General features: G+C 65.5%; 56 protein-coding genes and 1 tRNA gene (2 of these 57 cut by a window edge). 17 read left to right on the forward strand and 40 right to left on the reverse strand.

Annotated elements, in window-relative coordinates; translation table 11 throughout:
• Window positions 1-1,199: the 5' portion of a DUF2339 domain-containing protein gene (locus IPL75_11160; GenBank protein MBK9240796.1), read on the reverse strand. The gene continues 1,417 nt to the left of window position 1, outside the view; the window shows 1,199 of its 2,616 coding nt (coding positions 1-1,199); it begins with the start codon at window positions 1,197-1,199; the stop codon falls past the left edge of the window.
• Between the two features lie 68 nt (window positions 1,200-1,267).
• On the reverse strand, window positions 1,268-1,996 hold the full coding sequence (locus IPL75_11165) for a PRC-barrel domain-containing protein (protein MBK9240797.1): 729 nt from the start codon (window positions 1,994-1,996) through the stop codon (window positions 1,268-1,270).
• Between the two features lie 155 nt (window positions 1,997-2,151).
• Between IPL75_11165 and IPL75_11170 the strand changes: the two genes are divergently transcribed.
• Window positions 2,152-2,571 carry a hypothetical protein gene (locus IPL75_11170; protein ID MBK9240798.1) on the forward strand — a complete coding sequence of 140 codons (420 nt, stop codon included), beginning with the start codon at window positions 2,152-2,154 and terminating at the stop codon, window positions 2,569-2,571.
• 8 nt (window positions 2,572-2,579) lie between these two features.
• Here IPL75_11170 and IPL75_11175 read toward each other — a convergent pair.
• The 3 genes from IPL75_11175 to IPL75_11185 form a co-directional block, all read right to left on the reverse strand.
• Window positions 2,580-2,656, reverse strand: a tRNA-Pro gene (locus IPL75_11175).
• 20 nt (window positions 2,657-2,676) lie between these two features.
• On the reverse strand, window positions 2,677-3,411 hold the full coding sequence (gene surE / locus IPL75_11180) for a 5'/3'-nucleotidase SurE (protein MBK9240799.1): 735 nt from the start codon (window positions 3,409-3,411) through the stop codon (window positions 2,677-2,679).
• A gap of 20 nt (window positions 3,412-3,431) precedes the next feature.
• Window positions 3,432-4,544, reverse strand: coding sequence for a DUF1624 domain-containing protein (locus IPL75_11185; protein ID MBK9240800.1), 1,113 nt, complete (start codon window positions 4,542-4,544; stop codon window positions 3,432-3,434).
• 61 nt (window positions 4,545-4,605) lie between these two features.
• On the opposite strand from IPL75_11185, the gene IPL75_11190 reads away from it, so the two are divergent.
• Entirely contained in the window at window positions 4,606-5,607 is a 1,002-nt protein-coding gene (locus IPL75_11190; protein MBK9240801.1) for a P1 family peptidase, read from the forward strand.
• A gap of 10 nt (window positions 5,608-5,617) precedes the next feature.
• On the opposite strand, the gene IPL75_11195 is transcribed toward IPL75_11190, so the two are convergent.
• Window positions 5,618-6,352: a hypothetical protein gene (locus IPL75_11195; protein ID MBK9240802.1), complete on the reverse strand. Its 735-nt coding sequence runs from the start codon at window positions 6,350-6,352 to the stop codon at window positions 5,618-5,620.
• A gap of 42 nt (window positions 6,353-6,394) precedes the next feature.
• Here IPL75_11195 and IPL75_11200 point away from each other — a divergent pair, with 42 nt between their 5' ends.
• Window positions 6,395-7,327 carry a J domain-containing protein gene (locus tag IPL75_11200; protein MBK9240803.1) on the forward strand — a complete coding sequence of 311 codons (933 nt, stop codon included), beginning with the start codon at window positions 6,395-6,397 and terminating at the stop codon, window positions 7,325-7,327.
• Window positions 7,324-9,855, forward strand: a complete 2,532-nt coding sequence (clpB, locus tag IPL75_11205; GenBank protein ID MBK9240804.1) for an ATP-dependent chaperone ClpB — start codon at window positions 7,324-7,326, stop codon at window positions 9,853-9,855. The genes IPL75_11200 and clpB overlap by 4 nt, the downstream gene beginning before the upstream one ends.
• Before the next feature lie 18 nt (window positions 9,856-9,873).
• On the opposite strand, the gene IPL75_11210 is transcribed toward clpB, so the two are convergent.
• The 18 genes from IPL75_11210 to IPL75_11295 all read right to left on the reverse strand — a co-directional run bounded on the left by IPL75_11210 (window position 9,874) and on the right by IPL75_11295 (window position 25,910).
• A complete protein-coding gene (locus tag IPL75_11210; protein ID MBK9240805.1) occupies window positions 9,874-10,422 on the reverse strand; it encodes a hypothetical protein in 549 nt (182 codons plus the stop codon).
• A 184-nt stretch (window positions 10,423-10,606) separates the two neighbouring features.
• Window positions 10,607-12,007, reverse strand: a complete 1,401-nt coding sequence (gene rho / locus IPL75_11215) for a transcription termination factor Rho (protein MBK9240806.1) — start codon at window positions 12,005-12,007, stop codon at window positions 10,607-10,609.
• Window positions 12,008-12,146: 139 nt separating this feature from the next.
• Window positions 12,147-12,515, reverse strand: a complete 369-nt coding sequence (locus tag IPL75_11220; GenBank protein ID MBK9240807.1) for a CoA-binding protein — start codon at window positions 12,513-12,515, stop codon at window positions 12,147-12,149.
• A gap of 35 nt (window positions 12,516-12,550) precedes the next feature.
• Window positions 12,551-15,088, reverse strand: a complete 2,538-nt coding sequence (locus tag IPL75_11225) for an ABC transporter permease (GenBank protein MBK9240808.1) — start codon at window positions 15,086-15,088, stop codon at window positions 12,551-12,553.
• Window positions 15,089-15,102: 14 nt separating this feature from the next.
• Complete coding sequence (locus IPL75_11230; protein MBK9240809.1) at window positions 15,103-15,447, reverse strand: helix-turn-helix transcriptional regulator; 345 nt, start codon at window positions 15,445-15,447, stop codon at window positions 15,103-15,105.
• 74 nt (window positions 15,448-15,521) lie between these two features.
• Complete coding sequence (locus tag IPL75_11235) at window positions 15,522-15,938, reverse strand: PIN domain-containing protein (protein MBK9240810.1); 417 nt, start codon at window positions 15,936-15,938, stop codon at window positions 15,522-15,524.
• Window positions 15,938-16,171, reverse strand: coding sequence for a hypothetical protein (locus IPL75_11240; protein MBK9240811.1), 234 nt, complete (start codon window positions 16,169-16,171; stop codon window positions 15,938-15,940). Before IPL75_11240 ends, IPL75_11235 begins: the two co-directional genes overlap by 1 nt.
• A gap of 55 nt (window positions 16,172-16,226) precedes the next feature.
• On the reverse strand, window positions 16,227-16,808 hold the full coding sequence (locus tag IPL75_11245) for a peptidylprolyl isomerase (GenBank protein MBK9240812.1): 582 nt from the start codon (window positions 16,806-16,808) through the stop codon (window positions 16,227-16,229).
• A 4-nt stretch (window positions 16,809-16,812) separates the two neighbouring features.
• Complete coding sequence (locus tag IPL75_11250) at window positions 16,813-18,213, reverse strand: FAD-binding protein (protein MBK9240813.1); 1,401 nt, start codon at window positions 18,211-18,213, stop codon at window positions 16,813-16,815.
• The gene (locus IPL75_11255) at window positions 18,192-19,397 is read right to left on the reverse strand and encodes a pyridoxal phosphate-dependent aminotransferase (protein ID MBK9240814.1); all 1,206 of its coding nucleotides are present in this window, start codon (window positions 19,395-19,397) and stop codon (window positions 18,192-18,194) included. The genes IPL75_11250 and IPL75_11255 overlap by 22 nt, the downstream gene beginning before the upstream one ends.
• Window positions 19,394-19,906: a pantetheine-phosphate adenylyltransferase gene (coaD, locus tag IPL75_11260; GenBank protein MBK9240815.1), complete on the reverse strand. Its 513-nt coding sequence runs from the start codon at window positions 19,904-19,906 to the stop codon at window positions 19,394-19,396. Before coaD ends, IPL75_11255 begins: the two co-directional genes overlap by 4 nt.
• 6 nt (window positions 19,907-19,912) lie before the next feature.
• Window positions 19,913-20,437: a 16S rRNA (guanine(966)-N(2))-methyltransferase RsmD gene (gene rsmD, locus IPL75_11265; protein ID MBK9240816.1), complete on the reverse strand. Its 525-nt coding sequence runs from the start codon at window positions 20,435-20,437 to the stop codon at window positions 19,913-19,915.
• Between the two features lie 2 nt (window positions 20,438-20,439).
• Window positions 20,440-22,542 carry an ATP-dependent DNA helicase RecG gene (gene recG, locus IPL75_11270; GenBank protein MBK9240817.1) on the reverse strand — a complete coding sequence of 701 codons (2,103 nt, stop codon included), beginning with the start codon at window positions 22,540-22,542 and terminating at the stop codon, window positions 20,440-20,442.
• Window positions 22,543-22,568: 26 nt separating this feature from the next.
• Window positions 22,569-23,180, reverse strand: coding sequence for a hypothetical protein (locus IPL75_11275; protein MBK9240818.1), 612 nt, complete (start codon window positions 23,178-23,180; stop codon window positions 22,569-22,571).
• Window positions 23,181-23,208: 28 nt separating this feature from the next.
• On the reverse strand, window positions 23,209-23,778 hold the full coding sequence (locus IPL75_11280; GenBank protein MBK9240819.1) for a hypothetical protein: 570 nt from the start codon (window positions 23,776-23,778) through the stop codon (window positions 23,209-23,211).
• A gap of 5 nt (window positions 23,779-23,783) precedes the next feature.
• A complete protein-coding gene (locus IPL75_11285) occupies window positions 23,784-24,359 on the reverse strand; it encodes a hypothetical protein (GenBank protein ID MBK9240820.1) in 576 nt (191 codons plus the stop codon).
• Entirely contained in the window at window positions 24,356-24,979 is a 624-nt protein-coding gene (locus IPL75_11290; GenBank protein MBK9240821.1) for a sigma-70 family RNA polymerase sigma factor, read from the reverse strand. The genes IPL75_11285 and IPL75_11290 overlap by 4 nt, the downstream gene beginning before the upstream one ends.
• On the reverse strand, window positions 24,972-25,910 hold the full coding sequence (locus IPL75_11295; GenBank protein ID MBK9240822.1) for a hypothetical protein: 939 nt from the start codon (window positions 25,908-25,910) through the stop codon (window positions 24,972-24,974). The genes IPL75_11290 and IPL75_11295 overlap by 8 nt, the downstream gene beginning before the upstream one ends.
• Here IPL75_11295 and lexA point away from each other — a divergent pair.
• Genes lexA through IPL75_11315 form a run of 4 tightly spaced genes read left to right on the forward strand, consistent with a single transcriptional unit; the run spans window position 25,863 to window position 28,019 of the window.
• Window positions 25,863-26,597: a transcriptional repressor LexA gene (gene lexA / locus IPL75_11300; GenBank protein MBK9240823.1), complete on the forward strand. Its 735-nt coding sequence runs from the start codon at window positions 25,863-25,865 to the stop codon at window positions 26,595-26,597. The genes IPL75_11295 and lexA overlap by 48 nt on opposite strands.
• Window position 26,598: 1 nt before the next feature.
• Window positions 26,599-26,922 carry a hypothetical protein gene (locus tag IPL75_11305; protein MBK9240824.1) on the forward strand — a complete coding sequence of 108 codons (324 nt, stop codon included), beginning with the start codon at window positions 26,599-26,601 and terminating at the stop codon, window positions 26,920-26,922.
• 60 nt (window positions 26,923-26,982) lie between these two features.
• Window positions 26,983-27,612 carry an endonuclease III gene (nth, locus tag IPL75_11310; GenBank protein ID MBK9240825.1) on the forward strand — a complete coding sequence of 210 codons (630 nt, stop codon included), beginning with the start codon at window positions 26,983-26,985 and terminating at the stop codon, window positions 27,610-27,612.
• A complete protein-coding gene (locus tag IPL75_11315) occupies window positions 27,609-28,019 on the forward strand; it encodes a metallopeptidase family protein (protein MBK9240826.1) in 411 nt (136 codons plus the stop codon). Before nth ends, IPL75_11315 begins: the two co-directional genes overlap by 4 nt.
• Before the next feature lie 71 nt (window positions 28,020-28,090).
• Here the strand turns inward: IPL75_11315 and IPL75_11320 are convergent, their stop codons facing one another.
• Window positions 28,091-29,413 carry a PQQ-binding-like beta-propeller repeat protein gene (locus tag IPL75_11320; GenBank protein MBK9240827.1) on the reverse strand — a complete coding sequence of 441 codons (1,323 nt, stop codon included), beginning with the start codon at window positions 29,411-29,413 and terminating at the stop codon, window positions 28,091-28,093.
• A 125-nt stretch (window positions 29,414-29,538) separates the two neighbouring features.
• Here IPL75_11320 and rsmA point away from each other — a divergent pair, with 125 nt between their 5' ends.
• From rsmA to IPL75_11345, 5 genes are all read left to right on the forward strand, one after another.
• Complete coding sequence (rsmA, locus tag IPL75_11325) at window positions 29,539-30,411, forward strand: 16S rRNA (adenine(1518)-N(6)/adenine(1519)-N(6))-dimethyltransferase RsmA (protein ID MBK9240828.1); 873 nt, start codon at window positions 29,539-29,541, stop codon at window positions 30,409-30,411.
• Window positions 30,412-30,611: 200 nt separating this feature from the next.
• Window positions 30,612-32,294, forward strand: a complete 1,683-nt coding sequence (locus tag IPL75_11330; protein ID MBK9240829.1) for a ribonuclease J — start codon at window positions 30,612-30,614, stop codon at window positions 32,292-32,294.
• Between the two features lie 57 nt (window positions 32,295-32,351).
• Window positions 32,352-34,664: a DNA translocase FtsK gene (locus IPL75_11335; protein MBK9240830.1), complete on the forward strand. Its 2,313-nt coding sequence runs from the start codon at window positions 32,352-32,354 to the stop codon at window positions 34,662-34,664.
• Window positions 34,661-36,397: an N-acetylmuramoyl-L-alanine amidase gene (locus IPL75_11340; protein MBK9240831.1), complete on the forward strand. Its 1,737-nt coding sequence runs from the start codon at window positions 34,661-34,663 to the stop codon at window positions 36,395-36,397. The genes IPL75_11335 and IPL75_11340 overlap by 4 nt, the downstream gene beginning before the upstream one ends.
• 17 nt (window positions 36,398-36,414) lie before the next feature.
• Window positions 36,415-36,681, forward strand: a complete 267-nt coding sequence (locus IPL75_11345; GenBank protein MBK9240832.1) for a hypothetical protein — start codon at window positions 36,415-36,417, stop codon at window positions 36,679-36,681.
• On the opposite strand, the gene IPL75_11350 is transcribed toward IPL75_11345, so the two are convergent.
• Complete coding sequence (locus IPL75_11350) at window positions 36,650-38,095, reverse strand: leucyl aminopeptidase (GenBank protein ID MBK9240833.1); 1,446 nt, start codon at window positions 38,093-38,095, stop codon at window positions 36,650-36,652. The two genes, IPL75_11345 and IPL75_11350, sit on opposite strands and share 32 nt — an antisense overlap.
• Before the next feature lie 141 nt (window positions 38,096-38,236).
• On the opposite strand from IPL75_11350, the gene IPL75_11355 reads away from it, so the two are divergent.
• Entirely contained in the window at window positions 38,237-38,668 is a 432-nt protein-coding gene (locus IPL75_11355) for a hypothetical protein (protein MBK9240834.1), read from the forward strand.
• 59 nt (window positions 38,669-38,727) lie between these two features.
• Here IPL75_11355 and IPL75_11360 read toward each other — a convergent pair whose 3' ends face one another.
• From IPL75_11360 to IPL75_11410, 11 genes are read right to left on the reverse strand one after another with little or no spacing between them, the layout of a single operon-like run.
• Entirely contained in the window at window positions 38,728-40,632 is a 1,905-nt protein-coding gene (locus tag IPL75_11360) for an acetoacetate--CoA ligase (protein ID MBK9240835.1), read from the reverse strand.
• A 2-nt stretch (window positions 40,633-40,634) separates the two neighbouring features.
• Window positions 40,635-41,423, reverse strand: coding sequence for a prephenate dehydrogenase/arogenate dehydrogenase family protein (locus IPL75_11365; GenBank protein ID MBK9240836.1), 789 nt, complete (start codon window positions 41,421-41,423; stop codon window positions 40,635-40,637).
• A gap of 6 nt (window positions 41,424-41,429) precedes the next feature.
• Window positions 41,430-42,476: a 3-deoxy-7-phosphoheptulonate synthase gene (aroF, locus tag IPL75_11370; protein MBK9240837.1), complete on the reverse strand. Its 1,047-nt coding sequence runs from the start codon at window positions 42,474-42,476 to the stop codon at window positions 41,430-41,432.
• A gap of 32 nt (window positions 42,477-42,508) precedes the next feature.
• Complete coding sequence (locus IPL75_11375; protein ID MBK9240838.1) at window positions 42,509-43,312, reverse strand: tryptophan synthase subunit alpha; 804 nt, start codon at window positions 43,310-43,312, stop codon at window positions 42,509-42,511.
• Window positions 43,309-44,553 carry a tryptophan synthase subunit beta gene (gene trpB, locus IPL75_11380; protein MBK9240839.1) on the reverse strand — a complete coding sequence of 415 codons (1,245 nt, stop codon included), beginning with the start codon at window positions 44,551-44,553 and terminating at the stop codon, window positions 43,309-43,311. The genes IPL75_11375 and trpB overlap by 4 nt, the downstream gene beginning before the upstream one ends.
• 10 nt (window positions 44,554-44,563) lie before the next feature.
• Entirely contained in the window at window positions 44,564-45,181 is a 618-nt protein-coding gene (locus tag IPL75_11385; GenBank protein ID MBK9240840.1) for a phosphoribosylanthranilate isomerase, read from the reverse strand.
• Window positions 45,181-45,987, reverse strand: a complete 807-nt coding sequence (trpC, locus tag IPL75_11390) for an indole-3-glycerol phosphate synthase TrpC (GenBank protein MBK9240841.1) — start codon at window positions 45,985-45,987, stop codon at window positions 45,181-45,183. Before trpC ends, IPL75_11385 begins: the two co-directional genes overlap by 1 nt.
• A complete protein-coding gene (trpD, locus tag IPL75_11395) occupies window positions 45,984-46,994 on the reverse strand; it encodes an anthranilate phosphoribosyltransferase (protein MBK9240842.1) in 1,011 nt (336 codons plus the stop codon). The genes trpC and trpD overlap by 4 nt, the downstream gene beginning before the upstream one ends.
• Complete coding sequence (locus IPL75_11400) at window positions 46,994-47,563, reverse strand: aminodeoxychorismate/anthranilate synthase component II (protein MBK9240843.1); 570 nt, start codon at window positions 47,561-47,563, stop codon at window positions 46,994-46,996. Before IPL75_11400 ends, trpD begins: the two co-directional genes overlap by 1 nt.
• A 9-nt stretch (window positions 47,564-47,572) precedes the next feature.
• Window positions 47,573-49,048, reverse strand: a complete 1,476-nt coding sequence (trpE, locus tag IPL75_11405; GenBank protein ID MBK9240844.1) for an anthranilate synthase component I — start codon at window positions 49,046-49,048, stop codon at window positions 47,573-47,575.
• A gap of 3 nt (window positions 49,049-49,051) precedes the next feature.
• Entirely contained in the window at window positions 49,052-50,488 is a 1,437-nt protein-coding gene (locus tag IPL75_11410; protein MBK9240845.1) for a type I 3-dehydroquinate dehydratase, read from the reverse strand.
• 265 nt (window positions 50,489-50,753) lie between these two features.
• Between IPL75_11410 and IPL75_11415 the strand changes: the two genes are divergently transcribed.
• Window positions 50,754-52,613 (forward strand): hypothetical protein, encoded by a 1,860-nt coding sequence (locus IPL75_11415; protein MBK9240846.1) that lies wholly within the window; start codon window positions 50,754-50,756, stop codon window positions 52,611-52,613.
• On the forward strand, window positions 52,610-54,751 hold the full coding sequence (locus IPL75_11420; GenBank protein ID MBK9240847.1) for a hypothetical protein: 2,142 nt from the start codon (window positions 52,610-52,612) through the stop codon (window positions 54,749-54,751). The genes IPL75_11415 and IPL75_11420 overlap by 4 nt, the downstream gene beginning before the upstream one ends.
• A gap of 2 nt (window positions 54,752-54,753) precedes the next feature.
• Here IPL75_11420 and IPL75_11425 read toward each other — a convergent pair whose 3' ends face one another.
• Window positions 54,754-55,506 (reverse strand): zf-HC2 domain-containing protein, encoded by a 753-nt coding sequence (locus IPL75_11425; GenBank protein MBK9240848.1) that lies wholly within the window; start codon window positions 55,504-55,506, stop codon window positions 54,754-54,756.
• Window positions 55,503-56,132: a sigma-70 family RNA polymerase sigma factor gene (locus IPL75_11430; protein ID MBK9240849.1), complete on the reverse strand. Its 630-nt coding sequence runs from the start codon at window positions 56,130-56,132 to the stop codon at window positions 55,503-55,505. Before IPL75_11430 ends, IPL75_11425 begins: the two co-directional genes overlap by 4 nt.
• Window positions 56,133-56,237: 105 nt before the next feature.
• Here IPL75_11430 and IPL75_11435 point away from each other — a divergent pair, with 105 nt between their 5' ends.
• The gene (locus IPL75_11435) at window positions 56,238-57,632 is read left to right on the forward strand and encodes a tetratricopeptide repeat protein (protein MBK9240850.1); all 1,395 of its coding nucleotides are present in this window, start codon (window positions 56,238-56,240) and stop codon (window positions 57,630-57,632) included.
• On the opposite strand, the gene IPL75_11440 is transcribed toward IPL75_11435, so the two are convergent.
• Window positions 57,625-57,671: the end of an ABC transporter permease gene (locus IPL75_11440; GenBank protein MBK9240851.1), read on the reverse strand. The gene runs 748 nt beyond the window's last position; 47 of the gene's 795 nt are visible here — the last part of the coding sequence; its start codon lies beyond the right edge, outside the window; the stop codon is at window positions 57,625-57,627. The two genes, IPL75_11435 and IPL75_11440, sit on opposite strands and share 8 nt — an antisense overlap.

Here is a 57,671-nt window from a genome sequence, read left to right on the forward strand (position 1 = left end):
CTGGCGAGATACGCGACACCGCTCACCGCCAGGAATGTTGAGAGCGGCATGGGACTATCCATGGGGAGTTGCAGCAGCCCTCCCCCTACCAGTCCAGCCGCGTTGAGCAGGAAGATCGGCGCAGGCGGCGGTCCATCCTTCGCACGCCTGCTGAGCGCAAGCAGATCGGCGGCTTCAAACACCAGCCAGTACACCGCGAGCGCCGCGTACGGCGTGAACGTCATGACGTCCAGTTCGCCAAAGCCGAAGGCCCGGCTGCGCAGTACATACAGCCCGTATGTGCACACGATTCCCAGAACTTGCACTCCGGGCCACACGAACCGCTGCGCCACCACGATCACCGACAGCGCGAGGGGCACCGACGCCACCAGAGCAAAGCCTCGGAGCGGCGTCAGCGCCAATGTCGTGAACGCCACAACGTACGCAAGCGCGGTGACCTGCTGCGATTGGTATCGCAGCGAATGCCACACCATGCCCGCGGCCACCACCAGCAACAAGGTGAGCGCGACAGCGTCACTGTCAAGCACACGAGCGGCTTCGACCGCGCGCATGGCGTAGGTCGTGAAATACACACCGGCCCATCCACCGGCAATGAGCCCATAGGCGTAGTTGCGATAGTCGGCCCGCCGCTCCATCACGACTCCGCCCGTCAATAGGGTCAGGCTCACGATGAAGCCGATCGCGATACGTCCGGCCGGCCCCACATGCGTCATCGAGTACCCGACCAGGAGCGCCAGGCCGATCACAAAGACGAGCACGCCCACTTTGTTCAGCCAGTTCCCACCGACCGTCATCTCCCACGCGTCGTCTGTTGGCGGCGCTGCCGGAAGCGGCGAAGACGGGGCCTCGTAGGGCGGCCTGGTTCCCAGGGCCGCCGGCAACAGCGGGACTGCCGGCTCCACCGCCGGGGCAGGCTGCGCACTCACCGGCGGCTGAGTGGGTGCACTGACAACTGGCGCGGCGAGGGGCACCGCGGTGTCGACTGCGGGCGCTGCGGTCGCCGGCGCATCCGGCCTCAAGCGCGCTTCCAGCTGCGCAACCCGCGCGGTCAGAGCGCGGACGGCCGAGCCCTCGGCAAAGTCAGCGCGACTGTTTTTTTCAACTTGCTTGATCTGGAGTTCGAGGACGTTGAGACGGGCGGCCAGTCTGGTCATCCAGACAGTCAGCCCCACCAACCCGAGCACGACGAGTACGACCACGAGGCACCCTCCAGACAGGCGCCAGTATGCACCTTCCGGGTAGCCGCGTCATCCGCAAACGGATCGGATCAGAAAGACGCCGCGCGATCCCCGTGCAGGGTGGAGTCGTAGGGTGGAGCGGCCATGACGGCCTGTCGGGTCAACCCCACTGACACCGTCGCATCAGACCAATTCACTCGTTCGACCCAGGTGGGCGGAATGAGCACCTGCCGGCTTCCCCACCAATTACCGGTGGCCACAATCAGGTAGTGGATCGCCCACGTGCGCTCGTCGATGAGGAAGTCCTCGACGTGGCCGAGATCGCCATCGGTCGCGTGGATGCGATGTCCGGTGACGGAGCCGCAACTGCGCAGATGAATGTCGTCGGACGTTCGCCGACCCGCGTACTGCCGGCCGTCCCTCATGACCGCATCGAACCGCTGCTCGGTTGTCAAAAGACCCGGATACGCACCCATACCCCACAGCCCATCGCCGCCCCGGTAACGGGGATGTGCGCCCGTGCCGAAGTAGACGGCCTCCTGCTGGCGTGACACGGGCTTCCTTGTATCGATATCCGGACTGTTCTGGACTTCTGCTTTCGAGAGCGAGAGCGGCAGCATATCGCCGGCCCAAGTGGGAGGCCCGACGGCGGCCGGCGAGATGAGTACTTTCCGGTCCGAGAGCCATGTGCCGGTATCGATCACGAGGTATCGAATTGTCCAGTGCTCGTCGTCGAAGTAGAAATCGGAGGCCTTGCCCACCATGCCATCAACGGCTTGGATCGCGTAACCGCGGAGCTCGCTGATCTTGCGCAACATGTGCCTTCTGCCCCCTGTCGCCCGATTCACTCGTCCACTCATGCTAGAGCGGCATGGGGGGCAGTGGCTGTCCCATTGTGCACGTGGACGTCGCGGAACCCGATCCTCCTGGAGCCTTGCCAGTGCGAGAGCCAGGAGCTAGCATTTCGGGCAGCATGACGCTTGAGGCACCTGCGACGGACGTACACGAGTCGGTGGCGGAACTGCAGGATGCCCTGGCTCGCATTCGAAGTGGGAAGCCCCTGGCGTCCGACCTGCAGACCCTTTTTCACTGCGCGTATGTCGCAGGCTGCGTAGACACGCAGCGCGAGTCGATGCGCCAGCTGGCCAGTACCCCCGGATTCCCGCCCTCCATCGAGTGTGGCGCGGAAGACGGCATCGTCACGGACGTTGACCGAATCCTCGAGCGTGGCCGACGACTCAATGGGAACCTGCGACAGTCGGTACTGTTGAATCCCGCCCAGTGGGTTCCGTCGCTACGTCACGCGTTGCAGATGAACCGGCGGGCAGCGCTCCAGGGACTGGGCATTGCCGTGTTCCTCGCGGCCTGGTATTTGTGGTGGTTGGGAAAGTGAGCGAAAGTTGGTCGGGGCGAGAGGATTCGAACCTCCGACCCCTCGGTCCCGAACCGAGTGCTCTACCAGGCTGAGCCACGCCCCGACAACCCGACTATCTTACTCCTAAATGAGCGCCTTCACCAGTTCAATGGCCGTATGGTCGGTCAAATCAGGCTGCAGCGGGGTCACGGAAATGTAGCCATGGTTGACCGCGTGGTGGTCGGAGGCCTCGTCCAAATCCCAGTCGTCGGACGCCTCTTCGATCCAGAAATACGGGCGCTGCCGGGGGTCCAGGCGCCGTGCCACCTTCGTGATGTGATTGCGCCGGGCCTGCACCGTGGACCGGATGCCCTTGATCTCCCCCATCGGCACGTTGACGTTCAGGAACGTACGGCCCGGCATCGGCTGCCTGAGCAGCGCCTCGGCCAGTTGGGCGGCAAACGACGCCGCGGCCGTGAAATCCCATTCCTCACGCGTGAACTGCTGCGACACTGCAATCGCCTGGAACCCGAGCAACGCCCCTTCCAGCGCCCCGGCCACCGTGCCCGAATACGTCACGTCGTCGCCAATGTTGAACCCCTTGTTGATCCCCGACACGATGAGGTCCGGCTTGTGCGTGAGGATTTGGTCGATGGCGATATTTACACAGTCGGTGGGCGTCCCATCCACCGCGTACACCCCTTCACCAAACTGCTCCACCCGAAGCGGACGACGCAACGTCAGTGCGTGCCCCACGGCGCTGGCTTCGGTTTGGGGTGCGACGATGACCACATCGCCGAGGGGGCGAAGGGCATCGGCAAGTGCGTGAATTCCGGGAGAAAGGTGGCCGTCGTCGTTGGTTACAAGGATGCGTGTCATACGAAGACACCATCATAGCGTCAGACCCGCAGGAACCAGCGGCGGCGATACAAGACTTCCAGCAGGACGTAGAGGACCGCGAGGTTGGCGAGCGCAAAGAGCAGCGAGGCGTTCTTCGGCGATGCGAAGGGCTCAAAGCCCGTGATGTAGAGCCAGCGGTTCACTGAAATCAGGACGCCGTCAGGCCCCATGACCTTGAAGAACAACAGCGTCTTCACGAGCAGGCCCGACACCACGAACAGGACGAGCGCGTTGGTGCCAAGCACCACGAGCGGCCGCAGGAACGCTTGTCTGCCCCTCGCATCAAACAGCCAGAAGCACATCGCCAGCGCGATCGACGCCAGGCCGCTCGTGAACAACACGTAGGAACTGGTCCAGAGGCTCTTGTTGATGGGGAACGACCGATCCCAGACCAGCCCCATCACGATCGCCGCGCCGCCGCCTGCGACGAGGAACGCCGCCTTCTGCGGCGCCGTGCGGCGGCCGGTGAGAATCACGCCCGCGGCCACACCGGACAGGGCCGACGCCACCGCCGGAATCGTCCCGAGCAATCCTTCCGGATCCCATGTCTTCGACTGGCGCCACAAATGCGCCTCGCCGATCACGGTGCGATCAATCCACGCGCCGAGGTTGCCGGCGGGAGTCAGGTCGCCGGCCACCCCGCCGGGCGCCGGGATAAATTGCATGACCGCCCAGTACGCCAGCAGCAGCACGGCGGTGACACCCACAGCCGCTTGCCACTTGTCTTCTTCGTCGGCCTCCCCCATCGCCTTGTAGAACAACGCGGCCGCGAGATAACACAACGCCAGCCGCTGGAGCACGCCCATCAGCCTGACGGTGCTGAGATCGAAACGCGGGTACAACGCAAGCAGTAGGCCGAACCCGAAGATCAGAGCCGATCGCCTCAGGATCACGGTGACCGGCTGCTGTGTCCGCTTCGACAACGTCACGGACACGCCGACGATGAAGACAAAAAACGGAAAGATGAGATCGGTCGGCGTCCAGCCGTGCCACTCGGCATGCAACAGCGGTGCGTAGACCTGGCTCCAATCACCGGGGTTGTTGACCACAACCATCGCGGCCATCGTCGCGCCACGGAATACATCGAGAGACACCAGACGGGAGGAGGTCACAGTTGGGCGCCAGTATAATCGGGCTATCGTGTCCCGGCACATTCCCGCAGCAGTGATTTCCCTGGCCCTCAGCACGCTTGCCCTTGCGCAGAGCCCGGCCGGTCGCATCACCGATGTGCCGGGCATTCGCATCGGTCACCACACGCTCACTGAACGGCCCACCGGATGCACGGTGATCCTCACTCCGCCCAACACGGTGGGCGCCGTTGATCAGCGCGGCGGCGCGCCGGGGACGCGCGAAACGAATCTGCTTTCTCCCGAAAACAGCGTGTCCGTGGTGCATGCCATTGTCCTGTCTGGCGGAAGCGCTTTCGGACTCTCCACGGCCGACGGCGTGATGACGTACCTGGCCGAGCAGAAGATCGGGTATCCGGTGAGCGGCACCGTAGTGCCGATTGTTCCCGCAGCGATCCTGCTCGATCTCGCCGTCGGCGGCCGCCCTGACATTCGTCCTGGTCCCGACTGCGGCTACCAGGCGGCCTCGACTGCACGCGAGGGAGCCGTGGCGGAAGGCTTCGGTGGGGCGGGCGCGGGCGCCACGGTTGGGAAGTTCATGAACAACCGGCCCATGAAGGGCGGCATCGGTACCGCTTCCCTGCGCGGCCCGAATGGGCTGATCGTAGGCGCTATCGTGGCCGTGAATGCGTCCGGCTCCGTGATCGATCGCCGCACGGGACTCCCGGTGGCGGGCGTGAGGGCCGCGGATGGATTCACGCTCGAAGATCCGTTTGCCCTGATTCGCGGCGCGGGCAGTGTGGTTGGGCGCGAGATGGAAAACACCACGATTGGCGTCGTGGCCACCAACGCGCGGTTGACAAAGGCCCAGGCGCTGCGGGTATCGATGATGGCGCAGGACGGCCTGGCCCGCGCCATTTTTCCCGCGCACACACCGGGCGATGGCGACACGTTGTTTGTGCTGGCCACAGGCGGGCTGGCCGAGGAATCCAACGTGAGCCGTATCGGCAGCCTTGCAGCGGAAGCCGTCAGCGACGCCATTCTGAGGGCCGTGCGCGAGGCCACCGGCCTGCCCGGTTACCCGTCTGTGAAGGACATCAAGCGGTAAGCCGCTCGCCTTATTCCGCGTCGTCGATGACGCGCGTAGCTTCCTCGTCGATGGCCTTCGGGCCCTGACGGCGCGCGATCAGGTACGACACGGCGAAGATCACCACGATCAGTCCGAGCGACAGCTGCTTGGGAATGTGGAAGTCCACCCAGCCGACCTGGCCCGCGTATTCAATGAAGAGCTTGAGGGCCACCCACGCAATGATCACGAACGCGCCGTCCACCAGCGCCGGATAGCGCTGCACCAGTGTCAGCAACTGGCCGATCACCAGCCGCATCGCGATGATGCCGAGTACGCCACCGGTGATGATCACCCAGAGCTTGGGCGACATGGCGACCGCGACGAGAATTGAATCCACGGCAAACACGATGTCGGTCAGTTCGACCTTGATCACCGTGGTCCAGAACACCGACAGGCCCATCCAGGCGTTCGCCGGCTTGATCGCACCCCGCTCACTTCCCGCTTCGTGCCTGAAGAAGTGGGAGTACGACAGCCACATCAGGTACCCGCCGCCGACGAGCTTCACCCACGCGAAGCCCATCATCTGCGCGGCGAAAATGATGGCGACTATGCGAAAGAAGAAGGCGCCGAGGATGCCGTAACGCAACGCCTTGCGCTGCTGGTCGCGCGGCAACCCCAGCACGAGGATGGCGAGCACCAGCGCGTTATCGGCGGAGAGCAAGCCCTCAAGAAGGACCAGCAGACCGATGGTGACGAGGTCGGCAAGTTGAACGTCGAACGGCACGAGCCCTGCCAGTGTAACATCGGGAGTGAAGGGGTGATGCCAGTGGAGTTCAAGGACTACTACGCCACCCTCGGCGTTACCAAGGCCGCGTCCGAGGCAGAGATCAAAAAAGCCTACCGCAAGCTCGCGCGGCAGCATCACCCTGATCTCAACCCGGGCAACAAGGCCGCTGAAGCCCGGTTCAAGGACATCAACGAAGCGAATGAGGTGCTGGGCAACGCCGAGTCGCGCCGCAAGTACGACGAACTCGGCGCCAACTGGCGCAATGTCGATCAGGCCGGTGAACAACACGGCGCTCCGCATGCCCGCCGGCGATCACGCACGGTCACCCACGATGAGATGTCGGACATGTTCGGAGAAGGTGTGCCCTTCTCCGACTTCTTCACCACGTTCTTCGGCGGCGCCGAGGCCGGTCCGCGCGGCCGCCGGCCGGCGCGCCCGCAACGGGGGCGCGACATCGAGCAGTTGCTGGACCTGACTTTGGAAGAGACATTCGGCGGCACCAGCCGCCATCTTCAGGTGGAGCGCAAAGGCCGGCCTCATACGGTGGAAGTGAGAATTCCGGCGGGCGTCAAGGACGGGTCGCGGGTCAAAGTCCGCAATGAGGGTGAACCCGGTGGCACCGAGATGCCGCCAGGGGATCTGTATCTGGTGGTACGGCAGTTGCCTCATTCCACGTTTGAACGGCGTGGGCAGGATCTGTATACCCGGCTTGCGGTGCCGGTGACCACGGCGGTGCTGGGCGGCGATGTGACAGTGCCGACGCTGGCGGGTTCGTCGATCAAGCTCCGGGTGCCCGAGCTGACGCCGGCGGGCCGGACGTTCCGGCTGCGCGGGCACGGCATGCCCGACGTCAAAGACCCGGCTGTTCGCGGGGACCTGTTTGTGGCTGTGGATATTCAGATGCCCACAAGTCTCTCGGCCGAGGCCAAAGAACACTATCAAGCACTCGAGAAGCTGGCAGGCACATCATGAACCTCAATCGATACACCGAAAAGGCACAGGAATCAGTACTCGCCGCTCAGCAGCTTGCAGAGCGTGCGGGTAATCCCGAGGTGCTGCCCGAACATCTGCTGGCCGCACTTGTCACCCAGCGTGACGGTATTGTTCCGGCGATCCTCGGAAAGATGCAGCTCGATGCGACTGCGATCGGCGCCGGGGCGCACGACCTCCTCAAGGCACTCCCCCGCGCCCAGGGTGGCGCCCAGCCGGGCTTGTCGTCACGCCTGCGCTCGATCACGTCAGCCGCCGAACAGGAAGCCGAGCGTCTCAAAGACGAATACACGAGCACCGAGCACCTCTTTGTGGCGTTGGCCAGCGAAGGCGGCCGGTCGGCGTCAGCGAAGTTCCTCCAGCAGCAGGCAATTTCGAAAGACGCCGTCCTGCAGGCCCTCACCCAGATCCGAGGCTCGCAGCGTGTGACCGACCAGAATCCCGAAGGCAAGTATCAGGCGCTTGAGCGGTACGGACGCGACCTGACTGAAGCGGCCCGCAAGGGCAAGCTCGACCCTGTCATCGGCCGCGATGAAGAGATTCGTCGGGTCATCCAGGTGTTGTCGCGCCGGACGAAGAACAATCCCGTGCTGATCGGCGAACCTGGAGTCGGCAAAACCGCGGTCGTCGAAGGCCTTGCGCAACGTATCGTCCGCGGCGACGTCCCCGAGGGCCTGCGCGATCGCATCATCTTCGCACTCGACATGGGCTCCCTTGTCGCCGGGGCCAAGTTCCGCGGGGAGTTCGAAGAACGCCTCAAGGCGGTGCTCAAGGAGATCACCGACTCGGAGGGACAGATCATCCTGTTCATCGACGAGCTTCACACCGTGGTGGGAGCCGGCGCGGCTGAAGGGTCGATCGACGCGTCGAACATGCTCAAGCCCATGCTGGCGCGAGGCGAACTCCACACGATTGGCGCCACCACCCTCGACGAATATCGCAAGTACATCGAGAAAGACGCGGCGCTCGAACGGCGTTTCCAGCCGGTGATGGTGGACCAGCCGTCGGTGGAAGATACGATCAGCATCCTGCGCGGTCTGCGCGAGCGGTACGAAATTCACCACGGCGTGCAGTTCAAGGACTCGGCCCTCGTCGCCGCGGCAGTGCTCTCGCATCGCTACATCGCGGACCGCTTCCTGCCCGACAAGGCGATTGACCTCATCGACGAAGCCGCGTCCCGCCTTCGAATGGAAATTGATTCCATGCCTGCAGAGCTCGATGAGATCGAGCGCCGGGTGATGCAACTGGAGATCGAACGCGAGGCGCTGCGCAAGGAATCAGACGCCCCCTCTCGCGAGCGCCTGGAGAAACTCGAAAAGGAACTGGGCGGCCTCAAAGAAGAGCGCACTCGCCTCTCCGCGCAGTGGCAGAAGGAAAAGGACGCCATTCAGGGCGTCCGCGGCAAGAAAGAGGAACTCGAACGCCTGCGCCTTGAGGTGGAACAGGCGCAGCGGTCGGGTGACTACGGGCGCGCCTCAGAGCTGCAGTACGGCCGCATCCCGGAGCTCGAGCGCGAGATCCTCGCACATGACCAGGGCGCGACGACACCGGCCACCGGACAAATGCTCAAGGAGCAGGTGGATGAACAGGACATCGCCGAGGTGGTGGCGCGATGGACGCACATTCCCGTGACACGCCTGATGGAAGGCGAAGTGCAGAAACTCGTCCAGATGGAGGAACGCCTCCATCAGCGTGTGGTCGGCCAGCACAACGCCATCGTCGCCGTCGCCAACGCGATGCGCCGCGCCCGCGCGGGCCTGCAGGATCCGAATCGGCCTCTGGGCAGCTTCCTTTTCCTGGGTCCGACAGGCGTCGGCAAAACCGAGGTCGGCCGCGCGCTGGCGGAATTCCTGTTCGACGATGAGCAGGCGATGATCCGGATTGACATGTCGGAGTACCAGGAGAAGCACACCGTCTCGCGACTGATTGGCGCGCCTCCGGGATACGTCGGATACGAGGAAGCCGGCCAGCTCACCGAGGCCGTGCGGCGGCGGCCCTATGCCGTGGTGCTCTTCGACGAAGTTGAAAAGGGACACCCTGAAGTGTTCAACGTGCTGCTGCAGTTGCTGGATGACGGCCGGCTGACGGATGGCAAGGGCCGCACGGTGGACTTCAAGAACACCGTCGTGATCATGACGTCGAACGTGCGCGACCAGGAAGCACTGCGCGCACACTTCCGTCCGGAGTTCCTCAATCGCATCGACGAGATCGTGTTCTTCGACGCGCTCAGCAAAGCCGACATCCGCAAGGTGATCGACATCCAGCTGCGGTCGTTGCTCAAGCGGCTTGAAGAACGCAAGATTGTGCTCGAGATGACCGACGCCGCCCGGGACCTGCTGGTGGAAGAAGGCTACGACCCCGTCTACGGTGCGCGCCCCCTGAAGCGCACATTGCAGCGCCGCGTGCTGGACCCGCTCGCGATGGGCGTGCTTCAGGGCGACTTCAAGGAAGGCGACACGGTGGTGGCCGACGCCGCCGACGGCCACGTGGCGCTGCGACGCCGGGTCTAAAGACCCGGCTACCCGTGGCTACCAGAGCGAAATTCCGCGCACGGTCAGCCAGGCCGTAGCGATGTTGAACACGATGTTCCCTGCGCCAAACGGCAGGATGACGCGCCAATACGGTACACCGGCCGCCCCCAGGGGGACCATGACGATGTCGTTTGGCAGCGGCATCACCGCTCCATAGACAAACAGGAACGCGTAAAACTTGGCGCTGTGGATGTCAGACACCCGACGTCGCACAAACGCAATGGCCCCTGACGCCCGCGCGGGAAGGACCGCTCGCCCCGCGTGTCCCACCATGTACGACGTGGTGTCGCCGACAATGACGCCCAGGCCTGCACAGAGACCGACAAGAAACGGATTGGCACCACCCGCAGCCGCCGTCGCGACCACCAGGTAGTACGGAAACGGAAAAATAATCGAGGTGCCGCCCAGCACTCCCGCGATGAACACCGCCGGGAGCGTGTTGCCGCCCATTTGCGCGACGATTACTTCGGGAGACACGAAGTACAGCGCCACTGACCATGACAGCACCAGCAGCAGCACGATGGCGTACGTGACTTTGCGATTCATCTGGCTGTCACGGCCGTCTCCTGATGACCTTGAGGGTCCAGATGCTTTGAGGCGGCGGCGCCGCAGCGGTCCAGAGCACAACTGCGGTCCAGGCCACCCTGCTCCGCCGAAGCCATGTCTCGATCATGCCTGCCACCGGGCGCAGTCTAGTCCAGAGCAGCGGTGCAGGCAAACGGCGCGCGCACTACCCCATCTTCTGCATCGCGGCCAGGAACTCGGCGTTCGACTTGGTCTTGAAGAGTTTGTCGATGAGCAGTTCCATGGCCTCGACCGGCGACAGCGGGTTGAGCACCTTGCGCAGCACCCAGATCCGGTTGAGGTCGTCCTTGGTGTGCAGCAGCTCTTCCTTGCGGGTGCCGCTCTTGATGATGTCGATCGCCGGGAACACGCGCTTGTCCACCAGCTTGCGGTCCAGGTGGATTTCCATGTTGCCCGTGCCCTTGAACTCTTCAAAAATCACGTCGTCCATGCGCGAGCCCGTATCCACCAGTGCGGTCGCCATGATCGTGATGGAACCACCCTCTTCGATGTTGCGGGCCGCACCGAAGAACCGCTTCGGCTTCTGCAGCGCGTTGGAATCAAGACCGCCTGAGAGCACTTTGCCAGACGACGGCGCCACGGTGTTGTAGGCGCGCGCGAGACGTGTGATCGAGTCGAGGAGAATGACGACGTCTTTCTTGTGCTCGACGAGACGCTTCGCTTTTTCGATGACCATCTCGGCCACCTGCACGTGACGCTGCGCGGGCTCGTCGAACGTGGACGAAATGACTTCGCCACGCACCGACCGCTGCATGTCGGTCACTTCTTCCGGCCGCTCATCGATGAGCAGCACGATCAGATACACCTCAGGGTGATTGGTCGTAATGGACTGCGCGATGTTCTGCAGCAGCATCGTCTTACCCGTGCGGGGCGGCGCGACGATGAGGCCGCGCTGGCCTTTGCCGATGGGCGTCATGAGGTCCATGACGCGGGCGGAGACGTTGTCGGAGGTGGTCTCGAGCTTGAGGCGCTCCTGCGGATAGAGCGGCGTCAGGTTCTCGAAGAAGAGCTTGTTACGCGCCTGGTCGGGCGCCTCGAAGTTGACCGCTTCCACTTTGATGAGCGCGAAGTAGCGCTCGCCATCCTTGGGCGGCCGCACCTGGCCCGACACCGTATCGCCGGTCTGCAGATCAAACTTGCGGATTTGCGACGGTGACACGTAGATGTCGTCTGGGCCCGGCAGGTAGTTGTAGTCGGGCGCGCGCAGGAAGCCGAAGCCGTCCGGCAGCACTTCGAGCACACCTTCCGAGAACAGGAACCCGCTCTGCTCGGTCTGCGCCTTGAGAATCTGGAAGATCAGATCCTGTTTGCGCATCCCTGTGGCGCCAATGACGTTGAGGTCTTTGGCCACCTGGGTGAGCTTCTGGATGCTCATGTCCTTCAGGTCATTGATGTTGAGCATCGGCGCCTTCTGGATGGGCGCGGCATCAGGGTTGTTGGCGGCTTCGGCCTCGGCTCGCGCCTGTTCGGCGGCGTATTCGAGGGCGGGGTCTGCAACAGGAAGGTCGGGGGAGCGACGTCCGGAACGTCTGGGATGGTGTGCCATGTGGTGCGAACTCAGAAAAACTTCAGAAAATCTGGAACCGTTTAGGTTGGTTTGGGGGAGCGAACGAGGACTAACAGCGGCAGTATAACACGGAGTCCAGAGGTCCCGAAGTCCTGGGGTCCTGGGGTCCCGGGGACTCTCAATAGTTAATGGGTGAATCGCCGATGGCCAGGATCGAGCAGGCCACGCGGGGCTTGAGGCCCAGGGCGTGGGCGCGGGCAATGACGTGGGGCTCATCGGCGCCCGGGTTGAGCCACAGCACGGCGATCCCCTTCTGGGCGATCTCGTCGAGCACCGGCAGGCTGGCTTCGGCATGCAGGTAGACGGTCGCTTCATCGATGGCGCCGGGATAGTCGAGCACGCTTGGGTAGGCCTTCTCCCCTTCCACTTCCGCCTCCGTCGGGTGAATCGGGACAACGGTGAAGCCTTGTTCGCGAAATGCACGGAGCGCTTTGTTGCCGAATTTCCGGCGGTCACGGGAGGCGCCGATCACGGCAACGGTGGACATCCTGCCATTCTACTTGGGGCAGGACCGGAAGATCGCTACTGAGATCGCAGCACGACCGCGGGATCGACGCGACTCGCGCGGCGAGCTGGAATCCATGCCGCGATCACGGCGGTCGCAAGCAACACGCTCACCACGAGGGCCAGCGTCCAGGGGTCACGCGCGTCTGTCTCATAAAGGAAGGTCTGCAAGGCCTTCCCCGCCCAGTAAGTGGCGACCACGCCAACGGCTGTGCCAATCGCCACCGGCACCAACGCCTCACGGATCACCAGGCGCACCAAATCGCCTGGCGCGGCGCCGAGCGTCAGACGCACGCCCATTTCCTGTCGCCTCAGAGCGACGTTGAAGAGTGTCAACGCCAGAATGCCCGTGCCGGCGATGAGAAGTCCACACACGGCGAACGCGGTGAACAACATCGCGCGAAACCTCGGCTCGCGCAGACTTCTGTCCAACCCTTCGACGAGCGGCGTGAGCCGCACGCGACTTGCGGTACGGCTCGACAGCGCCTGGCGGTACGTCGCTGCGGTTTCCGGTGAGTCGTCTGCCATGCGGACCAGCCACGATGAGTAGAAGGCGGGTTGGGTTCCAAGGGGCACAAACATGGCCGGCCGAACCGCCTCACCGTAGAGATCGCGCAGCGCCGGCACGATACCCACGACGGTTCGCGGCACGTCGTCGGCAAGAGTGATGGTTCGACCTATCGCCTGGTCCGCTGAGAGGTCTGGCCAGACCTCCGAGAGCGCCGCCGGATTGAGCAGGGCGACGGGTGCGCGGGTCGAGACCTCATCCAGGGTGAACTCGCGGCCCGCGAGCAGCGGACTGCGGAGCGCGGCGAAATACCCGCCGGACACTTCGAAACGGCCGCCGCGAATGTTTCTGTCGGTCGAGAAGCCTCGCATCGCGGTGGCGCCCGATCCGACGATGCTGTCCCCGCCCGCGACGGCGATCACGCCCGGCAGCCCGACACTCTCCAGGAGGGATTGTTCGTAGCGAGCGAGACTGTCCTGAGGAGAAGGCCGCGCCGCCGGCGTCGCGCTCGGCGCTGCCTGAACGTTCACTGTATACAGGCCACGCGGATCGAGCCCCACACCTTCGTCCAGTAGATTCGCGAAACTTCGCAGGGTGCCAGCGGCGCCAAAGACCAGCACGACCCCGAGCGCGGCTTCAACAGCGAGCAGGGTGCTCCCGCCGGCCAGTTTGCGCCGCCCGCCGCTGCCACTTGCGGTGAGCAACGCATCGGTCGGTCGTACGCGGGCCGCGCGTAGTCCCGCCCATCCGCCGGCGATGAGTGAACACAGCACCGAAGCCACGAGTGTCACTGCCACCGTCCGCGAGTCTGTAGCAGCGGCCGCATAGCGAGCCATCAATGGGGGCAGGACCGTCCGCAACACGTCAGCGGTCCACAGCGATGCCAGGACTGCCGCGCTCGCCCCAAGCGCGCACACCAACCCGGTTTCCATCACCGTCGTGCTGATGATCCTCGCACGCGACGCCCCAAGGGCAGTCCGCAAGGCCATGTCGCGTTCGCGCACTCGTCCACGCGCCAGGATCAGTCCTGCCAGATTGGCGCACGCCAGCAGCAGCACAAGGCCGGCCGCCACGGCAATGAGCGACGCCTGCCTGGCACTTCGCTCGAACAAGGTCGCCTCAAGCGGTTCCACCCGAACGAACGGCAGCGGCGTGTCGGGACGGTCGCGCGGCCCTCGAACGCGGGGCCCGAGCGCTGCGATCAGCGCACCGATCTCCGCCGTGGCCTGATCCGTTGTAGCGCCAGGCGCCAGTCGCGCCACAGGAGCGACGGTTTGCGGCGAGGAGAACATCGCCAGGCCGTCCCACGCCGCACTGGCCATGGCCCACGATGGCGCCACGAACCCGCACGGCAACACCCCGATGATGGGTACCACGCCCGTGCTCGTCCGCAATTCTTTCGTCAGCACGTCCTGTGCCCCACCAAACTTCGACTGCCATGTCTCGTAGGACAGCAGCGCCACGCGACGGTCCTGACGGGTCTCTTCTTCCGTCACGTCACGGCCCACGACCGGCGCAACGCCGAGGATCGACAAGAGTCCCATCGATGTCTGGTGCAGCCACAACGGAGGCACTTCGTCACTCGCACCGTTCACGCGGTACGGCTCAGCGAAACCCACCACCGCCATTGGCCCCACCGTCTTGAGAGCCCCGCCCTCTTTCAGAACGGCACTCGGAAACCCACCACCGCAGGCTCCGGTCTTGAGATTGCACGCCCGAAGAAGGACCAGGCGTTCCGACTCTGCAAACGGCAATGAGCGGAACAGGATCCGGTCCACCACCGAGAACGTGGCGAGGTTGATGCCGATGCCCACGAAGAACACCGCCGCAGCTCCAATGGCGAACCCCTTCGCTCGCCACAATGAACGGAGGACGTACCGGAGGTCAGTCATGAACGTGTCTCCATTGATTACCGGTTGGAGGCGAAGGCCGACGCCGATCGTCTGGGCGGCCACCCACATGCGGCCCTTGCCACGTGCGCGAGCCTCGTCCTCAAGGTCGCGGAGGACCACATCGCGCCACGGACGAGGGATCAGGAGCCGCAGCATGGTGACCTATGCGTTCAGGTGCGGCGGACCTTCGCCAGAACCGTTCCATCGGCAAGGCGATCGACCGCGCCTTTGGCGTTCTTGAGTGCCGCGAGGCCGGGAGGCTTCAGCTGGAAGATTCGACGGGCTTTGCCGCCGCGCACGGCGACGGGCTCCGAAAAGTATGACGTGACGTAGCTCTTGCGCTCGAGTCGCTCAAGCGCGACGTAGATCGTGCCGCGCGACAACTCGACGCCGGCCTCGCGAAGCACCAGGTCTCGAATGGGCACCGCATAGGCGTCGTCTCGCAACCGCAACACGGCCAGCAGGACCAGCATCTCCACTTCTCCGAGGAGCGCCGTGTCGGGCGATTTCTTCAAGAAGGCCATATTGCTTCCTGATGCGGCATTATGGGGATAGGACGCCGCGCCGTCAACTCTGGCCTTGGCCGTCCCTACTTCGGCGAAATCAGGGGAATCACTTGCCGCCCAAGGCGGCGGTAGCGCCGGAAGTCGCTGTCCAATGTGAGCACCTTCGCCTGACGCCGCTCTTCGGTAATGCGGACCAGGCAGGCGTCGGCCAGCGACATCGGCACATCCGCATACCGCTTCATCAGGCGACGCAGATGCTCCGCCTCCTGATCGATCTGGAACCGGCAGACGATATGCCCACGCTCGAGCAAATCGAGCAACGCATCCGGTCCTCGTGCGTCACCGCGCAGCAGGAACGCGGCTTCCGTCAGCACGGCCTCACACGTCTCAAGCGGCGGCTCGATCTCAGAAAGCCGGGCGACGGCCCAGTCGTGCCAGGTGTCCCGTTTGTTCAGATAGGCGACCAGTGGACCGGTGTCGACGATGACGTCGCGATCCATCAGCGGCCAAACCCCGCCATGTGGCGCGGGTTGGTCGAGAGATCCGCCGGGCCTTCCACGCATCCCGCCAGGTCGGTCGTCAGCGCCGCAAACGACTTCGGGGCGTGAGCAGAATCGCCCTTGCCGGGAACCAGGTACTCAGCCAACGCCTCGCGCATCACGAAGCTGTCGGAGACACCCTTCTCCCGGGCACGGGTCTTGAGGGCCTGCTCCAGTTCCTTTGGCAGTTTCATCGATCGGACTTTCATGGGTATCACCCCGCTGGCATCACTACGCTACCACGGCAGCCTACCGGCGTCCAGCTTTGACGATGACCACGACAGGGTCGAGCGTCTGGGACCCCGAACGCACCGGCGAGGCCTGGATTTTTTTCACCACATCCATCCCCGAGATGACGCGGCCAAACACCGCGAATCCCTGGCCGTCGGCGTTGCGCGCGCCGCCGAAATCCAGCAGGGGTTGGGCGCCGATGCAGATGAAAAAGTCACTCGTCGCAGTGTTGGCGCCGGCGCGTGCCATGGAGACCGCCCCGTCCACATGGGTCAGGCCCGTGACACTGGTGGGCTCAAGCGCGATCGGCGGATGCCCCGGAGTGGCGGACCGCGGCGCACGGCCCCCCTGCACCACTTCAATGGGATGCTCCTTGTTCGTCTCTGTGTCGGGCCGCACCGTGCGATGAAATCTGCCGCCGTCATAGAGCCCCTCGTCGACGTACTTCAGGAAGTTCGCCGCCGTCACTGGCGCCTTCGCCACGTTGACCTCAATCGTGATGGCACCGAGCGATGTCTCGACCACCACGACCACCGGCGCCGGCGGCGCCTGCACCATCGCCCCAAGCACCACCACCGCTGATAGAAGCACGCTGTTCATAAATTCACCCGGGAAACATTTTGCCGGGATTGAGGATGCCGTGCGGGTCGAAGGCCACTTTCACCCGCCGCATCAGATCAACCGTCTCGGGCGTCAGTTCCCACTCAAGGTATTTCATCTTGGAAAATCCGATGCCGTGTTCGCCACTGATCGATCCCTCGAGCGCGATCACGCCCCTGAACAATTCTCCCTCGGCCGCGCGCGCCCTGCGCAGTTCAGCTTTGTCGCCGGGCTTCAGCATGATGTTGACGTGGATGTTGCCGTCGCCCACATGCCCGAAGCAGGGAATCCGCAGACGGTACCGGGCACGCAGCCCTTCGATCAGATCAAACAACTCCGGCACGCGCGCTTTAGGAACCACCACGTCGTGATTGACCTTGAGCGGCGTGATCACTTTCAACGACAGCGAGATTTCCCGCCTCACGCGCCACAGTTCCTGTCGCTCGGCGTCACCAGCCGCACGGAGGAACTCCGTCGATCCGGCCTCACGACAGGCGGCCTCCACGCGATCGGCTTCCGCGGCCACCTGTTCGGCCAGGCCATCCACCTCAAGCAGCAGGATGGCCGCAGTGCCCTCTGGCGCAAGCGATCGCACATGAAGGTTCTTCGCCACGGCATCCAGGCACTCACCATCAATCAGCTCGAGCACAGCCGGAATGACGCGCGCGCGGATCAGGCCGGTCACCGCATTCACCGCGTGGCGCACACTCGGAAACGAGGCTCGCATCGTGACCTGCACCGGCGGCTTGGGTATCAGCCGCAGGATGACCTTGGTGATGATCGCGAGCGTGCCCTCGGACCCCACCAGCAGGTGCGTCAAGTCGTAACCGACCACGTTCTTCACGACCTTGCCGCCGGTGCGGATGATCTCGCCCGTCGGCAGCACGGCCTCGAGACCCAGCACGTACTGCTTGGTCACACCGTACTTGAACGCGCGCGGTCCTCCCGCACACTCCGCGACGTTGCCGCCGATGACCGATTGCCGCAGGCTTGCCGGGTCTGGCGGATAAAACAGGCCCACCGCCTCAACGGCGTCCTGCAGATCCCCCGTCACCACGTGCGGTTCCACCACCGCCAGAAGGTTGCCTTCGTCGATGTCCAGAATGCGGTTGAGTCGCGCGAGGCTGATCACCACACCGCCCTGCGTGGGCACCGCCCCTCCGGTGTACCCCGTCCCCGCTCCACGAGGCACAAGCGGCGTGCGAGTCTCATGGCACAACCGTGCCACCGCCGACACCTCTGCGGTATCTGCGGGCCAGACCACGGCGTCCGCGGGATGCCCGCGCTTGAGCGCATCCACACCGTAGGCTTCACGCGTCTCCTGGTCGGCCCTCACGTGGCCGGCGCCGACGATGGCGCGGAGGCGATCGAGGAGAGCGTCGGTCACGAGTGTTTGCGGGCGAATCGAATCAGGCGAGTCACGCCTTCGCGAAGTCGTTCGAGCGACGTCGCGTACGAGAGCCGCACGAACCCGGGCGCATCAAAAGCCTCGCCCGGCGTGGTCACGACATGCTCCTCGTCCAGCAGCGCATCACTGAATTCGAGCGACGTGCGAAGGCCGCCGGGCGACAGGAAATCTCCGACGTCCGGGAAAACATAAAACGCGCCCTGCGGCACGGCGCAGCGGAATCGCGGCTCTTCGGCCAGCCACTCCAGCACCTGATCGCGGCGTTGCTGATACACGGTCAGCATGTCGGTCACGCACTGTTGCGGCCCGTTGAGCGCGGCCACGGCGGCGTACTGGGAAATGGAACTCGCGTTGGAGGTGGTGTGGCTCTGTAACGCGTTCGCGCCGGACGCAAACGCCTTTGGCCCCACCGCCCATCCCAACCGCCAGCCTGTCATGGCGTAGGCTTTTGACGACGACCCTGCGAGCACGAGCCGGTCGCGCAGCACCTCACCGAAGAGGGCCGGCAGGTTGTGCGGCACCCCGCCGTAGATGAGGCGTTCGTAACACAGGTCGAGGACCACCCAGATGCCCCGCCTTGCCGCCTCGGCCGCGATCACACGCGCGTGGCTTTCCGAGAGAAGCGCACCCGTGGGATTGCCTGGGCTGTTGATGACAATGCCGCGCGTGTTCGGCGTCAGCGCGCCCAGCAGCAACTCAGCCGTCGGCACGAACCCTTGCTCCGCTCGCGTCTGCACGATGACGGGTTTTGCACCAGCCAGTTTGATTTGTTCGGCGATGGTCGGCCATCCAGGTGCGTGTGTGATCACGTCATCACCGGGCCCGAACAGTCCGATGGCGGCATGAAACAACGCCTGTTTGCCGCCGGCGGTAATCACGATCTCATCGGGCGCGTACTCCACCCCATAGTCCGTGCGGTAACGCCCGGCGACGGCCTGCCGCAGTTCCAGCGTGCCCATGTTCGCCGTGTACTTGGTGCGCTGGGCGTCGATCGCCGCATGCCCGGCTTCGCAGATGTGCGCCGGCGTCGGAAAGTCGGGCTCGCCCGCGCCCAGGTCCACCACATCCACACCCTCGCGGCGCAGCTTCTCGGCCGCGATCGTCCCCTTCATGGTGGGTGACATGGCCACGTGCTGCATTCGGGCGGCCAGCTGGGCCGCGCTCGGGGCGGGGGTCATCATGATTCGCTCTTCCCGGCCCTGAGTCGGGCCACCAACCGCTGGGCGATGGCATCGGGCAACAGGCCCTCCACCGATCCGCCAAGTCCTGCCACTTCCTTCACCAGACGGGAACTGATGTGCGCCAGGCGATCGGCCCCGATCACGCACACCGTCTCGATCTCCGGCGCGAGGTGCGCATTCATCAGCGCCATGGGGCGCTCGTAGTCGAAGTCCACGCCGCTGCGCAGCCCCCGCACCACGGCACAGGCGCCCTGGCGCGCCGCGTAGTGCACCAGCAAGCCCTCGAACGCATCCCCCGTCACCTGGCCTGGCTCGCCGAGCCCGGCGCACGCCTCGTTGATCATCGCGACGCGTTCATCCACCGTGAAGACCGCGCGTTTTTCCTGATTGACCAGCACCGCCACAATCACACGGTCGAACAACCGCGTCGTCCGCCGGATCACGTCCAGATGCCCGTTGGTCAACGGATCGAACGACCCAGGAAAAATGGCAATGCGGGATGACGGCATACTTCCCTATCTGTAGAACGACAACGCGCTGTCGCCAGAAACGAGCACGCGCGTCCGAGTCAACCCGGCTTCGCTCGCCGGCGTGTCACGAGACCGCCGATGCTCAATCACCACCGCGCCGTCCGGGGCCAGGTGCGTCGCGGCAACACGCAGCGTCGCCTCCAAGCCGTCATCATCATACGGGGGGTCCAGAAAGACAAGGTCACAGTTGGCCCCGCCACTCGATCGCAGGAAGTCGCCGCGGATGACCTGACACTGCACCTGGACGCCGCAGTGCGCGATGTTTGCCTCGACGATGGGCCAGGCGCGGCGATCTTTTTCGTAGAACGTCACGTGCGTTGCACCGCGGCTGATGGCCTCGAGGCCAACGGCGCCGGTGCCGGCAAACGCATCCAGCACGCGCGCACCCTGGACGCTGGGGCCAAGCACATTGAACAACGTCTCCCTCAGCCGGTCCGACGTCGGCCGCACATCGTCTGTGGCGGGCCCCTGCAGGCGGCGTCCCTTGAGTGAGCCGGCGACGATCCGCATGGCTATCCGACCGCCACAAGGCCGAAGCGCTGTGCCCAGTTGGCCGTGAGGTAGTCCACCAGAGGCTTCGCCTCAGTGGTGTCGTCCAGCCAGGCCACGGCCTCACGCCGCGCTTCTTCCATGAGCACGTGATCACGAACGAGGTCACCCACGCGCAGGGTCGGCAGGCCGGACTGGCGCGTACCGAAGAAATCGCCGGGGCCGCGAATTTCAAGATCGCGCTCAGCAATGACAAAGCCGTCGGTGGTTTCCACCAGCGCATCGATGCGCGCGTGGCCCTGATCGGTCAGCGGCGCCTGATAGACCAACACACACGTGGACGCATGCGCGCCGCGACCGACGCGCCCACGCAACTGATGCAGTTGCGAGAGGCCAAACCGCTCGGCATGTTCCACGACCATGATCGTGGCGTTGGCCACGTCCACGCCCACTTCAACCACGGTCGTGGCCGCCAGCACGTGGACGTCGCCGCGGGCGAACGCGCCCATCACCTGGTCCTTCTCGTCAGACTTCATCTTGCCGTGGAGCAAGGCCACACGGTATTCCGGGAACACGTCGTTCTGCAGCGTCTGCGCCATTTCGGTGGCCGCGCGCAGGTCCACCTTCTCAGACTCCTCCACCAGTGGATAAATCACATAGGCCTGCCGGCCCTGTTCGAGTTCATTGCGCACCATCCGGTAGATATCGTCGCGCCGCGATTCGGGCTTGGCGACCGTGCGAATCGGCTGGCGGCCTGGCGGCAACTCACGAATCACGGACGTATCCAGATCGCCGAACGCCGTGAGCGCGAGCGTCCGCGGAATGGGCGTGGCCGTCATCACGAGCACGTCGGGGTGCTGGCCCTTGCCGCGCAACGTGGCGCGCTGCACCACGCCGAACCGGTGCTGCTCGTCGATCACCACCAGCCCGAGGTCGCGAAATTCCACGGCCCCTTCCACGAGCGCGTGGGTGCCCACCACCATGTGTGTGGTGCCGCTCGTGATCTCTGCCAATGCCGCGCGTTTTTTCGCGGCGGTCAGGCTGCCGGTGAGCGACGCCACACGAAACCGCGAGGGCTCAAGCAACCGGCGAATGGTCATGTAGTGCTGGTCCGCCAGGATCTCTGTGGGCGCCATGAACGCCACCTGGAATCCGTTTTCCATCGCCACAAGCGCCGCCAGCAGGGCCACGATGGTCTTGCCGGCTCCGACGTCACCTTGCAACAGCCGATGCATCGGTGCGGCCCGTTGCATGTCGGTGACAATCTCGCGCAACGCCACTTTCTGGCCGTCGGTGAGTTTGAACGGCAGCACTTTGCGTGCCGCCGCGCGAATCCGATCGTCCACCACCACGGGCCGCGCCTTGAGGTACTGCGCCTGCTGCCGTTTGCGCAGCACCATGCCGGCCTGGAACAGAAAGAACTCCTCAAAGATGAGCCGGCGCTGCGCTTCGGTGCGAAAGGCGTTGAGCGCGTCTACCGGCACGCCGGCTGGAGGAAAGTGCGTCTGTAGAATCGCGTCGCGACGCGTGGGCAGTGATAACGCCTGGCGCACGCTCGCAGGCACCGGGTCACCCAGGTCCTGGGGCAACGCGGCCATCAACTGGTGCATGAGCGACCGCTGCATGCGGGTGGTCATCGAGCCGACCTTCTCGTAGATCGGCACGATGCGCCCGGTGTGCACCTGGGCATCCTCGGGATCGTCGGCGTCGCCCCGGACGATCTCGTACTCGGGATTGCTGAACTGCAGCCCGCTGCCCCGGTACTCGAGCGGACCAAACAGCACCACCTGCTGTTGCGGATGGAACACGTCTTTCAGGAACGACTGATTCGGAAACACCGCCCGCACGGCGCCACTCGCATCGCGGACCACCACTTCGAAGAGGCGAAACCCCGGACGACGGGTGGGACGGATGCCCGATGACAAAACTTCGCCGACGACCGTTGCGGTCATGCCCGGACGCAAGCCGGCGATGGGCATCAGCCGCGCGCGATCTTCATAACGGAGCGGGAATCTCAGGAGCAGATCTTCGACCGTGATGAGGCCGGCGCGCTGGAGGTCGGCGGCACGTCGCGGGCCCACGCCTTTGACGAACTGCAGGGGTTGCGACAAGACGTCGGCAGACATGCGCGGCACGAACGGCGCGCGGCGCGCTACTGGATCACCGTGGCCATTCCACGGCGGAGTTCCACCTCGCGGATGCCCGCCGGCAATTCGAATGGCGTGTCCAGGAGGATGCCCTTTGGCGTCTCAGGCGTTTTTGTGTAAAACGCCAGAAGCTCCTGAAGCACCGACTTCGGTACGGGTGTTCCACCGACTCTGGCGGACTCGTAGGTGTACACGCCCTGGCCGTTGGCCCCACGGAACACGCCGATCAAATGCACTTCAAGAATGCCGGTCACGTAGGCGAGCGGATCGAGCCAGCCGCGCTTCTCGGACGTGCGCACGATGTCCAGATTCACCAACGCACGGCTTTGTACGCGGCCATTGTCGAGAAACTGGATGGTGGGTTGCGTGAGGCCGGTGGGCAGGTCCGGCTGCACGCGCATGAAGGCGTTCAGCTCCTCTTCGGTGAATGTGGTCTTGAGGGCTGGCTTCGCGGCTGTGGCCTCGGCGCGCGTCATGATGGCCTGCATCTTCTTGCTGGCGCGTTCCGCCGCGGCCCGCGACGCATCTTGAGTCACCGCCGAGGCAAGGCCCTCGGCAAGAAACGACGGCACCGCCAACGCGCACAGTGCGACGAGCATCACCAATCGTGAAGGCATGCCCTGATTGTAGCGCGTCCTCGCCCGCTTAGCCCGGCCCTTGCCGGCCGGCCCGTGCTCGCGTGAGGAAGTCGATTTTCTGGCGCTCCATATCTTCTTCGAAGAAGCGGAAGCCCGCACGTTGCCGGACGGTCAGCGCCTCATCGATCGCCTGGCGCGCTGTTCTGAGGGCCCCCTCGAACTTGAGATCGAGGTCGTCAATCGCGCGAAGTCTCCCAGCCAGGTCCGCCTCGCCCGCCTGATCGCGCCAGAGGCGGCGCAGGTCGTTGAGCATGCGCATGCGCTGCTGGTTGTGCCGCCGGCGCAGGTCCTGCAGGGTGTTCATGCGCATGAAAAAGCGCTGGTACTGCTCGTCGTTCAACTGGAGCACCCGCTGCGCCTGTACCAGGGCGTACGCATCAAACATCGACTGCATGTCCTGCAGGGTCATATTGGGTCCGGGCGCGGGCAGCCCCTGCCCGCGTCCACGCTGGCCCTGCGCGTTCGGCCGGTTCACCTGCTGCCCGGGCGGCGGCGGTTCCTGGGCCGCGGCCGGCCACGCGGCCAGTGCGACGAGGCCCACAACACTCGCGAGAACGACTCTGCGGACAATTGCCACGACGACTACTCCATTCCCTCGGCCATCCCGGCCGCCAACAGTTTCGCAAATGCGGCCCGCTCGTCGGAGGTCAGCACCTCGAACGCCGCGTCCACCGCCAGGGGTGACGGCGCCAACACCTCGCGCACATCGTCCTGTTCGAACGTATCCATCATGCCCGAGACAAACGCCCATTCAGCCGTCTCGAGCGCCATCGCGTCATCGGCCACCGCAACCTGCGCGTCCTCAACCGGTGCCACCCGGTCAGCTGGATACAGCGTCAGAGCCACAGCCGCCACAACGACGGTGGCCACGGCGGCCATCGCCCCACGCACGGACACGATCATCGCCCACCATGGGGCGGGCGCCGGGTGCACCATCTCGGCCTGCACCGCCGTCTGCACTCTTGCCTGGAAGTGGTCCCAGAACAGGGGCGACGGCTCAGGTACATCCTCCACGTCACTCACCGTGGCCATCATGGCGCGCAGTTCGGCCACGCCGGTCTGGCAGGAGCGGCACGCGTCCAGATGGGATTGCCGGCTCTGCGGCAACACGTCGTCGAGCGCATTGACTGATTCCTGAGGGGACAAATGACTAGTCATGATTGCAGCAGCCGTTTCAAATTACTGAGTGCGTGAAAGAAGTTTGCCTTGGTGGCGCCGACTGTGCCGCCGAGGATTCCCGCAATCTCTTCATGCGACAGTTCCTGGTACACCCTCAAGAGCAGCGTGGCGCGTTGCCGGGGCGGTAGTTGCGCGATGGCGCGCCTGACCTCGGTGGCCTTCTCGCTCCGAGCCACGGCGCGGAACGGATCGTCTGAACGCGGGTCCACGTGCCGCGCCTCAAGAAGCGGCTCGGTGTCGGGGCGCCTGGCCGCGATCTTGTTCAGGCAGCAGTTCACACCGACCCGATAGAGCCATGTGCTCAGCGCGGAGTCGCCCTTGAAATTTTTCAGGCCCTTGAACGCGCGCACGAACACGTCCTGGGCCAGGTCTGACGCATCCTCGTGATTACGGACGAAGCGGTAGCAGACCTGATACACCGCTCGCTGGTGGCGGGTCACGATGACCTGGAACGCGTCCTGACTGCCCGCGAGAAACGCGGCCACCAGGACCCGGTCTTCGGCGGCCGCCAGATCCAGCGTGGTCGCAGGCGCGGTCACGTCCTGCGCCATGGCCTCGGTCTCCCTGCCTGTGCTCCAGGCCGGCATCTGTTCAGCCACCGCTGTATGAGCTCCCATGCCCGTTAGACCGGCGCACACCCGTTTGGGTTACCAGGGCCAACACTTCGGCTCTGGTGGGCAGGCCGGCCTGGGCTCCCACGGCGCGGCAATTAAGGGCCGCCGTGGCATTGGCGAAGGTGAGCAGGTCCCCGAGCGTCGCCCCGGCAGAGGCCCCGATCCAGGCGGCGATGAAGCCGCCACGGAACGCATCCCCGGCCCCGGTCGAGTCGGCCACGGGCACGACGAAGCCGGCCGATTCGACCAGTTCCCCGCCGGCCCACGCCATCGCCCCATCAGCGCCCAGGGTCACCACGATCGCCTTCGTGTGGAATCGCTCTTTCATCGACTGCATGGCCGCGGTGACGCTCACCTCGCCGGAGTACTTCAAGGCGAAGCCGGCGGGAATCACCAGCACATCCACGAGGCTCAGCAGCCGCTCAAGGCCTGGCGTTGCCGCGTCGACGTCTGCCAGCACCGGGACGCCCGCCGACCGCGCGTGCCCGGCCATCAGCACCGCGCCCTCGATGTCGGTGGCATCCACCATGAGCACGCGCGTTTGGGCGACGAGTTCCGGAGCCGGGCGCGATGACGGCCAATCGAGCGCCTTGGCCCTGCGCCACAAGACCGTGCGCGTGCCGGCGGCACGATCGACCATCACGAGGGCCGAGCGATTGGCCACCGCCGCGCGCACACAGCCGCTCGTGTCGATTCCCTCGTCCCCGAGAGCCCGTTCAATTCGTCGCGCGTTTTCATCGTCGCCGAATACACCCAGGTAACCGGTCACGCACCCCAGACGGGCGCACGCGACCATGGCCGAGGCCACCTGGCCGCCGGGCAACGCTGAGGTGTCGATGAGTTCAACTTTGTCGTCGGGCGCCGGCCAATGCGGGAGGGTCGCCAGGACATCGACGGAGTTTTCCCCGAAACCCACGACGTCGATCGGCCCCGGTCCGAGGGGCGGCAGTGTGAGAATCCGTTGACTTTCGCCTTTCTTTTGCATACAGTCGGCCCCGTGCAGCCTCTCACCAAACGCCAACGCGAGATTCTCGACTACCTTCAGGAATTCATCCAGCAGCACGGTTATGCACCGAGTCTGGAGGAAGTCGGCCGCAGGTTCGGCCTCTCTTCGCTCGCGACGGTGCACAAGCATCTCACCAACCTCGAGGAAAAGGGATGCATTCGGCGCCTCTGGAACCGCAGCCGGTCGGTGGAGTTGCTCACCGCCCGCACGGGTCAGCGCGCCGTAGAGCTGCCCATGCTCGGTTACGTTGCGGCCGGTCTTCCTATCGAAGCCGTCACCGGCAACGAGACGATTGCCGTGCCCGAAGACCTGGTCGGACGTCGCGACACGTATGTGCTGAAGGTCAAGGGCGACTCGATGATCGATGAGCAGATTCGCGACGGCGACTACGTCATCGTCGAAGACCGCAAGACTGCCGAAAACGGCGAGATGGTCATCGCGCTGCTCGGCGGAGCCGACGTCACCCTGAAGAAGTTTTACCGCGAGAACGGCCGCGTGCGTCTGCAGCCAGCCAACCCGGCGATGCAGCCGATGATTGTGGATGCGGCACTGGTTCAATTGCAGGGCGTGGTCGTCGGAGTCATGAGAAAGTACTGACATGACACTGCCCACCAAACAGCTCAGCTTCACCATCGTGCCGGACGACCAGGGCGAACAGCCCCGGACCTACGCGAACTTCTGTGCCGTGGGCCACACGCCGTTCGACATGACGCTGACGTTCTGCGACGTCCGCCCACTCTCTGAGAGCGATATCCGTTCGGCCGAACAGACCCAAACCGTCAAGGCCCCCGTCGTGTCACGCATCGCACTGCCCTTCGGCGTCATCCCCGGCCTGATCAACGCGCTGCAGGAACAGATGAAAGCCATGCAGGATGCGCAGGCGCAACAGGCGCAGGGCTGGCCGGCGGGGCCATTACACTGACGGAACTGACGGAACTGACGGAACTGACGGAACTGGCGGAACTGACGGAACTGAGCTGAGATGAAGGACGCGGTTGCGGTTTTTGACAAGCTCGACGTCCAGCATCCGAATGCGTGGACGGAACTCCATTTCACAAATCCCTACGAGTTGCTGGCCGCCACGATTCTGTCTGCGCAGTGCACTGACGCGCGGGTGAATCAGGTCACGCCTGCCCTCTTCAAGAAATATCCGACACCGGCGAGACTGGCGAAAGCGGATGTGGCCGAGCTCGAGACCATGATCCAGCCCACCGGGTTCTTTCGCATGAAGACGAGGAGCCTCATCGGCATGGCCAGTGCCGTGGTGGACGCACATGGCGGCGAGATTCCGTCGGACATGGACGCGCTGGTCGCCCTGCCTGGCGTGGGACGAAAGACCGCCAACGTCGTGCGGGGTCACGCCTTTAACCTCCCGGGGCTGCCCGTTGACCGGCACGTGCTCCGGGTGGCCACCCGCATTGGACTCATCTCCGCCAAGGCCGGTGAAGACGCGGTCAAGGCGGAGAAGCGCCTGATGACCCTGCTGCCGCCAGACCGATGGACACGCGCGTCGGACACGCTCATCCTGCACGGCCGGCGCATCTGCAAGCCGAAGCCGCTGTGCGAGCGTTGCGCGATTCGGGCGTCTTGCGCGTACTATCGAAGGCAATGACCTCCGAAGACTTCCCTCCCGCCCAGTTCCAGCGCCTTGTTGACGAAGCGATTGCCTCGCTCCCCCAACGCTTCCGCGATGCGATGGTGAACATGGCCATCGTGGTGGAGGACGAGCCCACCCTCGATCAACTCCGCGAAGTGGAAGTGGAACCGCCCGACACCATCTACGGGCTGTACGAAGGCACGCCGCTCCCCGAGCGCCAGTGGGCCCACGGCAACGTCCTGCCCGACAAGATCTCGCTCTTCCGCCTGCCCATCCTCGAAGACAGTCTCGATGAAGACGACGTGGTGGTTGGTATCGGCGAGACGCTGATTCACGAAGTGGGCCACTACTTCGGTCTCAACGAAGAAGAGATCATGGAGATCGAAGAAAAGTACTGGCGCGGCGAAGACGAAGGCGCCTGATCGCGCAGCCGGGTCTGAAGACCCGGCCTCCTTCCGGATGGAGGCCGGGTCTTCAGACCCGGCTTCATTCTTCAACGAATCGCGAAGAGGTGCTTGAGGCCACGGATGTAGACCGTGCCGTTGGCCAACGCGGGGGACGCAAACACCGGCTCACCAACGCTGTTGGTGCGGACCACCGCATGCGTGGGGCCGGCCGTGATCACAAACGTATCGCCCTCTTCGTTGGTCATGAAGAGGTGCCCGGCGTACGCCACTGGTGACGACATGAACGTCGAGGCCACCGGCGGGCGGCCGCCTTCGTAGATCAGCGCGCCAGTCTTTGCGTCCAGCGCCGTCGTGATTCCGCCGTCGGACGTAATGTAGACCTGGTCGCCGTACGCAGTCGGCGACACCACGTAGGCCGACCCCTTCCGATATTCCCACACCCGTCTGGCTTGCCCCTCGGGCACAGCACCGAGACGGAGCCCGATCGTGATCTTCTTCGGATTGCCGGTCGCAATGATCACCATGGTCCCGGCGGCCACCGGCGACGGCACGGCGTAACTCTCCAGGCCGGGCTCACTCCATAATTCACGGCCGGTCCTGGGATCGTACGCCACGATGCGCGTGTCGGTGGTGGTGACCAGTTCGGGTCGCCCCCCCGCCGACGTCAGCAACGGTGTGGCCCAACTGATCGGCATCTTCGGCCGCGCCACGCGCCACACGTCGCGACCCGTGGTGCCATCGATGGCCGCGATGAACGACGTGTCACCGTTATCCTCATCGGCCTGAATGATCACGAGATTTCCGAACAGCACCGGTGACGTGCTCACGCCGACGCTCAGGCCCGCCACATTGCCGAGCTTCCGGTTCCACACGGGCGTGCCGTCAAACCTGTAGGCGTACAGGCCTTCGCTCCCGAAGTAGGCGTACACCCGAGCGCCGTCGGTGACGGGTGTGGGCGCGGCATACGACCCCCTGGAGTGCCGGTCGTCATACACGGGCCCCTCGTACGAAGTTCGCGTCCACAGGATCTTCCCCGTCTTGGCGTCCAGGGCAAGCACCTGGAACGTATGGCGTTTGTTTCCGCCCGTCGCGTCGGGGCTTCTCCACTCGGATCCTTCAATCACGTGTTTAAGCGGGGTGTGATCGGGAATCACGTCGCCTTCGATGGCCGTGGTCAGAAATATGCGGTCACCCCAGACGATCGGCGACGAGTGGGCGCGCCCGGGAATCGGCGTCTTCCACGCAATGCCCGACGTGGGTGTCCAGGCCACCGGCAGTGCGCTCTCATCAGAGACGCCGCTCGAGTCCGCGCCGCGCCAGCCGGGCCAGTTGGGACCGGCCCACAGCGCCCCAACACTGGCCATCGTCGCGATGGCCACGCACACTGACCGCCGGGTGATCTGGGACATGGGGCACAGGATAGCCCCACTGTCCCGGCCCTGCCGCGCGGCGTGATGAATCCGTTCAGGCCGGGGGCCAGCCGCATCGGCACGCCATGAACGCGGACACTCGGCGGGCTGTACACTCTGTCTCAGTGAACACCCGCGCGCCCATCCGTCCCCACACCGGCCATCGTCCCCGCAAACGTTTTGGCCAGCACTTCCTGGCGGATGCGTGGGCGGCGAAGGTGGTCAAGACGATCGACGTCCAGCCACAGGATGTGCTCCTTGAGATCGGCCCAGGGGCGGGCGCGATCACCATGCCGCTTGCAGCCACCGGCGCACCGATCCTGGCCGTGGAAATTGACCGTGACCTGGCGGGCGATCTCGCAGGTCGCGTGCCGCCGAACGTCAGTCTGATCACCGCCGACTTCCTGCGGACCGACGTCGTGTCGTACCTCACCGCCCTTCAGCCCAGCCGCCCTCCCTCCACGGGCACGGAGCCTGTCGCGCCTCGCCGCTTTCGTGTCGTCGGCAATCTGCCCTACAACATTTCGTCACCGATCCTGTTCCGGCTCATCGAACTGTCGCGGGCGCACGCCATCTTCACGGACGCCACGCTCATGGTGCAGCGTGAAGTGGCCGATCGGCTGGTGGCCAAGCCCAGCACCAAGGCCTACGGCGTCCTGAGTGTCTTCGCGCAAATCTACGCAGACATTGAACGCAAACTCGACCTGCCCCCAACGGCGTTCTCGCCGCCGCCGAAGGTTCGCTCCAGCGTCGTGCGGCTCACCTTCCGGCGTAGTCCCGTGCGCATCGTCGACGAACTCGTGTTCCAGCAGGTGGTCAAGACGGCGTTCATGCAACGGCGAAAGATGCTGTCGAATGCCCTCAAGCACTTCGACGCGACCGCACCGGCCGTGCTGGCGCTCGCCGGCATTGACGGTAAGCGCCGGCCCGAAACGCTGACACTGGCGGAGTTCGCCAAGCTGACTGAGTTGTTTGTTTCAGTGCGCTCGTCGCGCTGAACCGGCCTTGTACGCGCAGAGCCCCTGTGTTATAGTTCCGCCTGTATTCCTGCCTGTTTTCCGGGTCTTCCCAGCGACCCACAGGTCGGGCACATTGACTGATTGAACGACGCACCCGCGTCGTGGTCCTGCCTTTTTCTGCGCGAGCTTCCGCTCGTCAAAGGGCTGGTGTCCGAGCGAGAGATTGAAGGTCGCTGTCGATGATGACGGCTCAGAGTACTGCTGTCGGCGCGCCTGCCGTCGAGGTCATCCCAATCGGGGGCCTCGGTGAGTTCGGCATGAACATGATGCTCGTCTCCTGCGGGGATACGGCCCTGCTGGTGGACGCCGGTGTCATGTTTCCAGAGCCTGAACTCTTCGGGGTCGATTTGGTGATCCCGGATGTTGCAACGCTCGACATGTACAAAGGCCGCATCGCGGCCCTCATTCTCACGCACGGTCACGAGGACCACATCGGCGCCGTGCCGTATGTGATGCCCCACTTCGACGGCCCGGTCTACGGGTCGCCGTTCACACTCGCCATGGTCACGCCCAAGCTCGACGAACATGGCGTGGACTACGAGGGCCGTCTGATTCCGGTCGCGCCACGACAGCGCATCGAGATCGGGCCATTCACGATCGAGTTCCTGCGCGTCACCCACAGCATTCCCGACGCGATGGCGCTCGCCATCCACACGCCACAGGGCGTGATCATCCACACGGGCGACTTCAAGATCGATCAGACGCCCCTGGATGGACAGCGCTTCGATCTTCACCGGCTCGCCGAGCTTGGCGCGCAGGGCGTGCTCGCCTTGTTTGGCGACAGCACCAACGCCGACACCCCGGGCGTCACCGGCTCCGATCGCGATGTCATCCCCGGGTTCGAGGAAATTTTCAGCAGCGCGCCGGGCAAGATCATCGTGGCGTCGTTCTCCACGTCCATCTTCCGGATGCAGGTCCTGGTGGACATGGCCGATCAGTTTGAACGCAAGGTGGCGTTTGTCGGCCGCGGGATGGTGCGCAACTCTGAGACGGCCCTGCGTCTGGGCGCCCTCCGCATGCCGGGCGGGCTTCAAATCGCCGACAGCGACGTCCGCGACTACCATCCGCAGGACATCCTCTGCCTCTGCACGGGGTCACAGGGCGAACCCATGGCCGCGCTGCCCCGCATCGCCATCGACGACCATCGTCACGTCAAAATTGAAGACGATGACGTGGTGGTGTTTTCGGCCAGGGCCATTCCGGGCAACGAAAAAGCCATCGGCCGGGTGATGAACCACCTGGCGAAGCGCGGCGCCGAAATCATCACCGACGGCATGAAACACGTGCACGTTTCCGGCCACGGGTCCGCCGAAGAGCTGAAACTGGTGCTTTCCCTGGTGCAGCCCCGGGTTTTCGTGCCGATACATGGAGAGTACCGGCAACTCGCCCAGCACGCCCGCCTGGCCAGGGCGGTGTGCCCGGCGACCTCGGTGCAGATGCTGGAGGACGGCGATGTCCTGCGCTTTGATGGGACCGAAGCGAAAGTCGTGGGGCGGATTCAGACCGGGCGGGTCCTTGTGGATGGCACCCGGATGGGCGAAGTGGGCGACGAGGTGCTGCGCGACCGTCGCCACCTCGCCGGCGACGGATTGATTGTGGCGGTGGTTGCCATCAACGGCCAGACCGGGGCGCTTGAACGCGCCCCCGAGGTCATTGCGCGTGGCATGGCCACCGATCCCCGGTTGGACGACCTGCTGCGGGACGCTCCGGCACTGCTCACGTCGGCTCTGGGCGAAGCGCCACGTGACGAACGCACCGACCCGGGTCTGGTGAAAGAACGCATTCGGCTCGAAGTGCAGCGGATGTTCCGCAGGCGAGCCGGCCGGCGCCCCATGGTGCTGCCGGTCGTGATGGAGATGTGAGGAGCGCTACTCTTGGCTGATACTGCAGGTTCTCGACGCGTAAGCGAAATCACGGGGGTGGCCCTCTTCGCGGTGATGATCATCTGGCTCATCGCCTTGATGAGTTACACCCCCACCGACCCGACCTGGTTCTTCAACAACGGCACGGGCACCGATGCGGTGAACTTCGCCGGCCGCATCGGCGCGTTCGTCGCGGAACTCTCATTCCAGCTGCTCGGCTACGCGGCGTACCTGATTCCCGCGGCGCTGTGCATCGTGGGCTGGCGCGCGTTCTGGTGTCACAAGATCGACGCCGCGTACACGAAGCTCGTGGGTGGCGGCCTCTTCTTCCTGTGCACCGCGGCCCTTCTCTCACTCGCGTTCGATGTGTTCGGGGCTACGCCCCGCCCCTTCGCCGGCGGCGGCGTCGTCGGAGAACTTCTGTCGTCAACCCTGGTCGCGTATCTTGCGCGCACCGGAGCCGTCGTGTTGCTGATGGCGCTCATGGCGCTGTCAGTCATCCTCGCCACGCAGTTTTCGTTTGGTCGCGCGTCTGAAGCCGCGGCCGGTGCCGTGCGCGAACGCTCCACGGGACTCTGGGCCGGCTTTCAGGCTCGGCAAGCCGAACGTCGTCGCGTGAAGGAACGGCAGCAGATTGTCGACAAACACGTGAAGCAGGCCGGGCGTGACAAGGCGCCCGAGATTGCCATCAAAGCGGCTGAATCAGCGGCGGTGCTGAAGGCCGCGCGGCAAACGTCCCGTGGCGCGGCCGAGGATGAAGAGGAACTCCTCGTCGCACCGGGTCTTGGCGGTCGTCCAGCCGCGAAGCCGCCCGCGATCAAGCGGGCTCAGCCGACTACGCCCAGCCTGCCGCTTGAGAACCGCGAAGTGCGGCCGCTGCCCGAGCGACGCAAGGGCGAATACGTGATGCCGCCGCTGACGCTGCTCGATAGCGCGAAGGCGGCGCAGAAGTTCGACGAGCGAGAGCTGATGGAATCGGCGCGGCTGCTCGAAGACAAGTGCCGGGAATTTTCTGTGGAAGGCACCGTCGTGCAGATTCACCCCGGCCCGGTGGTGACCACCTTTGAATTCAAGCCCGACGCGGGCGTCAAGTACAACCGCATCACCAGTCTTGCCGAAGACCTGTGTCTGGCAATGCGCGCCGAGTCGATCCTCATCGATCGCATCCCCGGCAAGTCCACCGTCGGCATCCAGATCCCGAACACCACGCGTGAACCGATCTCCCTGCGTGAGTTGCTCGAATCAGACGGCTACACCCGCTCCGCCTCGCGCCTGACGATGGCGATGGGCAAGACGATTCACGGCGAACCGATGATGACCGACCTGGCATCGATGCCGCACCTGCTGATTGCCGGCTCCACCGGCGCCGGCAAGTCGGTCAGCGTGAACGCGATGCTCACCAGCATCCTGTATCGCGCAACGCCCGACGAGGTGCGCCTCATCATGATCGACCCCAAGCGACTTGAGCTGGGCATGTATGAGGACATCCCCCACCTGATGACCCCGGTGGTGGTGGATCCGAAACAGGCCGCCAATGCCCTGCGCTGGGCCGTGCGCGAAATGGAAGAGCGATACAAGACGCTCGCCAAATCGGGTGTGCGCAACATCGAGCAGTACAACCGGAACATCAAGGCCATGCTGGCCGAGTTGAAGGAGTCGCAGAAGGATCAGGCTGAGCAGGAAGCGGGCGAACCCCTCAAGATCCTCCCCTTCATCGTTGTCATCATCGACGAACTGGCAGACCTGATGATGGTGGCCAGCAAGGAAGTGGAAGAGTCGATCGCGCGATTGGCGCAGATGGCGCGCGCCGTCGGCATCCACTTGATTCTGGCCACGCAGCGGCCGTCGGTAGACGTCATTACCGGCCTCATCAAAGCCAACCTGCCGGCGCGCATCGCATTCCGCGTGGCGTCGAAGATTGACTCTCGCACCATTCTGGACGGCAATGGCGCCGAGCAACTGCTGGGCAAGGGCGACATGTTGTATCTCGCGCCCGCATCCTCGCGGTTTGTGCGCGTGCACGGCCCCTACATCTCCGAGCAGGAAACCGCACGCGTGTGCAGCTTCCTGCGCAAACAGGGCAAGCCCGTGTACGACACGTCGATTACCGCCGAGGAAAAGACGAGCCAGCACCTGGAGTTCGAGAAGGACGATCTGTACGACGAGGCGGCCCGCATCATCGTCTCGAGTGGACAGGCGTCGATTTCGTACCTGCAGCGGCGTCTGCGCATCGGATTCAGCCGCGCGGCGCGCCTCGTGGACATGATGGAGATGGACGGCGTGGTGTCGCCCGCCGTCAACGGCAAGCGTGAAGTCCTCGTCGAGTCCAACTACTTTGAGGAAGTGGACGCGCAGCTGAAAGAAGTATGAACACACTGCCCCGACGCCGCATCGTGACAGCCCTCGCGCCTCGCGTGATGGGATTGATGCTGGCTGCGTGGGTGGGCCTTGGCGCGCCGGCAGCCGCCGATGCCCAGACGGCTGGTGTGCTGTACGAGCGCGCCCAGACCCGCGAAGCCACCGCTCGCAAGTCGCCGACCGTCGTCGGTTTGCGCGCGGCCACGAGCGCGTACGAGCAGGTGGTGTTGCGTTACCCTCGCAGCGGTTTCAGCGACGATGCGTTGTGGAACGGCGCGCTGACGGCCCGATTTGCCTGGGAACGGTTTCGGCAGCCGGCGGACCAGGCCACGGCCACACGACTCCTCAACACGCTACGCCGCGAGTATCCCACCAGCAAGTGGACTGCGCAGGTTCAGGCTCAATTGGGCGCACTGTCACAACCGGCCGCAACGGCCGCAGGCCGCGCAGCAGCGCCGGGGGTTGCCACCGCGCCTCCGGTGGCGACGCCGCCACCATCAACGCCCGCAACGCTTCGGAGTGTCACGCGCAGCGCCCTGCCGAACGGCACTCGACTGACGTTTGAATTTGATCGAGAGGTGCTGGTAGCCCCCGAACGCATCGCCGGACCAGAGCGCCTGTTCTTCGACCTGCGCGACACCCAGTTTGACGCCGGCCTGGCACAGCAGCTCGAAGGTCTGGCGGGTTCGGTCGTCGCCTCGGCCCGGGTGGGACGCCAGGATGCCCGCACCGTTCGCGTGGTCATGGAACTGTCCGGCGCGCCGCGGCACAGCGTGTTCTGGGTCTACCACCCGTACCGCATCGTGATCGACCTGGAGGGTGAGGGCGGCACGCTGGTGACGAGGCCCGCACCTGCTGCGGCCGCGCCGGTGTCTAACCCACCAGTGATCAACGCAGCCGGGCCCACCGTGTCACCCGCAAAGCCTGCACCGCCGCCACCCACCGCGGTCAACAACGTGCCAGTGCCGGTGCCCATTCTGCCGCCCGCGCCACCGTCAGCCACGTCGGGCGGTGACTATTCGCTCGCGCGGCAGCTCGGGCTTGGCATTTCACGAATCGTCATCGACCCGGGCCATGGCGGACACGACCCGGGGGCGCAGGCCAACGGACTGGTGGAATCGGCCCTGGTGCTCGACATCGCGCTGCGAGTGGAGAAACTGCTCAAGAAGCAGCCTGGCATCGACGTCGTCCTGACACGGCGTACGAATCACTTCATTCCGCTCGAGGAGCGCACAGAAATTGCCAATCGTGAGGGCGCGGACCTCTTCCTCTCGATTCACGCAAACGCCGCCAGGCGCGTGGCGGCGAAGGGCGTCGAAACCTACTTCCTCAACTTCGCGACAAACGCTGACGCCGAAGAGGTGGCCGCCCGCGAGAACGCCGGCAGCAGCACATCGATGGGCCGGCTGCCCCAGTTGGTGCAGCAGATCACGCTCCACAACAAGATGAAAGAGTCGCGCGAGCTCGCGCAGATTGTGCAGACGAACATGGTGCGGGCCATGCGCGCCCAGAACAAGGCGGTCGTGGATCTGGGGGTGAAGCAGGCGCCGTTTGTGGTGCTGATTGGCGCCCAGATGCCCAGCGTGCTCGCGGAAATTTCCTTCCTCACGAACAAGCCTGAGGCGTCGTTGCTCAAGAGCGACGCGTACAAGCAGCGCATCGCGCAGGCTCTGGCCGACGCGGTCATGAAATACCAGGCGTCGCTGAAGAAGGTCACCACGACGGCGGCCGCCACCGGCCGTTGATCTAGACTGGGATCACCGTGTTTCTTCCCCAGGACCCCAAGCCGTTCATCGTCGAAATCATCCGTCCGGCGACGGAAGAACTGACGGTTGTGGATGTCCTGGTCGGCGCGTTGAGCCTGGCCGGCGTGTTTGCCATCGCCGCGGTGCCGCTGGGGATCGTCGCAGGCTACCTGTTGATTCAGTGGAACCGCAGGCGACGGCCTGAATCAAGCCACATGCCGCACATCAGTCCGTCGCTCCAGAACGACACCCCTACCCCACCGGGGTCAGGCCCAGCTCGATGAACGTGCGGACGGCCGCGCCCGTGGCTCCTTTGGGCTGATAGGGACGCCGCTCGTCCAGCCACGCGGTGCCGGCAATGTCGATGTGCGCCCACGGCACATCCTTAACGAACTCCTGCAGGAACATCGCCGCCGTGTTCGCCCCCGCCCATCGACCGGCCGAATTCGCGATGTCGGCAATATCGCTGCGCAGCATCTCGCGGTAGTCGTCATACAGGGGCATCGGCCACAGACGATCGCCGGCGCGCTGGCCCGCGCTCCTGACGTGATCGGTCCATGCCGCAGGCGTTCCGAAGAGGCCCGACGCGGCCCGGCCCAACGCCACCACGCAGGCGCCGGTCAGTGTCGCGGCATCCACAAGGTGTGTGGCCCCCAGTTGCTGCGCGTACCACAACGCGTCGCCGAGAATCAGCCGTCCTTCGGCATCCGTGTTGATGATTTCCACCGTCGTGCCGCTTGCGGCCACGAGCACGTCACCGGGCCTGATGGCGCGTCCGCCCACGGCATTTTCGGCCATTGGGATCACCGCGACGACACGCCGCGGCGCCTTCAGCACGGCCAACGCGCGCATGGCCGCGGCCACCGCCGCACCACCAGACATGTCAAGCTTCATCCGTTCCATGCCGTCGGCCGGCTTGATCGAGACGCCACCGGTATCAAACGTCACGCCCTTGCCGACGAACCCCAGCACGGGCGTCTCGGGCGCGCCAGGCGGGTCGTGACGGATGACCACCAGACGAGGTGGCTCGGCACTCCCCTGCGCCACGCCCAGCAGCAAGCCCATCTTGAGTTCACGGATGCGATGCTCGTCGAGCACGTCAACCGACAGCCCAACGCCACTCGACATCTCGGCCACACGGTTCGCAAACTCGGTCGGCGTCAGCACATTGGCCGGCTCATTCCCCAATGCGCGCGCCAGGTTTGCCGAGTGCCCGATGGTGCGGCCCCGAAACACCGCGTCAGCGAGCGCAGCCGGGTCCGCTCCAGGCGCCACGATCACCACGCGTTCCGGAAACGCGCCGGCCGATCGATCGGCCGTCTTTCTGGTGCCGCCATCAAACTCGGAGGCAGAAAACCCGTCGGCGCTGAACTGGGCGGCCGCAAGCACATCGAGTCCCGCCCGCACCACCAACCCCGCGCTTCGAACCGAGCGCAATCGCGCGGTGTAACTGCACGCCGCCGCCACGCGCCGCAACCGTTCGGCATCCACGTCACTGCGCCGGCCTGCGCCCACGAGTACCACTCGGGTGGCCCGATACGAGGCGTCCGCCATCACACGAGTCATGAAGCACTCGTACGCGCCGCCTCGGAATTCTCCGCCGGCGCGGGCGCGTCCGATATCGCCCAGCGTCGCCTCATCCAGGCCTGGCAAGTCCTCAAGCCTGTCCTCGCCGTCGAAGACAGGGACAAACAACATGTCGACCTCAACCGCACCCGGCGTGGTCACTGCACCGACAAACTCTGGCGTTCCGTTCACGTGCCTCCCCGCGCCTCTCTGCTATCCCTGCACCCAAAAACTGCTCTAGACTGGAGCCTTACTGTGAGAGGAAGATTGAGCATGATATCCCGTCGGACGGGCGCCCTGGCGCTGGTTTGTACATCGATCCTCCTGATCCAGCCCGGCATGTGGGCGGAACAGGGCAAAGGCCGGCCCAAGGCCGCCCTCCGGGTAAACCCTACCCTCGTCTTCCCTCCGGCCCGCATCGTGGCCACGGCCGAACTGACCGAGGGCGCCAACGACTACCAGGACTACTACTGTCCGAAAATCGAGTGGATCTGGGGCGACGGTACGCAGTCGGAATCGGGAGAAGACTGTGAGCCCTACGAAGCCGGCAAGAGCGAAATCCGCCGCCGCTACACGGCCGACCACAACTTCAGGAACGACCCCATGTCAGGCGGGGGCGGCAGCTTCGAGGTCATCTTCCGGATGAAACAAGGCTCCAAGGTCGTGCTGAGCCTTAGGCAGACGATCAAAGTTCAAGGTAATTAGGAACTGGGGAACTGGGGAACTGTCCTCGTAGCGCGGCCTGGGTCTCAAGGCCGCGGCTCTTAAGTCAACAGCTCCGGCAGGTTTCTGAACAACTCCAGCGCTTCGGGGTTGGCGAGGGCCTCGCGGTTGGTGACCTCGCGGCCGTGGATCACGTGTCTGACGGCGAGTTCCACCAGTTTGCCGCTCTTGGTGCGCGGAAGGTCCGTGACCTGCACAATCTTTGCGGGCACGTGGCGCGGCGAGGTGTTCGCGCGAATCTGTAGCGCAATCCGCTTCTGCAGCGCCTCATCCAGCACCGCCCCTTCCCGCAGGCGCACGAAGAGGACGATGCGCTCGTCGCCGTCCCAGTGTTGGCCCACCGCAAGGCTTTCGACCACCTCGGGCATGCCCTCCACCTGTCGATAAATTTCGGCCGTGCCAATGCGCACGCCTCCGGGGTTCAGCGTGGCGTCCGACCGGCCGTGGATGATGAACCCATCGTGGACGGTGCGCTCGGCCCAGTCACCATGGCACCACACGCCAGGAAAGCGATCGAAATAGGCGGCGTGGTACTTCGCGCCGTCGGCGTCATTCCAGAAGCCAACGGGCATCGACGGAAAACTGGCCAGGCACACGAGTTCGCCGGGTTCACTTCGCAGCGGCTGCCCGTCTGTGTTCCAGACATCCACCGCCATGCCAAGCGCCGCCACCTGAATCTCTCCGCGCCACACCGGCGCGTTCGGCTCGCCGCCCACAAAGCAGCTGACGATGTCGGTGCCCCCGGAGATCGAGGCCAGATGCACATCCCGCTTGATCGACGAATAGACGAAGTCGAAACTCTCAGCCGACAACGGCGATCCGGTTGACGTGATCGTCCGCACCGTCGCGAGTTCGTGCGTCTCGATCGGACGCAGTCCGCTCTTTCGCACCGCATCGATGAACTTGGCTGACGTCCCAAACAACGTGATGCCTGTGGCATCAGCCAGGTCGAACAACCGGCGGCTGTCGGGATAAAACGGCGACCCGTCGTAGAGCACGAGCGTGGCCTCCGACGCGAGCGCCGTGATCAGCCAGTTCCACATCATCCAACCGCAGGTGGTGAAATAAAACACGCGGTCACCAGGCTTGATGTCGGTCTGCAGCTGATGCTCTTTCAGGTGCTGCAACAACGTGCCACCGTGCCCATGCACGATGCACTTGGGCACGCCGGTGGTTCCAGATGAATACAGAACATACAGCGGGTGGTTGAACGGCACCTGCTCGAACGCAATGTCCGACGCCTCGAAGGGCGCGAGAAATGCCTCCCACCCGTCGTCGATCTGCACCACGGTGGTCACGCTCGGCAGCCTGGTGACGATCTCCTTCAGGCGCGAGCGAATGTCGTGAAGTTTGCCGCCGTAGTGGTATTCACCGACAGCAATGAGAACCTTGGGCTCGATCTGGCCGAATCGATCGATCACACCCTGCACACCAAAGTCCGGCGAACACGAGGACCAGACAGCGCCAATGGACGCTGCTGCGAGCGCAGCCACCATGGCCTCGGGCACGTTCGCCACGACCGCCGCCACGCGGTCGCCCTTCGTCACACCGGCCTGCCTCAACGCCTGGGCACATCGCGACACGTCTTCGTACAACTCACGGGTCGTGATGCGCCGCTCGGTGCCGGGCTCGGTCACCGCGACCAGGGCGAGGTGGTCATCACGCCGACGCAACAGGTTTTCAGCAAAGTTCAGGCGCGCGTCCGGAAAGAACTGAGCGCCCGGCATTTTTTCCGCGTCGGCGACCCACGTCTTTCCCTTGGAACCCACCACCCGGCAGTAATCCCAGACCGCGGACCAGAATGCACCGCGTTCGGTCACCGACCACGCATGGAGCGAGGCATAGTCCCCGAACTCGCGCCCTTCGCGCGGTTCAAGCCACTTCACAAACGCCGTGAGGTTCGACCCAGCGACCCGCTCGGCCGAGGGACTCCATGAAGGGCCCATCGTCACTTCCGTGCCTTGAGTGTGGCAGCGCGGTACAAAATGTCGCGCACCATCGGAGTGCCCATCAGTGTCTCTGCAGACTCCGGGAGTTTTGCCGCAAGGGCCGTGAGCGCATCCGCAATACAGTCGGCATTGGTTTCGACAATCCCGTCCCAGTCATTGGTTAACTCGGGGGTTGACTCGGGCTGCGATGAACCTCTCGCGGACTTGAGAGCCACCGACACCACGTGCGGCGCGTGGCTCACATGCGCCATCACGCGATCGTGTGTCACGGCATCGGTCCATTCGGGCCTGGCGCCGAGCCCCACAATAAACGTGGCGAGCATCGCTTCGCGCGCCTCGTCGGCGCGACCTGACGACACCAGCAACCAGGGGCGGCCGTCAAAGAGATCAGCCCGCGCAGCGCCCAGGCCCACACCATTGGTCGCGACCACGGGATGCCCCCCGACAAAAGCGAGCCGCGACGCACCAGCGGCGTCCATGACGATTCGTTTGGTGCTGGCCGCGTCCACCACAAGGGCGCCAAGGGACGCGTGAGACACCTGGCCGATTACTCCGGGGACGGCCGGGATGGGAGTCGCAATGATGATGAGGTCGCACGCCGCAAGTTCCGCCGGCGTCGTGACCAGTGCCGCGACCAGTCCCTGCGCGACCGCTTCGTGGCTGATTGGCGCGGGGTCACACGCGGTGATTCTCACGGATGGCCAGCGCCGCTTGGCCGCCAGCGCTACCGAACCGCCAATCGCGCCAAGGCCGATGATCCCGACCCGCTCGAAGGGAGAAAGATCCACGCGGTGCTAACGCCCCCAGCCCCTGCGGGCCACGGGTTCCACGCAGATGCTGCGGCCGATCGCCGGGGCGATGATGCGCAGTTCGCCCATCAACTGCTCGAACTGTTTGGGGAACAGTGACTGAGCGCCGTCGGAGACCGCGTGATCGGGATCGCAGTGGACCTCCACGAGGAGGCCATCGGCGCCGGCCGCCACTGATGCCCGCGCCATCGCCGCCACCTTGTCGCGACGACCAGTGCCATGGCTCGGATCTGAAATCACGGGCAGGTGGCTCAACTGCTGCACCACCGGAATCGCGGAAATATCCAGCGTGTTGCGCGTGTAGCTTTCGAACGTACGAATGCCCCGCTCACACAGCATCACGTTCATGTTGCCGCCCGAGAGGATGTACTCAGCCGACATCAGCCACTCTTCGATCGTGGCCGACATGCCACGTTTGAGCAGCACCGGTGTGCGCACCCGACCCAACTCGCGCAGCAGCGAGTAGTTCTGCATGTTGCGCGCGCCCACCTGCAGGATGTGCGCGAACTGCTCAACCAGCGGGATTTGCGCAATCTCCATCACCTCGGTGATGAGCTTGAGGTCGTGCCGATCGGCCGCTTCGCGGAGCATGCGCAGGCCCGTCTCGCCCAGGCCCTGGAAACTGTAGGGCGAACTGCGTGGCTTGAACGCGCCACCGCGGAACACCTTCGCGCCGGCGCGTTTGACGGCCACCGCCGTGGCCTCCACCTGCTCGGGCGATTCCGCCGAGCAGGGACCGGCCATGACCACCACTTCGTCGCCGCCAATGCGGACGTCACCGATCGTGATCACCGTGTTCTCGCGCTGGAACGACCGGCTCGCCAATTTGTACGGCTCGCTGATGCGCAACACTTCGTGCACGCCGTCGCGCACACCGATGAGCGCCGGGTCCCCGTGTCCCGCGCCCACGGCGCCAATCACGGTGCGGTTGGCACCTGCCGCGCGGTGAACGTCAAAGCCCATTTCATGCAGCTGCGCCACGACGGCTTCCACCTGCGCTTCGGTGGCCCCTTCCTTCATGACAACAACCATGTCCTCTACCTCTGCCTTTGGCACCACAACCTTCATGGCATTCTACCCTTGAGCCAGCCCACGAACCGTTCGGCGTCGGCCGGCGCCTGGCCGGCACCCGCGTCGGCAATGATCTGCACCAGTGCGCTGCCCACCACTGCGGCATCGGCATACTCACACGCCTCGCGCACGTGTTCGGGCCGGCCGATTCCGAACCCCAGCGCCACCGGCATGTCCGTGACGGCTCGAATCGCGTCCACGACCGGCCGCGCCGTATGCGACACCGCGTCACTGGTGCCTGTGACTCCCAGCCGCGAGATGGCATACAAAAAGCCGCGCCCGAGCTCTGCGGCACGGCGCAGCCGGGGCTCGGCAGTGGTCGGACTGATAAGGAATATCTGGTCCAGCCCGGCACGATTGAGCGCGTCGTGCATCTCATCAGACTCCTCGATCGGCAAGTCCAGCATCAAGGCGCCGTCCACTCCAGCCTCAGCTGCTGCGGCCACAAACGCGCCGGTGCCCATGCGAAGCACCGGATTGACGTAGGTGAAAAGGACGATGGGCGTGTCGATGTCGGCCCTGACGCACCGCACCAGTTCGAGGGCCGACGCAAGCGACCCGCCTGCCGCGAGCGCGCGCTCCGACGCCCGCTGAATCACCGGCCCGTCCGCGATGGGATCGGAAAACGGCACTCCAATTTCGATGACGTCCGCGCCCCCTCGCGCGATCGCGCGCACGATGTCGCACGAGGTGTCGAAGTCCGGGTCACCGGCCGTGATGTAGGCCACAAGTCCGGGTTCCCCGTTCTTCGCGAGTGGGTCCCGAAGACGGGCGAATGCGGCTTCAAGTCGGCTCATGCCAGCCTCCCGGTGGCGGCCGACGCAAGACGCGCGCGGATGGAGTCCACATCCTTGTCTCCACGGCCTGATAAGTTCACCAACACGACGTCGCCCGCCTTGAATGTGTGCAGGTTCCTCTGTATCCAGGCGATCGCATGTGAGGACTCCAGCGCCGGCAGGATGCCTTCCAGGCGCGCGAGCCATCCAAACCCGTCAAGCGCCGCGTCATCGTCGATCCAGTCGTAACGCGTGCGGCCGGTGGACGCGAGCCAGGCGTGCTCGGGCCCCACTGAGGGGTAGTCGAGTCCGGCGGAAATCGAGTGCGTGGGCAGCACGTTGCCGTGTGCATCCTGCAGGAGCAGGCTGCGCGTGCCGTGCAGTACGCCGGGTGCCCCGCCGGCAAACCGTGCCGCATGTTCGCCATCGGCAATCGCACGGCCTCCGGCCTCGACGCCGAGCAACTGCACGCCCGGGTCACCGATGAATGCGTCGAAGATGCCCATCGCGTTGCTGCCACCGCCGACACATGCCACCACCATGTCAGGCAGCCGTCCGGCGGCGTCAAGTATCTGTGCGCGCGCTTCCGCGCCAATCACGGACTGGAACTCCCGGACCATCAGCGGATACGGGTGCGGCCCCAGCACGGAGCCCAGCACGTACGAGGTGTTGGCCACGTTGGCCACCCAATCGCGCATGGCTTCGTTGATCGCGTCCTTGAGCGTCTGGCTCCCGGCGTCCACAGACGTCACCGTGGCGCCCAGCATCTGCATCCGGAACACGTTCAGCGCCTGTCGCGCCATATCCTGTGCGCCCATGTAGACGACACACTCCAGGCCGAGGAGCGCGCACGCGGTGGCCGTTGCCACACCGTGTTGGCCCGCGCCGGTTTCGGCGACCACGCGCGTCTTGCCCATCCGCCGGGCCAGCAGGGCCTGTCCGATGGCGTTGTTGATCTTGTGCGCGCCGGTATGCGCCAGATCTTCGCGCTTCAGGAACAGGCGCACACCAGTGCCGGCCGTCGCGTTCCGCGCCTCATAGAGCGGCGTCGGCCTGCCGACGAACGTCGCCAGCAGATGCTCGAGCTCGGCGACGAACTCCGGATCACGGCGGGCCTCGAAGTAGGCCGACGTCAGTGACTCGACCGGGGCTACCAACGTCTCTGGGATGAAACGGCCGCCGAACTCGCCGAAGTATCCCCGGCTATCGGGATCGCGTTTGCCGAACGATGGGGATGGGATCACATGAAGGCTTGAAGGCATGAAGGCTCTTTCAGTCGGCACTGGCAACCAATGCCCGGATCAGTGCCACGTCTTTGATACCAGGCGAGGATTCCACACCTGACGACACGTCGACGGCCCACGGGCTGACCTGCGCGATCGCCTGCCTGATGTTGTCGGGCCGCACACCGCCCGCAAGAATGATCGGGCGGCGCGCGGCAAGCTCAGCAGCCCGCTCCCAGTTGGCGCGTTCGCCCGTGCCGCCGCGACGCGCGGGATCGTACGCGTCCACGAGGACGATGACTTCCTCCGGCAACGCCGCCGCGTGCTCGACTGCTGCGTCGCTGTCGAGCGACACGGCCTTGATCACATCGAGCCCCAGCGACAGGAATCGGAGCGGGTCCTCATCGCCATGCAGTTGTACGGTGCTGAGGCTGGCCTCATCGCGCAACAGCACAACGTCTTCCACCGACGGATCAACAACCACCGCGACCCGGCGAACACTGCTGGGAACTCCTGCCGTCAGCGTGCGCAACTGTTCGCGTGTCACCGCACGGGGACTCGCCGGCCAGCAGACGAATCCGACAGCCCACACGCCGGCGGCGACGGCAGCGGCGACGTCAGCCTCGCGGGTGAGGCCGCAGATCTTCACGCGGATCTCGCCAGCCATCACGCCACCCCTTCAGACGCAGCGATCAGCGCGGCGAGGGCCTGGCCAGGATCTGGCGCGGTCATGAAGTGCTCTCCGATAAGAAACGCGTCGTACCCCGATGCCCTCAGGCGCCGCACGTCTTCCGCCGACCGCAGCCCACTTTCAGCCACAGCCACCACGCCATCGGGAATCTCGCGGCGCACCTCGTCGAAGACTCGCACATCGACGTTCAGGGTCTTGAGATTGCGACTGTTGACGCCGATCAGGGTCGCACCAGCCGCCAGCGCGTCCGCCACCTCCGGTATCGAATGCACTTCGACCAGCGCCGCCAGCCCCTGCCGCGTCGCCTCGGTCAGCAGCGCATTCAGGCTCGCCCGGTCGAGCGCGGCGACGATGAGGAGGATGGCGTCGGCGCCGGCCGCACGCGCCTCGAGAATCTGAAACGGCGTTGAGATGAAGTCCTTGCGGAGCACGGGAATCTCCACACGTTGCCGCACCTCGGACAGATGTTCAAGCGATCCGTCGAAGAAGGTGTTCTCGGTAATCACGGAGATCGCCGCGGCGCCGGCGGCGGCGTAGCCATGGGCAATCGACGCCGGAGCATACGGATCACGAAGGATGCCGCGCGAGGGCGACCGGCGTTTGCATTCGGCAATCACGCAGACCCGCGGTGACTGAAGGCGCGCGCGAAACTCGGCGCCGCGGGGGTGGCACGTGGCCGCAGCCGCCTCGACGGCCTGGCCGCCACTGCGCTCGCGCACGTCGGCCGCGCGCCTCGCCGCGGCAGTGATCGCGCCAAGCACGCCACTGATCTCCTGGCTCATCGCGCGTACGCCTCTCGCAGCGCGACGAGTGTGCGGGCCGACTGCCCCGAGCTGAGCGCCTCGCCGGCAATGGCGATGCCCTCCTGCACAGAGGACGCGATGCCCGCAATCAGCAGCCCGGCCCCGGCATTCAGGCACACGATGTCTCGACGCGGCCCGGTGGCACCCGCACACAGGTCTTCGATCATCGTCGCGCTTTCTGCCGCGGTTCCCCCGGCGAGCGCGGCCTTGTCAGCCACAGGCAGGCCGACGTCAGCCGGGTGCAGGTAGAACGTGTGGACCATGCCGCGACGATATTCCGACACCTTCGTGAAGCCGGTGGTGGAGAGTTCGTCCAGCCCGTCGGCTCCATGCACCACCCAGGCGCGCTCGGCCCCGAGGTGTCCGAGCGTTCGGGCCATCAGTTCGGTGTGTTCGGGACGCGAGACACCCACCAACTGACGCTGGGCACCGGCGGGATTGGTCAGCGGCCCCAGCAGGTTGAACGCCGTACGAACGCCCAACTCCCGCCGAGTGGGTCCGGCGTGTTTCATCGACGGATGCCAGGCCGGTGCAAAGAAGAACGCGAGCCCGACAGTGACGAGCGTTTCAACCACACGATCGGGCGAGGCTTCGAGAGAGACGCCAAGCGCTTCGAAGACATCGGCGGAGCCGCAGCGGCTCGACACCGCGCGGTTTCCGTGTTTCGCGACGCGCACGCCGCATGACGCCAGCACCACGGCCGCGGCCGTCGAGACGTTGAACGTGTGCGCACCGTCTCCACCGGTGCCGCAGGTGTCAAACACGGCACCCACCGGCGCAGGCAGCGCCACCGCACGGTCGCGCATGACGCGGGCGAACCCCACCATTTCGGCCGGCCGTTCGCCCTTGAGCGCCAGCGCCATCAGAAGTCCCGCGATGTGCGCCGGCTGCGCCTGCCCGGACATGATCACGTCCATCGCACGCGCGGCCTCATCGGGCGTCAGGTCTTCATGCCGGCGCAACTTTTCGAGCAGGTCCACAAACATTAGCGATCCTCCAGGAAGTTTCGGAGCAGCTGATGCCCGGCCGGCGTGAGCACCGACTCGGGGTGAAACTGCACGCCGTGCACCGGCCACGAGGCGTGTCGCAACCCCATCACGGTGTCTTCGCCCTCCACCCACGCCGACACGACGAACCCAGGCGGCACACCGTCTTTTGGCACCACGAGCGAGTGATAACGGCCCGCTTCGAACGGCGACGCCATGCCGGCAAACACACCGTGGCCATCGTGTTGCACCATGGACGTCTTGCCGTGCATCGGCGCACCGGCGCGCTCCACGCGGCCACCAAAGGCCGTGGAGAGCGCCTGGTGCCCAAGGCACACGCCCAGCACCGGCATCTGTCCCGCGAATCGTCGCAACGCGTCCACCGAGATACCTGCGGCCTCGGGCCGCCCCGGCCCCGGCGAGATCACGAGGTGTGTGGGCCGGCGCGCAGCAATCTCATCGACGGTCATGGCGTCATTGCGCACCACCTCCACTTCGGCGCCGAGTTCCCCCAGGCGGTGAGCGAGGTTCCACGTGAACGAGTCGTAGTTGTCGAGCAGCAACACCATGTGGGTGACCTACAGACCTGTGTCGGCCATTTCCAGGGCCTGGATGAGCGCGCGGGCTTTGTCGCGCGTCTCCTGATATTCGGCCGCCGGATCCGAATCGGCCACGATGCCCGCGCCGGCCTGGACGTGCGCCACGCCATCACTCATCCCGATGGTGCGAATGGCGATGCAAAAGTCCAGGTTGCCCGCGAAATCCAGATATCCCACGGCGCCGCCGTATAGTCCGCGCCGCGTCGGTTCGAGACCACCCAGAATCTGCATCGCGCGGATTTTGGGTGCGCCGGTCACCGTGCCGGCCGGGAACGTCGCGACCAACGCGTCGAGCCGATCGCACCCGGCATCCAGTTGGCCATCCACGCGCGACACCAGGTGCATCACGTGTGAGTAGCGCTCAAGCGCCATGTACTGCGGCACCCGGACACTGCCGACCTGACAGACGCGCCCCAGGTCGTTGCGGCCCAGGTCCACGAGCATCACATGCTCGGCGCGCTCCTTCTCACTGCGGCGCAGTTCCTCGGCGAGCAACTGGTCTTCTTCCGGCGTCGCCCCGCGGCGCCGCGTGCCCGCGATCGGGTGAGTCTCGACGTGGGTACCTTCCACGCGCACCAACATCTCGGGTGAGGCGCCGATGATCGACTGCCCGCCCATGCGAATGAAGAACATGTAGGGCGACGGGTTGACGTGCCGCAGCGCACGATACACGTCAAACGGTGACGCGCTTGTGCGCGCGTCAAAGCGCTGCGAGATCACCGCCTGGTACACGTCGCCGGCAGCGATGTGCTCCTGAATCGTCCGCACGGACGCTTCGAAGGCCGCCTGTGTCTGGTTGGCTTCGAGCGCGAGCGGTGCCCCCTCGCGCCGCGCGCCACGCGAGAGGTTGCGATCGAGTTCACGTTCGAGAAAGTCGATCTTCGCGACCGCGAAGTCGTAGAGCGACCGCAGGTCTTCGCCCGGCCGCACCCGGGCATTCGAGATTGCCAGGATGCGGTGTTTCACGTGGTCGAAGGCCAGCACCGTGTCGAACACCATGAACCCTGCCGCGTCGCGGTCGGGGTCTTCGGCCTGTGCGGGCCGTGCCACGCTCGGCTCGAACCACTCTGCGGTGTCGTAGTCGAAGTAGCCCACCGCTCCGCCCGTAAAACGCGGCAGGTCGGCCACCTTTGGCGACGAAAACTCCGCCATCAACTCCCGCAGCGTCGCCACAAGCGGCTCGTCGCGTGTGACGGTGGCACCCGCCTGTTCGATCGTTGTCTGCCCCGCTCGGCCGCGCACCACCAGGAAAGGGTCTTTGCCGAGAAACGAATACCGTCCGACGTGTTCTCCGCCTTCCACGCTTTCAAGCAGGAACGCATAGTCCGAGTGCTCGGCGATTTTCAGAAAGGCCGAAACCGGCGTGAGCAGGTCGGCCATAATCTCGCGCCACACGGGCACAAACGTGCCGCGCTGCGCCAACTCCACAAATGCCTCAAACGATGTCTGTTTCATCACTCACCTTGAAGGGTTGTCAGCCGCAATCCACGCCCGGGCCGCGTCGGCCATCAGCGTCACGGGCGGGGCCTGCCCCGTCCACCACGCGCACTGACGGGCCGCCTGGCCGGCCAGCATTTCGAGTCCACCAATGACCTGGGCGCCCGCCGCGCGCGATGCCTGCAGGAGGGCCGTGTCTTCGGGGTTGTAGACCAGGTCGTACACCACCGCCGCCCGTGCCGTCGCGCCGGCGAGCGGATTGGCTGCCAGGTCAGGCCACGTGCCCACGGGTGTGGCATTCACGATCAGGTCCCAGTCTCCCTCTGCCGGCCAGGGGAGGGGCGTCGCGCCGATCGCGGACGCCAACTCCGCCGCCGCACCAGCGCGGCGCGCGCAGATGGCCACCACACTCCCGCGCCCGATCAGCGCGCGCCCCACCGCGCGGGCCGCTCCGCCGGCGCCGATCACCAGCGCGCGCCCGCCGTTCAGATCGATGCGACGGCGATCGCACGCGTCAAGAAAACCCTCGCCATCAACGTTGCGGCCCAACCAGTGCCTTTCATGGGCTTTCAGTGTATTCACGGCACCCAGGGCGCGAGACGCCTCGTCATCAAGTGTCACGTCCCAGCCGCGCTTGAACGGCGCCGTGACGCTCATGCCTCGGATGCCCAGCGCGTTTGCCACCACGGCCGCGTCCTCGACGCTTGCGGCCTGCAACGGAACGTAGACCGCATCTCGCCCCATGGCCTGGAACGCCGAGTTGTGCATCGCAGGCGACGCGGAATGTTCGAGGGGCCGCCCCGTCACGGCATAGATCTCCGTGGCGCCGGTCAGTTGCCTGACTCGAAACTGCCGGACCAGATCAGAGACCGAGTACTGCCCCGGAGCCGCAGTCCCGCCATAGGTCCAACATGAACCGAAATGCGCGGGCAGTGCGCGTGTGATGCGGCCGAACCCGCCCATACCGATCACGACCGTTGCCGGATGGCCGCCCGCGGCATCTCGCATCGTCAGGCACTCGGCAGCCGACTGCGGGGTGCCGGCAATCTTGACGACGTCGGCGCGCTCGTGGCGCATGGCGGCGACGCGCGCGGCGACATCAGTGGGCACCGCCGCGAAGTCATGGTCCGACAACACCAACCGGGTCGCCGTGCCACTCCGGGCCGGCCGCCACTCCGCCCGCCGTTCCACGTCCACAAACTCCGCACCGAGCGCCACCGCCTCGTTGATGATGCGGTGCCTGGTGGCCTCATCTCCGTCAAACGCCCCGCCTTCCCACACCGGCCGGCACGTGACGATCACCTTTTGCGCCCGATCGCGCAGGGCCCCGGCTACATCCAGGTCGACGACCCCGTCCAGGCGCAGTTCGACCAGATCGGCGTCGGTGGCCGCATCGCGGCCCAGGCGCAGCGTCCGCATATCGCGGGCGGTCACGGTCTGGACGATCTGGGTCTGCATCAACTGGGCCTCACAGGCAAAAAAAAACCTCTTCAGGAAACTTCACTGAAGAGGCCTTCCGGAATCGCGTCGAGTCTTACAACTATCGGCGCGCGTCGCCCTCCACAGCTCCTGAGGCGTGCCACCACCAATACGACCGGACGGTCGCGGGCGAGGAGCCGATGAAGGAGACTGACAGGTGCGCCATGACTCGTAAGGGCCAGAGCGTACCAAACGACCGTCCAATGCGTCAACTTGGCGCGTGTTATAACCAATCAAGACACCCGTGCAACAACCTTCATTACGCCGCCTGATTCGCGCCCTTGTGCTCCCGGCCCTGGCGGTACTGGCCCTGGCTGCGCCCGGTGCGCAGACCTCGTTCATGCCGGTGTCCGACATCCGGCCCGGCATGGTCGGCATCGGCCGAACGGTGTATGCGGGGACCCAACTCGAGGAATTCCGCGCGCACATCATCGGCGTGCTCAAGAACGTGGTGGCGCCAGGGCGGGATCTGATCCTCGCAAAACTCGAAGGTGGTCCCCTGGCCACCACGGGGGTGATGCAGGGCATGAGCGGCAGTCCGGTGTACGTGGACGGCCGGCTCATCGGCGCCGTCTCGTACTCCCTGGGCACCTTCCCGCGTGAGCCCATCGCCGGAATCACGCCGATTGCCGAGATGCTGACGGCGGTCGACGGTGGCGAGCCTCGCCCGGCGCTTGGCGAATTCGACATGACGTGGCCCGCCACTCCTGAGCGGGTGTTCGCCTCGCTCGCCCGCGTGGCACAACGCGCATCGGCTCCCCTTCGCTCATCCCTCCTCGCTTCCGACATCGTCGGCGCGCCGTCCATTGCAGACTGGGCGCCGCGCCTGCGTCCCATCGGCGCCGCGATGGTGGCATCGGGGCTGGCACCCGACGTCGAATCGCGGCTGCGAGAGGCGTTCGCTGCAGGTGGCTCGTCGCTGGGCGGCATGGACCTGTCGCAGGCACCACTGCCGGACGCTTCTCCACTCAGGCCGGGAGACCCGGTGGGCATGAGCATGCTGCGGGGCGACATGGAGATGGGCGCCACCGGCACCGTCACCCACATCGACGGCCCGCGCGTGTATGCCTTTGGCCACTCGTTTCTGAACCTCGGCCCAACATCGATGGCGATGACCCGGGCGCAGGTGCTGACGGTGTTGCCCAGCCTCGACTCGTCGATGAAAATTGCGGCCATGGGGCCGGTCATCGGCCGCATGACTCAGGATCGGACCACGGCAGTCGGTGGCCTGCTCGGCCCAGGGCCCGACGAACTCGCCGTGACGTTGAACATCGAATCGGGACGTGCCCCCGCGCGCCGGCTCAAGTTCAACGTGCTCCATGATCAGAGCCTCACTCCCCTTTTTGCGTACGTGGCCATCCTCAACTCCCTGACGACCTACGTGCGCCAGGCCGGCGCCACCGCCGTCACGGCTCAGGGTTCAGTGACGTTCGATGGACTCGGCACGCTGCAGATTGACGAGGCGTTCTCGGGGGAACAGGCGATTGCGCAGGCCGGCGCAGCCGCGATGAACCCCATCGGCGCAATCGCCGGCAACACGTTCCGCCCCACGCTCCCCAGCGCACTGGACTTGACCGTGCGCGTGTCCGAGGTCGAGGCGTACTCGACGATTGAACGGATCTGGCTTGACACCACTCGACCGACCCTTGCCGGCACTCACATGCTGCACGTGATGCTGAGGCACTACCGCGGCACCTCGGAAGTAGTGTCGCTGCCCGTCACCATGCCCGCCCAAGCGACTGGTCCTGTGACCCTGATGGTGACCGACGGCGCAACATTGGCGGCCCTGGAGCAGAAAGACCTGCGCCCGACGCCGCCTCGCACGCTCGAGGCCCTGTTCGCCCGATTGCAGGAGGCACCAACGGGCAACCGTCTCTACGTTCGGCTGCTGACGACGTCGACGGGTACTGCGGTTGCGGGCGAAGCGTTGCCCTCACTACCTGCGTCGGTGCTCGCCGCTCTCGACACCGACAAGTCCATCGGCTCGGCTGAACTCACGCGCGCCGTCGTTGGCGCGTGGGACCGCCGGCTGCCCAATGTCATTCGCGGCTCCCGCGAACTGACGCTGACCTTGCGTCCACCTCTGCCACCTTCACACCCATGACCATTCGATCCCGGACGTCAGCCCTGTCACTGCTGGCCGCTGTTGTCCTGCTCTCTGGTGGACGTGCCCCCATCCAGGCGGCGGGCCCGATGTTTTGGACCGTCGCATCACAGGCGGGGTTTCTCGAAGGCACTCCGACGGGTGTCTCGATTGACGATGCGGGTCGTGTGGTGGTTGCGCCGCTCGTGAGTGTGGTCGCCGACCTCTCGGCGCCGCAGGCATGGAGCCTGGCGCGCGCGACCGACGGCACCTGGTTCGCCGGCACCGGCGGCACGGGCCGCGTGCTGCGGGGCCGGGGTGCGCAGGTGGACACCATCCTCAACGTGGAACCGTCGGCCATTCACGCGCTGGCTGTCGTCAACGGGCGCGTCTTCGCCGCCAGCTCCCCCGACGGCCGCGTGCATGTCATCGAGCCCGATGGGTCGTCGCGGGTGTTCTTCGACCCGGCGGAGTCGTACATCTGGGCGCTGGCCGCAGACCAGCAGGGCCGGCTCTGGGTTGGCGCCGGACATCCGGCTGTGGTTTATCGCGTGGACGCGGCGGGCACATCGCAGGTGGTCTACCGGCCGGCTGCGCGCCACGTGGTGAGTCTGGCGATGGACACAACGGGCCGCATGTATGCCGGCACCGATACGCCGGCGAGGCTGTATCGATTCGGCGATGCCGACCGGCCGTTTGTCGTCTTTGAGCCCGGGTTGTCGGAGCTGCGCGCAATCGTGCCGGCTGCAAACGGCACGTTGTATGTCGCGGCCCTCACCGCGGGTGCTGACGCCGCGCCCGACGCCAGTGTGACGGGTAGCGTCACCATCACCGTGGGCGGCACCAATACCGGCACGGCGTCCACCACCACACCAGCGACGCCCGGCCGCCGATCGACCATCTATCGCGTGACATCGGATGGCACATGGGACGCATTGTGGGACACCGCGGATGCGGTGTACGACCTCGCGGTGCGTGACGCCAACTCGCTGCTCGTGGCCACCGGCCCGGAAGGCCGGCTCTACCAACTGTCAACGGCCGCCGCCACATGGGGCGCTGCCACGCTCGTCAACACCGTCGATGCGAAACAAATCACACGACTGGCCACTGACGGCGCGCGGACTCTGGCGGTGACCGCCAATCCCGGCCGTGTGGTCGCGATCGCCACGGCCCCCGCCCAGGCGTCGTCTTACGCCTCGGCCGTGCGGGATGCGAAGACCACAGCGCAGTGGGGTTCCATCCGCTGGGAGGGCCTGGGCTCGGTTGCCCTGCAGACCCGTTCAGGAAACACGTTGCTGCCGGACGATTCCTGGAGCCCGTGGGCCACACCCACGCCCCAGGCGAGTGGCTTCGCCATTACCAGCCCGTCCGCGCGCTTCCTGCAGTGGCGCGCCACGCTCACGCCAGGCACGGTCGCACCAGTGGTGACCTCGGTGACGGTGGCGTACCTTCCACGCAATCTGCGTCCGGTCGTGAGCGAAATCACGGTGCATCCACCCGGCGTGGTCTTTCAGCGACCGTTTTCAAGCGAAGAAGGCGCCATCGCCGGCCTTGACGAAGCCGTGGCTGATGCGCGGCGCCCACCAGGCAGCGATCCCGCGGCGCCGGGGACATCGGTCGCGGGGCGGCGCATGTTCAGCCGGGGGCTGCAGACACTCGGGTGGAAGGCTGACGACCCGGATACCGACCGGTTGCTGTTCGCGTTGCACTATCGACGCGAGGGCGAAACGGCGTGGTCATTGCTGCGCGAGGGCCTGGCCGATCCACTCTTCGTGTGGGATACCACGTCGGTGCCCGACGGCCGGTACCTCATGCGCGTCACGGCTTCCGACGCGTTGTCCAATACACCGGAGCGTGTATTGACCGGCGACCGGGAAAGCACGGCAATCGACATCGACAATACGCCGCCGGTCATCTCGGTGACCGTCACGGGCACGCGCGTGGCGATCCGCGTGACGGACGCGCACAGCGGCGTGCACCGCGTGGACTATTCGCTTGGTGGTCAGACGTGGCAACTGCTGCGGCCACTGGACGGCCTTGCGGATTCGCGCGAAGAACAGTTTGAAGTGACGCTGCCAACCGCAGCGGACGCCGCACGGCTGGTGTTGCGTGCGAGTGATGTGATGCAGAACGTGACGTCGGCCGTTGCGGGCCGCTGACGTCAGATCCCTGAAGCCGTGACCGACGTCCGGACGTCCAGGTGAATGCCGGTGACGTTCGTCAACCCGCCAGGACGCCGTACGGGTTCCACATTGCGGAACTCGGCGATCTCCTGCAGGAGCGCCAGAATCTCCTTCTGATCCGCGCTGGACAACCCGACCAGACTGGCCGGCCGTCCATTGCGCACCAGCGCTTCATCAAGCGCCGACACCAGGGCGCGTTCGGCCTGCCAGCCAATTGACGCAGGCACCGCCCGTCGCGCATCCGTCCGCGCCGACCCCAGGCTCTGCTCGAACTCCAGCATGATCGCCCCGCCCCGGCCGCTCTCGGGCAGCGCAATGATGTACAGCGTGCCGGCCCGCGCGTTCATCTGCGTGAGTTGCGTGATCGACGACACCACCATGGTCGACGCGAGCACGAGTGTGATGAGGGCGCCGGCCATCGAGCCCAAACCCACCGCCACCCAGTGCCAGTCTTCAAACATCCGATTCCACAGGGCACGCCACGACTGAGCCTGCTCCGCGCGAATGCGGCTCGTGACGCCGCTGGCGAGACCGGCCAGGGCCGGATTGAGCGCGCGGCTTGATCCGAACCGCAGGGCCTCTCCGAACCCGCGCAGGCTGTTGAGTTCTGACGCGCACTCGCGACAGCCTTCCAGATGCTCCGAGATCACCAGACGCGCGGCGCCAGGGAGCTCGTCATCGGCGTACGGCCCAAGGGCACGCACAACGTCTCTGCACGTGCCGGCCATCATGACGAGGCCCTCAGTTCTTCACGCAGGTGCTCGCGCGCCCGCGCCAGGCGCGATTTGACCGTGCCCACCGCCACATTCAACGAGCCCGCAATTTCGTCGTAGCTGAGGCCATCGATTTCGCGCAGTACCAGGATGGTCCGCTGGTCGAACGGCAGGCGATCGAGGGCGGTCCACACGTGCTGGGCCGTTTCCCGTTGCTCTGCCACCTGGTCAGGTTTTGCGAACGGCCGTGCGTCGGCCAGGTCGCCATGCTGGGCGACATGCTGGTCAAGTGCGACCTGCTGTGACTGATGGCGCCGGCGCCACCAGCGGCGTCGATTGGACGCCTGGGTCACAACCACGCGGTAAATCCAGGTGCGCAGGGCCGACTGGCCGCGGAACTGACCGAGGGTGCGGAACACCCGCAGGAACACTTCCTGGGATAGGTCGAGCGCCTCCTGCTGATCACCCAGCAGGTGCAGCGAGAGTTGGTAGACCATGCGCTGGTGGTCGGTGACCAAGCGGGTGCACGCGGCCTCGTCGCCGGTCACACACTCCTGGACGCGGGCCCAGTCCGAGGCCCACTCGGCTTGCCCCTCGGCGGCCGGGGACGGCTGCGACCATGCGACGGCTCGGATGGGTTTCACAATCGACTCCCCTCTATCGTAGCACCGGCGTGTATCCGTCTTAGACCCCGCGCCCGCGCGAACGTTCCGTCGGCAGTGGCCGGCTTCCTCGGTAATATTGACGCGATGAAACTGGCGCTGGCCGTGACCGGCCTTGTCGGCCTGGCGGTGATGTCGGCCTTCGCGGTTCAGCAGCTGAACCGTGGTGAGCAGTTCCATGTCCTGATGGCCTCGGGCGACGAAGCGCTAGCGGCCGGGAACAGTTACGCGGCCGTGGCCGCCTACAGCGGAGCCATGGCGCTGCGGTCCGGTTCCATGGTCTCGCACCTGCGGCGCGGCAAGGCGTACGAAGCGCAACGGCGGCAGGAGGAAGCCGTCCGCGATTACCTTGAAGCCGCCCGTTTGCAGCCCGGGGCCGCCGACCCGCTCCTGTCCCTGGCCGGCCTCTACGCCGCACAAGGCGACATGGCTCACGCCGCGGAGTGGTATGGCCGGGCGGCAATCGTCGACCCGCAAAACCCCGCGCTGCTCTACCAACTCGCTCTGGCTCGTTATCGTGGGGGCCAGGGAGCCACGGCCATTGACCCCGTGCGCCGTGCCATCGCCCTCGACCCCGGCTTCGACGAAGCCCACTACCTGCTCGGGGTCCTGCTGCATGATGCACGCGACCTTGACGGCGCGACGGCGTCGCTTGAACGCGCGATCGCGGGGAGCCCCGCCTTCACCGCCGCGCGCGAGGAACTGGCCGAGGTCTATCGCGCCCGGCGACGATTTGCCGACGAGATGGGCCAGCTCACGGCGATCGCGGCCGCCGACAACCGTGGCGTCCGTGCCGTCGCCATCGCGCTCGCCGAGGCCCGTCAGGGAAATTTCGAGAGCGCACTCGCCACGTTGACCAAGGCCCAGGCGCTCGACCCGGGCGATTCGACCGTCGCGCTGGCGCGCGGCCGCGTGTATCTGATGCAGGCTGAAGCCGCCACAGAGCCTGCCCGGCGCGTCGCTTCGGCACGACTCGCCCTGGCGTCCCTTGAAGCGGCCCTGGGTGGCAGTGCCCGCCGGAGCGAGGGTCTGACGCTGTACGGCCGCGCCGTCTACCTCACAGGCAACGCGGGTGAGGCGGAACGCCTGCTCAAGGAAGCCGTGGCCACCACGCCGTTCGATCGCGCTGCGTTTGCGTACCTGGCCGACGCCGCCGAACAGTCGGGTCACTACGCTGACGCGCGTGACTGGCTGTCACGCTTCGACGCACTTGAGGGCGACACGGCCACACCCGCCGTGCGCACGGCACGCCTGCGAAGGCTGGGCGGGCTCGCGCTCGCCGGTGGCGACGCCCCCGGCGCACTCGCCGCGCTTGAAGACGCCTACAAGCGCGGGCTGCGCGATGCGACCATGCTCGGGTGGCTTGCGGAGGCGCGTTGGAAGACCGGCAATGCGGCTGGCGCAAAGGACGCGCTCGCCCAGGCGTTGGCGCTGACACCCAACGACCCGCAGTTGCGGCGACTCCGGCAGTCGATCAGGTAGCGCGCTGGTCGATGCGATCGCGCAGGCCGTCGCCGACGA

This window comes from Acidobacteriota bacterium (assembly GCA_016716905.1).
In the GTDB taxonomy this organism is placed as follows: Bacteria; Acidobacteriota; Vicinamibacteria; order Vicinamibacterales; family SCN-69-37; genus SYFT01.

Bases quoted from the DNA above. Each gene is read 5' to 3' on its own strand.
- IPL75_11165 (MBK9240797.1), bottom strand. From the start codon at position 1,996: ATGTTGCGCAAGATCAGCGAGCTCCGCGGTTACGCGATCCAAGCCGTT.
- trpD (MBK9240842.1), bottom strand. From the start codon at position 46,994: ATGTTTGTGGACCTGCTCGAAAAGTTGCGCCGGCATGAAGACCTGACG.
- IPL75_11240 (MBK9240811.1), bottom strand. From the start codon at position 16,171: ATGAAACTGCCAAAGGAACTGGAGCAGGCCCTCAAGACCCGTGCCCGG.
- IPL75_11320 (MBK9240827.1), bottom strand. From the start codon at position 29,413: ATGTCCCAGATCACCCGGCGGTCAGTGTGCGTGGCCATCGCGACGATG.
- IPL75_11225 (MBK9240808.1), bottom strand. From the start codon at position 15,088: ATGCTGCGGCTCCTGATCCCTCGTCCGTGGCGCGATGTGGTCCTCCGC.
- trpE (MBK9240844.1), bottom strand. From the start codon at position 49,048: ATGAAACAGACATCGTTTGAGGCATTTGTGGAGTTGGCGCAGCGCGGC.
- trpB (MBK9240839.1), bottom strand. From the start codon at position 44,553: ATGCCTTCAAGCCTTCATGTGATCCCATCCCCATCGTTCGGCAAACGC.
- IPL75_11400 (MBK9240843.1), bottom strand. From the start codon at position 47,563: ATGGTGTTGCTGCTCGACAACTACGACTCGTTCACGTGGAACCTCGCT.
- IPL75_11210 (MBK9240805.1), bottom strand. From the start codon at position 10,422: ATGAATCGCAAAGTCACGTACGCCATCGTGCTGCTGCTGGTGCTGTCA.
- aroF (MBK9240837.1), bottom strand. From the start codon at position 42,476: ATGGTTGTTGTCATGAAGGAAGGGGCCACCGAAGCGCAGGTGGAAGCC.
- rsmD (MBK9240816.1), bottom strand. From the start codon at position 20,437: ATGCGGATCGTCGCCGGCTCACTCAAGGGACGCCGCCTGCAGGGGCCC.
- IPL75_11435 (MBK9240850.1), top strand. From the start codon at position 56,238: ATGAAACTGGCGCTGGCCGTGACCGGCCTTGTCGGCCTGGCGGTGATG.
- IPL75_11410 (MBK9240845.1), bottom strand. From the start codon at position 50,488: ATGCAGACCCAGATCGTCCAGACCGTGACCGCCCGCGATATGCGGACG.
- IPL75_11385 (MBK9240840.1), bottom strand. From the start codon at position 45,181: ATGGCTGGCGAGATCCGCGTGAAGATCTGCGGCCTCACCCGCGAGGCT.
- IPL75_11375 (MBK9240838.1), bottom strand. From the start codon at position 43,312: ATGAGCCGACTTGAAGCCGCATTCGCCCGTCTTCGGGACCCACTCGCG.
- lexA (MBK9240823.1), top strand. From the start codon at position 25,863: ATGCGGGAGGGTCGCCAGGACATCGACGGAGTTTTCCCCGAAACCCAC.
- IPL75_11305 (MBK9240824.1), top strand. From the start codon at position 26,599: ATGACACTGCCCACCAAACAGCTCAGCTTCACCATCGTGCCGGACGAC.
- nth (MBK9240825.1), top strand. From the start codon at position 26,983: ATGAAGGACGCGGTTGCGGTTTTTGACAAGCTCGACGTCCAGCATCCG.
- IPL75_11255 (MBK9240814.1), bottom strand. From the start codon at position 19,397: ATGATGACCCCCGCCCCGAGCGCGGCCCAGCTGGCCGCCCGAATGCAG.
- IPL75_11350 (MBK9240833.1), bottom strand. From the start codon at position 38,095: ATGTTGTTTGTCCCTGTCTTCGACGGCGAGGACAGGCTTGAGGACTTG.
- IPL75_11425 (MBK9240848.1), bottom strand. From the start codon at position 55,506: ATGATGGCCGGCACGTGCAGAGACGTTGTGCGTGCCCTTGGGCCGTAC.
- IPL75_11285 (MBK9240820.1), bottom strand. From the start codon at position 24,359: ATGACTAGTCATTTGTCCCCTCAGGAATCAGTCAATGCGCTCGACGAC.
- IPL75_11315 (MBK9240826.1), top strand. From the start codon at position 27,609: ATGACCTCCGAAGACTTCCCTCCCGCCCAGTTCCAGCGCCTTGTTGAC.
- IPL75_11245 (MBK9240812.1), bottom strand. From the start codon at position 16,808: ATGAACAGCGTGCTTCTATCAGCGGTGGTGGTGCTTGGGGCGATGGTG.
- surE (MBK9240799.1), bottom strand. From the start codon at position 3,411: ATGACACGCATCCTTGTAACCAACGACGACGGCCACCTTTCTCCCGGA.
- IPL75_11275 (MBK9240818.1), bottom strand. From the start codon at position 23,180: ATGCCTTCACGATTGGTGATGCTCGTCGCACTGTGCGCGTTGGCGGTG.
- coaD (MBK9240815.1), bottom strand. From the start codon at position 19,906: ATGCCGTCATCCCGCATTGCCATTTTTCCTGGGTCGTTCGATCCGTTG.
- rho (MBK9240806.1), bottom strand. From the start codon at position 12,007: ATGGCACACCATCCCAGACGTTCCGGACGTCGCTCCCCCGACCTTCCT.
- IPL75_11235 (MBK9240810.1), bottom strand. From the start codon at position 15,938: ATGGATCGCGACGTCATCGTCGACACCGGTCCACTGGTCGCCTATCTG.
- IPL75_11355 (MBK9240834.1), top strand. From the start codon at position 38,237: ATGATATCCCGTCGGACGGGCGCCCTGGCGCTGGTTTGTACATCGATC.
- IPL75_11360 (MBK9240835.1), bottom strand. From the start codon at position 40,632: ATGGGCCCTTCATGGAGTCCCTCGGCCGAGCGGGTCGCTGGGTCGAAC.
- IPL75_11340 (MBK9240831.1), top strand. From the start codon at position 34,661: ATGAACACACTGCCCCGACGCCGCATCGTGACAGCCCTCGCGCCTCGC.
- trpC (MBK9240841.1), bottom strand. From the start codon at position 45,987: ATGAGCCAGGAGATCAGTGGCGTGCTTGGCGCGATCACTGCCGCGGCG.
- recG (MBK9240817.1), bottom strand. From the start codon at position 22,542: ATGTCTGCCGACGTCTTGTCGCAACCCCTGCAGTTCGTCAAAGGCGTG.
- IPL75_11330 (MBK9240829.1), top strand. From the start codon at position 30,612: ATGATGACGGCTCAGAGTACTGCTGTCGGCGCGCCTGCCGTCGAGGTC.
- IPL75_11220 (MBK9240807.1), bottom strand. From the start codon at position 12,515: ATGTCCACCGTTGCCGTGATCGGCGCCTCCCGTGACCGCCGGAAATTC.
- IPL75_11420 (MBK9240847.1), top strand. From the start codon at position 52,610: ATGACCATTCGATCCCGGACGTCAGCCCTGTCACTGCTGGCCGCTGTT.
- clpB (MBK9240804.1), top strand. From the start codon at position 7,324: ATGAACCTCAATCGATACACCGAAAAGGCACAGGAATCAGTACTCGCC.
- IPL75_11170 (MBK9240798.1), top strand. From the start codon at position 2,152: ATGACGCTTGAGGCACCTGCGACGGACGTACACGAGTCGGTGGCGGAA.